35 protein-coding genes are annotated in these 45083 nt (G+C 66.6%); 28 read left to right on the top strand and 7 right to left on the bottom strand.

From position 1 onward, the window contains the following. The first annotated feature begins 159 nt into the window (after positions 1 to 159). The 7 genes from N5C25_RS10910 (at position 160) to N5C25_RS10880 (ending at position 11256) form a co-directional block, all read left to right on the top strand. Complete coding sequence (locus N5C25_RS10910; RefSeq protein WP_251102979.1) at positions 160 to 522, top strand: NirD/YgiW/YdeI family stress tolerance protein; 363 nt, start codon at positions 160 to 162, stop codon at positions 520 to 522. Between the two features lie 279 nt (positions 523 to 801). Next, on the top strand, positions 802 to 1299 hold the full coding sequence (locus N5C25_RS10905; RefSeq protein WP_251102980.1) for a CS1 type fimbrial major subunit: 498 nt from the start codon (positions 802 to 804) through the stop codon (positions 1297 to 1299). 60 nt (positions 1300 to 1359) lie between these two features. Then, positions 1360 to 4086: a TcfC E-set like domain-containing protein gene (locus N5C25_RS10900; RefSeq protein WP_279936929.1), complete on the top strand. Its 2727-nt coding sequence runs from the start codon at positions 1360 to 1362 to the stop codon at positions 4084 to 4086. Then, entirely contained in the window at positions 4083 to 5216 is a 1134-nt protein-coding gene (locus N5C25_RS10895; RefSeq protein ID WP_345781919.1) for a CfaE/CblD family pilus tip adhesin, read from the top strand. The genes N5C25_RS10900 and N5C25_RS10895 overlap by 4 nt, the downstream gene beginning before the upstream one ends. A gap of 18 nt (positions 5217 to 5234) precedes the next feature. After that, positions 5235 to 5945, top strand: a complete 711-nt coding sequence (locus N5C25_RS10890; RefSeq protein WP_058980508.1) for a hypothetical protein — start codon at positions 5235 to 5237, stop codon at positions 5943 to 5945. A gap of 61 nt (positions 5946 to 6006) precedes the next feature. After that, positions 6007 to 10443, top strand: coding sequence for an ESPR-type extended signal peptide-containing protein (locus N5C25_RS10885; protein ID WP_251102984.1), 4437 nt, complete (start codon positions 6007 to 6009; stop codon positions 10441 to 10443). Positions 10444 to 10512: 69 nt separating this feature from the next. Next, a complete protein-coding gene (locus tag N5C25_RS10880; RefSeq protein ID WP_058980533.1) occupies positions 10513 to 11256 on the top strand; it encodes a hypothetical protein in 744 nt (247 codons plus the stop codon). A 281-nt stretch (positions 11257 to 11537) separates the two neighbouring features. Here N5C25_RS10880 and N5C25_RS10875 read toward each other — a convergent pair whose 3' ends face one another. Together N5C25_RS10875 and N5C25_RS10870 are read right to left on the bottom strand one after the other, a co-directional pair. Beyond that, on the bottom strand, positions 11538 to 12182 hold the full coding sequence (locus N5C25_RS10875) for a hypothetical protein (RefSeq protein ID WP_251102985.1): 645 nt from the start codon (positions 12180 to 12182) through the stop codon (positions 11538 to 11540). 330 nt (positions 12183 to 12512) lie between these two features. After that, on the bottom strand, positions 12513 to 14936 hold the full coding sequence (locus N5C25_RS10870; protein ID WP_251102986.1) for a penicillin-binding protein 1A: 2424 nt from the start codon (positions 14934 to 14936) through the stop codon (positions 12513 to 12515). Positions 14937 to 15155: 219 nt separating this feature from the next. Between N5C25_RS10870 and N5C25_RS10865 the strand changes: the two genes are divergently transcribed. The 15 genes from N5C25_RS10865 to N5C25_RS10795 all read left to right on the top strand — a co-directional run bounded on the left by N5C25_RS10865 (position 15156) and on the right by N5C25_RS10795 (position 31916). Continuing rightward, positions 15156 to 16214, top strand: coding sequence for a pilus assembly protein PilM (locus tag N5C25_RS10865; protein ID WP_005410860.1), 1059 nt, complete (start codon positions 15156 to 15158; stop codon positions 16212 to 16214). Further along, positions 16214 to 17098 carry a PilN domain-containing protein gene (locus N5C25_RS10860; RefSeq protein WP_251102987.1) on the top strand — a complete coding sequence of 295 codons (885 nt, stop codon included), beginning with the start codon at positions 16214 to 16216 and terminating at the stop codon, positions 17096 to 17098. Before N5C25_RS10865 ends, N5C25_RS10860 begins: the two co-directional genes overlap by 1 nt. Continuing rightward, complete coding sequence (gene pilO / locus N5C25_RS10855) at positions 17095 to 17751, top strand: type 4a pilus biogenesis protein PilO (protein ID WP_010484063.1); 657 nt, start codon at positions 17095 to 17097, stop codon at positions 17749 to 17751. The genes N5C25_RS10860 and pilO overlap by 4 nt, the downstream gene beginning before the upstream one ends. A gap of 26 nt (positions 17752 to 17777) precedes the next feature. After that, positions 17778 to 18284, top strand: coding sequence for a pilus assembly protein PilP (locus tag N5C25_RS10850; protein ID WP_279936930.1), 507 nt, complete (start codon positions 17778 to 17780; stop codon positions 18282 to 18284). Between the two features lie 21 nt (positions 18285 to 18305). Beyond that, positions 18306 to 20279, top strand: coding sequence for a type IV pilus secretin PilQ family protein (locus N5C25_RS10845; protein ID WP_111098865.1), 1974 nt, complete (start codon positions 18306 to 18308; stop codon positions 20277 to 20279). Between the two features lie 195 nt (positions 20280 to 20474). Further along, entirely contained in the window at positions 20475 to 21500 is a 1026-nt protein-coding gene (locus tag N5C25_RS10840) for a MoxR family ATPase (protein WP_021203694.1), read from the top strand. A gap of 8 nt (positions 21501 to 21508) precedes the next feature. Continuing rightward, complete coding sequence (locus tag N5C25_RS10835; protein ID WP_251102988.1) at positions 21509 to 22438, top strand: DUF58 domain-containing protein; 930 nt, start codon at positions 21509 to 21511, stop codon at positions 22436 to 22438. Beyond that, positions 22435 to 22884, top strand: a complete 450-nt coding sequence (locus N5C25_RS10830; protein ID WP_251102989.1) for a DUF4381 family protein — start codon at positions 22435 to 22437, stop codon at positions 22882 to 22884. Before N5C25_RS10835 ends, N5C25_RS10830 begins: the two co-directional genes overlap by 4 nt. Further along, a complete protein-coding gene (locus N5C25_RS10825; RefSeq protein WP_251102990.1) occupies positions 22881 to 23885 on the top strand; it encodes a VWA domain-containing protein in 1005 nt (334 codons plus the stop codon). The genes N5C25_RS10830 and N5C25_RS10825 overlap by 4 nt, the downstream gene beginning before the upstream one ends. After that, complete coding sequence (locus tag N5C25_RS10820) at positions 23882 to 25720, top strand: VWA domain-containing protein (RefSeq protein ID WP_251102991.1); 1839 nt, start codon at positions 23882 to 23884, stop codon at positions 25718 to 25720. Before N5C25_RS10825 ends, N5C25_RS10820 begins: the two co-directional genes overlap by 4 nt. Next, positions 25717 to 27432 (top strand): BatD family protein, encoded by a 1716-nt coding sequence (locus N5C25_RS10815; RefSeq protein ID WP_279936928.1) that lies wholly within the window; start codon positions 25717 to 25719, stop codon positions 27430 to 27432. The genes N5C25_RS10820 and N5C25_RS10815 overlap by 4 nt, the downstream gene beginning before the upstream one ends. Before the next feature lie 57 nt (positions 27433 to 27489). Further along, the gene (locus N5C25_RS10810; RefSeq protein WP_058980497.1) at positions 27490 to 28809 is read left to right on the top strand and encodes a dicarboxylate/amino acid:cation symporter; all 1320 of its coding nucleotides are present in this window, start codon (positions 27490 to 27492) and stop codon (positions 28807 to 28809) included. Positions 28810 to 29007: 198 nt separating this feature from the next. Beyond that, positions 29008 to 31005, top strand: coding sequence for a transketolase (gene tkt, locus N5C25_RS10805; RefSeq protein WP_058980496.1), 1998 nt, complete (start codon positions 29008 to 29010; stop codon positions 31003 to 31005). Positions 31006 to 31320: 315 nt separating this feature from the next. Further along, positions 31321 to 31599 (top strand): type II toxin-antitoxin system RelE/ParE family toxin, encoded by a 279-nt coding sequence (locus tag N5C25_RS10800; protein WP_251102993.1) that lies wholly within the window; start codon positions 31321 to 31323, stop codon positions 31597 to 31599. Positions 31600 to 31610: 11 nt separating this feature from the next. Beyond that, complete coding sequence (locus N5C25_RS10795; RefSeq protein ID WP_014038309.1) at positions 31611 to 31916, top strand: HigA family addiction module antitoxin; 306 nt, start codon at positions 31611 to 31613, stop codon at positions 31914 to 31916. 88 nt (positions 31917 to 32004) lie between these two features. On the opposite strand, the gene N5C25_RS10790 is transcribed toward N5C25_RS10795, so the two are convergent. Both N5C25_RS10790 and N5C25_RS10785 read right to left on the bottom strand, forming a co-directional pair. Further along, the gene (locus N5C25_RS10790; protein ID WP_058980494.1) at positions 32005 to 33957 is read right to left on the bottom strand and encodes an acetyl-CoA hydrolase/transferase C-terminal domain-containing protein; all 1953 of its coding nucleotides are present in this window, start codon (positions 33955 to 33957) and stop codon (positions 32005 to 32007) included. A gap of 33 nt (positions 33958 to 33990) precedes the next feature. Further along, the gene (locus tag N5C25_RS10785) at positions 33991 to 34548 is read right to left on the bottom strand and encodes a flavin reductase family protein (protein ID WP_058980493.1); all 558 of its coding nucleotides are present in this window, start codon (positions 34546 to 34548) and stop codon (positions 33991 to 33993) included. A 118-nt stretch (positions 34549 to 34666) separates the two neighbouring features. On the opposite strand from N5C25_RS10785, the gene N5C25_RS10780 reads away from it, so the two are divergent. The 3 genes from N5C25_RS10780 to N5C25_RS10770 are packed head-to-tail and all read left to right on the top strand — an operon-like array spanning position 34667 to position 36826. Next, positions 34667 to 35032, top strand: a complete 366-nt coding sequence (locus N5C25_RS10780) for a BlaI/MecI/CopY family transcriptional regulator (protein ID WP_279936927.1) — start codon at positions 34667 to 34669, stop codon at positions 35030 to 35032. Next, positions 35025 to 36266, top strand: a complete 1242-nt coding sequence (locus N5C25_RS10775) for a TonB family protein (RefSeq protein ID WP_058980491.1) — start codon at positions 35025 to 35027, stop codon at positions 36264 to 36266. The genes N5C25_RS10780 and N5C25_RS10775 overlap by 8 nt, the downstream gene beginning before the upstream one ends. Beyond that, a complete protein-coding gene (locus N5C25_RS10770; protein WP_010484079.1) occupies positions 36263 to 36826 on the top strand; it encodes a hypothetical protein in 564 nt (187 codons plus the stop codon). The genes N5C25_RS10775 and N5C25_RS10770 overlap by 4 nt, the downstream gene beginning before the upstream one ends. Before the next feature lie 57 nt (positions 36827 to 36883). Here N5C25_RS10770 and N5C25_RS10765 read toward each other — a convergent pair whose 3' ends face one another. The 3 genes from N5C25_RS10765 to N5C25_RS10755 all read right to left on the bottom strand — a co-directional run bounded on the left by N5C25_RS10765 (position 36884) and on the right by N5C25_RS10755 (position 39620). Next, on the bottom strand, positions 36884 to 37684 hold the full coding sequence (locus N5C25_RS10765) for an MBL fold metallo-hydrolase (protein WP_058980489.1): 801 nt from the start codon (positions 37682 to 37684) through the stop codon (positions 36884 to 36886). 11 nt (positions 37685 to 37695) lie between these two features. Next, positions 37696 to 38514 carry a S1/P1 nuclease gene (locus tag N5C25_RS10760; RefSeq protein WP_171955073.1) on the bottom strand — a complete coding sequence of 273 codons (819 nt, stop codon included), beginning with the start codon at positions 38512 to 38514 and terminating at the stop codon, positions 37696 to 37698. Between the two features lie 476 nt (positions 38515 to 38990). Further along, complete coding sequence (locus tag N5C25_RS10755) at positions 38991 to 39620, bottom strand: OmpW family outer membrane protein (protein ID WP_058982363.1); 630 nt, start codon at positions 39618 to 39620, stop codon at positions 38991 to 38993. Between the two features lie 193 nt (positions 39621 to 39813). Between N5C25_RS10755 and gap the strand changes: the two genes are divergently transcribed. The 3 genes from gap (at position 39814) to N5C25_RS10740 (ending at position 44992) form a co-directional block, all read left to right on the top strand. Then, the gene (gene gap, locus N5C25_RS10750; RefSeq protein WP_279936926.1) at positions 39814 to 40818 is read left to right on the top strand and encodes a type I glyceraldehyde-3-phosphate dehydrogenase; all 1005 of its coding nucleotides are present in this window, start codon (positions 39814 to 39816) and stop codon (positions 40816 to 40818) included. Between the two features lie 125 nt (positions 40819 to 40943). Beyond that, complete coding sequence (locus N5C25_RS10745) at positions 40944 to 43619, top strand: DUF2339 domain-containing protein (protein WP_279936925.1); 2676 nt, start codon at positions 40944 to 40946, stop codon at positions 43617 to 43619. After that, complete coding sequence (locus N5C25_RS10740) at positions 43616 to 44992, top strand: DUF3999 domain-containing protein (protein WP_058982358.1); 1377 nt, start codon at positions 43616 to 43618, stop codon at positions 44990 to 44992. The genes N5C25_RS10745 and N5C25_RS10740 overlap by 4 nt, the downstream gene beginning before the upstream one ends. Positions 44993 to 45083 lie beyond the last annotated feature (91 nt).

Genomic DNA, 45083 nt, shown 5'->3' with positions numbered 1-45083 from the left:
CGCGCAGCCGAGCACGGCTCGGCTCTACAAGAGCCCGCTTCCGGGTCTGAACGCGCTCTGACAATGAATGTCGCTTTCATGTCTTTTCGGATCTATTGCATGGGGATCACATCGAAGGCGATAGAACCTGTGCGTACTCATCCCTGTATGGAGAACGCCATGAACCGACTGATCGCCATCGCTTTCATCGCCACGCCGCTGGCCCTGCTGAGCCCGCAGGCCGCCGCGCAGTACACCGGGCCGGGGGCAGGGGCTGCTGCCAGCACTGTCGCCGACGCTCGCGCGCAACGTGATGACCATCCGGTGGTGCTGCGCGGCACCCTCATCGCCAAGATCGGTGACGAGCGCTACCAGTTCCGTGATGCCAGCGGCCAGATCGACGTTGAGATCGATGACGAAGATCTGCCGCCGCAGGCCATCGGCGCCGACACCGTGGTCGAACTGCGTGGCAAGGTCGACACGCATCGCTTCAAGCCGATCGACATCGATGTTGATCACGTCACCGTCGTGCCGGCAGGTTGAAGCGAACGGCAGCCGAGCATTGGCTCGGCTCTACAAATTCAATGCAATGAGGTTTATTGCATTCAAGCAGTGAGGGAGTTTGCATAACCCTCAAACGTTGAACACATTCAAGAATTCTCCTTAACGTTCCACGTTTTAGGAATGCTTGAATGGTCTGCATGGCAATGGATTCCTAACATTCTCTCCGTCGCCCGCAACCACCTCTGCGGGCGGCGCCTCCCTCCCTTTCTCCTTAGGGGAGGGGGGCTTTCATATTCCCCCTGTCCGAGAGAGACACCCATGCACGCCATTATCAAGAAGGCCGCGCTCGCTGCAGCGCTGGCCACTGCTTCGCTGTCCGCGCACGCGCTGGAAACCAAGATCACCGTCTACGCCGACGTCGACCCGACGCTGGCGCTGCTGCGCGATGACGGCACCCCGCTGCCGGACACCGTGCAGCTGACCCACGATCCGCTGCGCGGCCTGCTGCCGTCGACGCAGCAGGTGCGCATCCACTCCAATGACGAAACCGCGGACATCGAAGTTCGCCTCGGCCACGATCCGGTACTGCTCAATGGCAGCACCCGCGTGCCGCTGGCCGTCAGCCTGAACACCGATGCGCTCAGCACCTCGGTCACCGAATTCAAGGCGGCTGACCTGTTCAACGGCGCCAGCTCGACCCCGGGTGCCTCCATCTCGATGCCGCTGACCATCGCCCAGGCCGGTACCGGCGGGCCGCTTACCGTCAACGGCCGCTATGAAGGCATGGTCTACATCGTCATGAACCAGAAGCCCTGATCCACGGCTTCCCCGCGCCGGTCCGCATTCCGGGCCGGCCGCTTCTGCAGCGATACCCCCATGACTCCACACGCCCCCGCCGTTACCCGGCTGGCGGTCGCGCTCGCCCTGGCAATGGCTGCTCCTCTGGTCGCGGCCCACGGCGTCCCCGCCGGCTTCGAGGATCTGGTTGAAGGCCAGACCGAACAACTCGACATCCAGCTGTTCGGCCGCTCGGCCGGACTGTCGCCGGTGCGCGTGACCCTGGAGCACGTGCAGCTGGAAGATCCCGCGCGCGTACTGCAGGCGCTGGACCTGCCTGCCGAAGCACAGGCAGCCTTGCTGCCGGCGTTGTCGCAACCACTGCCGCGCAACAGCCACCTGGCCTGCCGCTTCGGTGGCGCCACGGCCGGCTGCGGTTATCTCGACCCACCTGAAGACCCCGCCGCCGCGCGCGCGCTGTATGACGAAGGCGAGGGCGCGGTGCGCCTGTTCGTGGCGCGGCAGTGGATTCCCGGCGAGCCGCCCGCCGAGCGCTACCACACGGTCACGGCCAATGCAGAGAACGCCTTCCTGCACCAGCAGACGCTCAACGTCAGCGGCGGCCGCGACCATCAGGCACTGTCCGCGCGCGGCGTAGGCACGCTGGGACTGTTTGATCGCGCTCACCTGTCCGCCGACTGGTACTACACCCAGCAGCGCTACCGCAGCCGAAGCGACGACGACTTCCAGTTCGACAACGTCTATTACCGCCATGACCTGGGCCAGGCGCACTACCTGCAGGCCGGGCGCATGGACCGCCGCAACCTGTCCAGCCCGCAGGGCGGCACCTTCAGCTTCAGCATGCTGCCGCTGGACCGCTTCCAAGGCGCGCGCGTGGGTACCACCCAGGCCTACGTGGATACCGATGCCGCAGTGCAGGCCACGCCGCTGACGGTGCTGCTGGCGCGCGACGCACGCGTCGATGTGTTCGATGGCGAGCGGCTGCTGCAGACGTTCTACCTGCAGGCGGGCATCAACCAGATCGACACCCGCAATTTTCCGTTCGGCAACTACCTGGTGCGCATGCGCATCTACGAGGACGGTGTGCTGGTGCGCACCGAGGAGGCGCCGTTCGACAGGGGCGGCGACTGGACCAACAGCCAGTGGCAGTGGTTCGTGCAGGGCGGCCGGCGCAACGAGCGCCGCAGCGACCGCTTCGATGGCGAACGCGTGGCGATGGCCGGCCTGCGCGTGCCGCTGGGCCGCGACGCCGCGCTTACCGCCGGTGTCGCCAACCTTGGCGGACACAGCTACGGTGAGCTGCGCCTGGACCTGCGCCACATGCTGGCCACCCATGAGATGCGCGCCACGCTCAGCGGCATGCGGGGCAGCGACGGCAGCAACGGGCAGCAGCACCAGCTGTCGTACCGGCGCAAGGCGTCGTGGAATCTCTACCAGCAGCGCATGCGTGGCAAGGCCTGCCAGTTCGAGGCCGATGCGCGCGACCAGTTGGGCTGCACCAACTCACTCAGCGGCTCGATGTCGCTGCCGTTGGCCGGTGGCAACGCCTACGTGGGCTACACCCGGCGCCAGACCTGGCGCACCGGCTGGCATCGGCCCGAATTCGAGCAGGACCCGTTGTTCGGGCTGGATCCCTTGCTGCCGCCCGGCCCGCTGGAGCCGCGCCGGGAGCCGGTGCTCAGCCGCACCTGGCAGGCCAGTTTCAGCCGCAGCCACCGCTGGCAGGACTTCAGCGTGTCCACGCGCGTGGGGCTATGGCAGCAGCGCAGCACCGAAAGCGTGCGCGGCAGCAACGAGCGTGACCGTGGCATCTACTTCAACCTGAGCCTGACCCGCCTGCAGCGCAACCATGACAGCAGTGGCCAGCGCCGCTATGCGGTGGACGTGCGCCAGCCGCAGCATCAGCGCCCGGCCATCGATTACAGCGTGGGCCAGAGCCTGCGCCAGGAGCGGGATACGCACTATCGCGAGCTGAATACCGAACTGCGTGCCAACAACAATGACCGCTACAGCGCCTCGCTGAGTGGCCAGCTGCAGAACGGCATCGGCAATACAACCGCCAGCATTGCGCACTATCAGCAGCGCGGGCGTGGCGAGACCGGCTACAGCGCCAGCCACAGCTCGGGCTTCGCACTGGGCCGCCGCGGTTTCTACTGGAGCGGTGCCAACGGCGCGGAGGCCGGCCTGGCCGTGCAGGTGGACGGTTTCGACGCTGCCGACCTGCATGGCGTGGCCGCAGAACTGCAGGTGGGCGGGTTGCGCCGACAGCGTCTGCAGATCGGCGAGCGCCGGCTGCTGCCGCTGCAGGCCTATCAGTCGCAGCGCGCCGAAGTGCAGGACGCCAGCACGCTGGACAGCATCGCCGCGATCCGCGTGACCGGCGTGGGCGGTGCACGGCCGATGTTCCTCACGCCCGGCAAGCTGATGCGCATGCCGGTGCCGATCGAAGTGACCTACACCTTCATCGGCAATGCCAAGGACCTTGCGGGGTCGCCGCTGGGCGGCGCCCGCATCCTCAACGCGCCGGTGCCCGGCACCAGCGCCAACGGCAGCTTCGTTGCCGATTTCCCGCGTCGCGAAACAACGCTGTACCTGCTGCAGGACGACCGCCTGCTGCATTGCCCGCTGCAGGTGCGCGAGCGCCGCCAGGTGGTGCTGCTGGTCGGCGCCGTGCACTGCGAGCCGCTGGCCGTGGCCCAGCTGCCCCCCGAGATCCGCCAGCAGGCCCGCGTGACCCGCCTGCTGCAGGAACGCGCGTTGATCGCCGCCACGCCCCAGACCGCTGCTGCAGGAGGTACGCCATGAGCCGGCGTTGGATGTGTGTATTGATGCTGGTGTGTGCGCTGGTGCTGGTGATGCCACGGGCGTGGGCGCAGTGGCCGCCGGAGACGCATCCGACGGACCAGAGCCGGGACATCGTGATGAGCTGGGATCGCTCGGCGGTGCCGAGTGATGTGGAGCTGTGGGCGCCGCGGACGGTGCTGGGGTTCAGTCACGACCTGGCGTTCAAGTATGGGCAGATCCATGTGGTTTGTGGGTCTGCTTCTGATAGTGAGTTTGGGCGGTGCCCGACGGAGAGTGGGCCGAGCTCGTCAGTGGGAACAACAGAGATAACGTTGCGTCTCGTTGAACTGAGGACTGGTCTGCGTACGGAGATTCGTGCGGTAGGAAGCCTGCAGCGGGTTATGTCGGGTCCTCGCTGCAATTTCGAGTACTGGGACAGTCAGAAGCGTATTCTGAATGAAGCGTTCTGGTACCAATGTGCATCGGACGAACCGATCGGCACCGGTGCTGCTCTAACCATTCCAGCATCTGAGCTTGCGAGGCTCGTGGCAGGCCACTGGAAAGCCGCGATGCGCCTGAACGTCAAGGCCGATCCTGCTGCAGGGCCCGTCGCCACGGCCACTTTCAACTTCGACTTCACCGTCACCGACTACGACGCGATCTCGATCTACTTCCCCGGCTTCGATGGCATCTCACCGCTGGTCAATATGGACCTGCGCTACGACCCCATCCGCAAGGTCGTCGGGGGCTACAAGGAAGTGGACATGTGCCTGTACGACGGCGTGGGCTCGCAGAGCGAGTTCCTCGGCGTCACCGTGCGCGACAGCGGTCCACGACCACCTCCAGGGCGTGACTACGCGGTCTGGCACGGGGACGGTGGCAGCGATGACACCCAGCGCCTCGACTACCAGGTCAGCCTGAACTACGCCGGCAACCGCTTGGCGATGAAGAACGGCGAGGAGCAGCTGCTGCGCGGCATCGACAGTGCACAGCTGCGACTGGTGATGCTGCCGGGTTTCAGTCAGCCCGTGTACTGCGTGCCCACACCGCTGACGCTGGAAACCCCGCCTACGCCCATCGCCAGCAAGCGTCCCGGCCTCTACGACGGCGAGCTGACGGTAGAGCTGCGCGTGCCGACTGCCAAACCCTGATCCCCACGGAGCCTCATCATGAAGAAGCTGCTGTTCTGTCTGTTGCCGTTGAGCGCGCTGCTGGCCCCGCCGGCGGCACATGCCAACCTCTCGATCCATCCGATGCGCGCGGCCGTCGATACCAAGCGTGGGACTCAGATCCGCGTCTACTCGCACTCCACCCAGCCGCAGTACGTGCAGGCACGCCTGCTGCGCATCTGGAATCCCGCGCAGGTTGGCGAGGAAGAGGTGGAAGTGGAGGCGGCCGACGCCGCGGTCGCCATCACCCCTGGGAAGTTCGCACTGAGTGGCGGAGGCAATCGCCTGATCCGGGTCATTCCACTGCGCAGCGTGGAGAAGGAAGTGGCCTACCGCGTCTACTTCGAGGGTGTAAGGGGCCCGGACGGGACCTTGCTTGAGGGCGACGAGCAGGCGGCACAGGCCAACGTCGGCGTCAGCCTGGTCTGGGGCGCGCTGGTGAACGTGTTGCCCACCAACGGCAGCGTGGATCTGCAACTGCAGGGCGACACCCTGCGTAACGTGGGGACCTTGCGAGTTGGCATCACAGGGCTGGCCGAATGCAGCGCCAGTGGTGCCTGTACGACCCACGACTTTGCCAAAAGCCTGTACCCGGACGCGGAGCTGAAGCTGCCGTTCCAGCCTCAACCGGGCAATACCGTGCAGCTGCATTACCGCCTGTCCAAGGACGGCTACCGCGAGCACACAACCACCCTGGCGCCGAGCGCCTGAAGTTCTGGCCCTGCGTCATGTGCAGGGCCTCACTTTCGATGTCCTGTTAAGGAGAGAGAGCATGAACCACATCTATCGTCGTATCTGGAGTGCCGCCAAGCGTTGCTGGGTGGTTGGAAGTGAGTTGACCAAGCGCGGGCCAGCCGCGCGACGCTCGGTCAGCGTGGCGGCGAGTGCCGCAGTGCTGGCGCTGTCCGCAAATGCCATGGCGGTCGAAGGTGCCGAGAAAGAAGATCCAGGCGAGGAGACTGAAACGATTTGGAATGAACAGGAAGATTCCAGGCGTTCAGGCATGTCCATGAATCCCTTTATGACTGGCGGACTGAATGCTGGGCTCTCGTTGACGTCGATTTCCCCGCAGTCCACGTATTACCAACTGGCGATTGTCAACGATGTCGCCTATCGCGATTCAACAGCGACCGGCGATGACACGGTCGTAGTCGGTTCGCGCTCCGCCATCTCTGGCAAACGATCAGTTGGTTATGGCAACGGCATCCGTTCAACGGGAGAGCGCAACGTCGCGATCGGCACGAACGTGAAGATCGAACATTGGTACGCAACTGCGGTGGGTGATGGCGCGTATGCCGGCGGTGGCTGGGGTGCCACGGCCTACGGCAATGATTCACGAGCCGACGGCGGCAACGCGATTGCCATTGGTAGCGGCTCGCGGGTGTCTACCGGAGGTGGTATCGGTGGAATCGCGTTGGGGGGTGACGCCCGTGCCGGCACAAGCGGCTATTCGGGAGCCATCGCTGTAGGCAACAAGTCCAATGCGTCCTATGACGCGATGGCGATTGGTTATGAGTCACGCGCTTCCGTGTCGGGATCGGTGGCATTGGGTACGCGGTCGGTCGCCAACGAGACCGACACCGTATCGGTGGGAAGCAGCACGCTCAAGCGGCGCGTGATGAATGTGAAGGATGCTCGATTGACTGGCTCCAGTTCCGACGCGGTCACCGGCAGTCAGCTGTACTGGGCCAAGCAGGACATCAGCAGGGCGCAGACTGCGGCAGATACAGCCAAGACAAACGCAAGCACGGCGCAGAGCACGGCGAACACGGCCAAGAGCACGGCTGAGAACGCGATATCCGCGGCCAATGCAGCAGGCTACCTGACTGCCAGCGGCTCGACCGTGACGTCCACGCAGCGTGCCCAGGCATCGGGAACGGGTGCGCTTGCCTCAGGCCTGAATGCGCTTGCCAGTGGCTCGGGCGCGAGCGCGCATGGATACAACGCCAAGGCCAATGCAATCGGCTCGATTGCCATCGGCTCCGGCGCGAAGATCGAGGCGAGTTCCTCCAACTACGGCATCGCCATCGGCGCATCGGCGAGCACTGGCCCGACTGCGTACCAGGTTGCGATCGGCTACCAGGCATCTGCTGCAGGGGGGGCGAGCTCCATGGCGCTGGGTGCATCCACCAAGGCCAATCATTCGCGTTCAGTCGCTCTGGGCGTGCTTTCGGTTACGACCGCCAATGATCAGGTATCCATCGGCAGTGACTCGGTGAAGCGGACGATCAGCGGGATGAAGGATGGGTTGCTGAGCGCCACCAGTACCGAGGGCGTCACCGGCAAGCAGCTGTTTGAAACCAATGTCCAGGTGGGCGAGGTGGACCGCACGGCGAAGGCGGCGCAGACGGCAGCCGATACGGCAAAGGATGAAGCCAGCAAGGCGTTGACCGCAACGACGGTACTGGGTGGCCTTGTGGGGCAAGTGTCTGCCACAGGCAATGTCCGCCTGGGTGAGAAGAACGGCGGCACGGTGCTGGATGTGCGCAATAGCGCGAATGCGAACCGTAAGCTGACCGGCGTGGCCGATGGCTTGGTCAGCGCCAGCAGCTACGAGTCCGTCAACGGCAGGCAGCTTAATGCCACCAATGACAAGGTGGCGACGGTAGAGGGTATGGCCATGTCTGCGGGTGAAGATGCTGCTGCGGCGAAGACGGACGCAGTCAAGGCGCTGGCCGAAACAGCGGTGCTGGGCGGATTGGTGGCGCAGGTTTCTGCAACTGGCAATGTGCGCCTTGGTGAGAAGAACAGCGGTACGACGTTGGACGTGCGCAACAGCGCCAATGCCAATCGGAAGATCAGTGGTGTAGCAGATGGAATCTTGAGCGCCAGCAGTGCTGAGGCTGTGTCTGGTAGGCAGCTGCATTCAACCAATTCACGCGTCTCAGATCTTGAGGATATCGCGCAGTTTGTGAGTATAGGCTCAGCGCCCTTCAGTGAAGGCGCCGAAGCAGGTGTGGCAGGTGTTGCGGTGGGGAATTCAGCAAAGACGGGACTGGAGGGGGGAACTGCGGTAGGCACATTTGCGGAGGCGATGGGCAAGAACTCCACCGCAATTGGCAGAGCGGCGACTGTCTCTGTGGATTCTGAAAATGGATTCGCAATGGGAGTCGGTGCACAGGTTGGTGGAGGCGCGGGCGGTGCGAATGAAGGTATCGCGATTGGTGCTGCCGCAAGAGTTGTGGGCGGAGCTCATGGCTCCCTGGCACTTGGAAACGGTTCGCTGGCAGATGAAGAAGGAGTTGCGTCATTTGGCGGTGTTGGCATCCAGCGCCGCCTTGTAAACATCGCCCGCGGCACCGCCGACCACAACGCCACCACCGTCTCCCAGCTCAAGGATTCCCTCGCCACCCTTGGGGGCGGAGCAGGCATGGACGCCGACGGCAACATCATCGCGCCGACCTACGCGGTGCAGGGCGAAGCGCAGCACACCGTCGAGGATGCGATGATGGCACTTGATGGCGCTGTCATCACCGCAGGCCGTCGGGCGGACAAGGTGGAAGGCCAACTCAGCTCCATCTTCCAGGGCTCACCTTCCGCCCGTGCCGATGGCATGAACCAGATCGCGCTGAATGGCGTGAATGGCATGTTGCTGACCAACCTGGCTGACGGACGAGTGGCGCCAGGAAGCCGTGATGCCGTAACCGGCAGTCAGTTGTACGCCGCAGAGCAGAAGATCTCGCAGAATCGGAATGATCTGGAGTCGATGCGCAGGGAGCGGGAGATGGGCGAGCAGGCAATGCGTGGATTGGATGCGAGCGTCATCGACTACGGCGGTGCGCGCTTGACTGGTGTGGCCGAGGCGACGCTGTCGGCTGATAGCTCGGATGTCGTGCGTGGCAGTCAGCTCCATTCAACCAATGGTCGACTCGATGCATTGGAAGAGCTTAATCAATTTCTCAGCGTAGGCACAGGTCCCACGACTGGTCCTGCGGAGGCTGGTCGGGCTGGGGTCGCGCTTGGCATCCTTGCGAAGGCGGGCACCGAAGGAGGGACTGCGATTGGGTCACGCTCTCTTGCGTTGGGGGTGAACTCGGTGGCGCTTGGGCGGGGATCGACCGTCTTCAATGGTTCCGATTTCAGCATTGCCATTGGGACGGGGGCGGAAGTCGGAACGTACGATGGTGGAACCGCAATTGGTGGGATCGCCCTCGGCATCGGTGCGAGGGTTCGGAATGGTGCCGACGGTTCGATGGCGCTTGGGTTCGGCTCTTATGCGACCGAGGTAGGAGTTGCATCGTTCGGCAATGGTGAGATGAAGCGCCGCCTTGTAAACATCGCCAACGGCACCGCCAACCACAACGCCGCCACCGTCGGCCAGCTGCGCGGCGCACTGTCCGCACTCGGCAGCGAAGTCGATGCCAACGGCAACATCGTCGGTCCCAGCTTCAACGTGCAGGGCCAGTCCCAATCCACCCTCAACGGCGCATTGGAAGCGCTCGATGGTGCAGTCGTCAGCACCACCTCGCGCGTAAACCAGGTCGAATCCCAACTCCGCTCCGTGTTCCAGGAAGCCCCCTCGGTCCGCGCAGACGGCGCCCAACAGCTCACCCTGGCCGGCGCCAACGGCATTGTCATCTCCAACGTGGCCAACGGCCTGATCGCGGCCGGCAGCCGCGATGCGGTCAACGGCGGCCAGTTGCATTCGATGCAGCAGCAGCTCAACGGCCGCATGGATGGGCTCGAGCAGCGCATCGACGATCAACCGCAGGCTCGCGCCATGGCCGCAGCATCCACGCCGTCGCCATCCACCGAAGAGATCGCGCCGACGCCGGAAACCAGCGGCTCGCCGCAGATCGCCTCTACCGGTGAAGGTGACAAGCCAGCCCCGCAACCCAAGTCGAAGCAGGACGAAACGCCCAAGCCGCAGGTCGACACCGCCGACCTGGAGAAGATGCTGGCCCGTGCCAACGAGTACACCGATGGTGCGATCAGCAATTTCGAGCGCCGCTTGGACAAGATGGACAAGCGCTTCAACCGCATGGCGGCGATGAGCAGCGCACAAAGCGCGATGGCGATGAACACCGCCGGCCTGGCCACCTACAACCGCCTCGGTGCGGGCGTGGGCTACAGCGAGGGTGAGTCGGCAATGGCGGTGGGCTACCAGCGCGTGCTCAACGAGAAGGGTTCGGCCACCTTCAGCCTCAATGGTGCGTTCACCAACAGCGGTGAGCGCAGCATGGGCGTCGGCGTGGGCATCGGCTGGTAAGCCATGCAGCCCCGGCGTGGTGCGCGTAATGAACCCCGCCGCGCCGGGGTCCTTGCCGAGGAGATGGCAATGTACAGATGGGTACGCGGAATTATCAGCTATCGCACGTTCTATATCTGGCGGGCGCGCTTTCGCTACTACACCCGGAACCTGGATCTATGGACGCTGATGAGCGGGCTATGCATCGCCGGTCTGCTGCTGGTGCTGTGGTACCTGTGGCAGATGCTGGGCGTGCCGCCGCCGCGCGTGCACCCGAAAGCCGCGGCGCTGCGCATCGAAGGTGTCTCCAGCGAGGCGATCCATCGCATCGTGCTGGTACGCCACGCGGGCAGCACGCCGGGTGCACCGTTCACCACGCCGGAGGAGGTAAGGGCGAGCACGTTGCGCACGATGCGGGTGCGGCAGGTGATGGACAGCGAAGTGGTGTGGCGGCTGAAAGCCGACATGCTGGCGGACATCGCCGACTACATCACCGCCACGGGTGGGTGCGTCCCGTACGACTGCCGACGGATTCGCGCTCGATTTGAGGATGTGCGCAGGGCGGGTGTTGAGAATGCGCAGATCAACACAGCACTGTCGACGATCCTTGAGGTGTCGCTGGATCAGATGCCGCCGTTGGAGTCGGTCGAGCATGAGCGTGTGAAGAGTGGGTGGTCGGATGGGTTCAACGACATCTATGACCAGATCTGGTTGCTGCGGGGCCTGCAGGTCATGCATGCACAGATGATGCGGGAGTATCCGCAGCGAGCCGCCGCGCCGTGGTTGCCGCGGTTGCTCAGCGACCCGCTGCGCGATACCCGTTTCGTCTGGTAGTGGGAGCAAGATAGGCGTCATCTGCCAGCGCAGGTAGCGCAGCTTTTGTAGAGTCGAGCCGCGCTCGACTGCTTTTCGGCCAGCAATCGAAATGCCTGAAGCACAGTGCGGACCACGGTCCGCACCCACCGAACGCGGGTGCAACGCTCCTGTAGAGTCGAGCCGCGCTCGACTGCTCTTCGGTCGGCAATCGAAATGCCTGAAGCACAGTGCGGACCAACGGTCCGCACCCACCACTGGCAGGTACCGCCGCGCTCGCCGGCCATGGGCCGGCGCTACTGTCATCCGCCGATGTACGCGGTGATCTCCGCTTCGGCCAGCAGCTGCCGCAACTGCGCGACAGACGCGCGTCGCATCGGCTTCTCATCCACCGGTGACAGTGGGGCCTGGCGCAGGGCGTCATACGGCAGTACGGCCAGGTCGAAGGTCAGCTCCTCGGCACTGAACACCCACACCGGTACATCCAGGCTGCGTTCGCGGTCCATGCGCAACCGGCGCGTCCGCGATTCGGCGGGGATGCCGTGTTCGTCCAGGAAGCGATGCACGGCTTCCGGGTCGTCGCTGTGCAGGTGCAGCTGCACGGGACTGTTGGCGTCGGCGGTGCCATCCAGCACCGGGCCAGCCAGGCGCGGCGCGAACCCGCGCAGGAACTCCAGCGCCCGCATCGCGGCCTCGCGGCGGCGCTGCAGTTCGTTGCCGTGCTGGGGGCCGGCGAACAGCCGCTGGTATTCGCGCAGGGCGTCTTCGATCTCGGTGTTGCGGGGCAGGGAGGCATCGTCGTGGATGCCGAGCCGGCTGGCGGCCTTCAACTTGGCCTGGTGGTAGTCGCGGATGCCGCCTTCGGCCATGAGGCGGGCGGCTTCGTGGGCGAGGCGGTGGCGCCGCTCGCGGGTCTGGCTGGCAGCATGCTGACGGGCGCGATGCATGCGATGACTCCCTGTTGCGACCTGGCTACAGAGTAGCGCACGGATGTGACATCTGCGTGGGTATGGCGCGGAGATGCCAACCAACGGCTGGCACCCACCAACGCTTTGGTAGGTGCCGACCTTGGTCGGCACGAGGTGCCAACCAAGGTTGGCATCTACCAGAGCAGCGCGGGACCGTGCCCGGCGGATGCATCGGTGCCAACCAACGGTTGGCACCCACCGACGCTTTGGTAGGTGCCGACCTTGGTCGGCACGAGGCGCCAACCAAGGTTGGCCTCTACCAGGGCCGCATCGGTGCCAACGCACGGTTGGCACCCACCTGGTCCTTCCTCAGAAGATATCGAACGCGGCGGCGTCGGCCTGCGGCGTATTGAGGTTCAGGTCGTAGTCGGTCAGGCGGTCCATGTCTTCCACCTTCACCCACTCGGTCGCGCCGTTGAGCGTGGCCTGGACCATGCCGCTGGGCGGCTCGTTCTGCGCGATCGGGGTGTCCTTCAGCGCGGTGCGCATGTAGTCGATCCAGATCGGCAGCGCCGCCTTGCCACCGTACTCGCGGTAACCCAGCGAGCGGAAGTCGTCGCGGCCCACCCACACGGTGGTCACGTACGGGCCACCGAAGCCGGAGAACCAGGCGTCGCGGTGGTCGTTGGTGGAGCCGGTCTTGCCGCCCACGTCCTCGCGGCCGAGCACCTTGGCCTGCACGCCGGTACCGCGCTGGACCACGTCGCGCATCATGGATACCAGCTGGTAGGCGGTGCGGGCGTCGATCGCGCGCGGGGCAGTGCGGGCGTCCGGGTTGGCCGGAACGGCGGCAGTTTCGGTCTTGGCTTCGGCCTTGGCCGCAGCCGCCGGGTCCACCTTCGGGGCCGGGGCGCCGAAGTTGAAGCCATCCACTACCTGGTTCACCGGCTGGTCGCTGCTGCCGGCGCAGTCGCGGCAGGCCAGCGCCGGGTTTTCCTTGAACACCAGGTTGCCGTCGCGGTCGTTCACTTGGTCGATCAGCCAGGTGTCCACGCGCGAGCCGCCGTTGGCGAACACGGCGTAGCCACGGGCCACCGACAGCGGGGTGAGCGAAGCAGTACCCAGCGACATCGACAGGTTCGGCGGCAGTTCCGATTCGGCGAAACCAAATTCGCTGATGTACTTGCGCGCGTAATCCACGCCCATGCCATCAAGCAGGCGCACCGAGACCAGGTTGCGCGACTGCACCAGCGCTTCGCGCAGGCGCATCGGGCCGCGGAAACCGCCGCCGTCGTTCTGCGGGGCCCAGGTCTTGCCGCGGCGGTCGCGGAACACGACCGGGGCGTCGAGCACGATCGAGGCCGGGTTGTAGCCCTTGTCGAAGGCGGCCGCATAGACAAACGGCTTGAAGCTCGAACCCGGCTGGCGGCGGGCCTGGGTGGCACGGTTGAACTTGTTGCCGGAGAAGCTGAAACCGCCCACCAGCGCCTTCAGTGCACCGCTGTGGGCATCCAGCGAGACCAGCGCGGACTGGCCGCGCGGGATCTGGTCCAGCAGCCACTCCCCTTCCTTGGCACCGGCACGCACGCGCACGATGTCACCGCGCTGCACCAGCTTGCCCGGGGTCTTGTTGGTCCACTTGGCGGCGCCGGCCGGCAGCACGATCTCGCTGCGGTTGGCCAGCACCACGGTGGCGCTGCCATCGGCGCCGGTGCTGGCGACGATGGCCGGCAGCAGGCCGGCCTGGCCGTACAGGCCACGCAGGTGTTCGGCCAGGGCGGCGGCGTCTTCGCCGGCACCCACTTGGACCTGCTTCTCCACGCCGTGCCAGCCGTGGCGGTGGTCGTACAGCAGCAGGCCGTCGCGCACCGACTGGTTGGCGGCGGTCTGCAGGGTCGAATCGATAGTGGTAGTGACGTGGTAGCCCTTGTTGACCACGTCACCGCCGAAGCGGGCGATCATTTCCTGGCGCACCAGCTCGGCCACGTACGGGGCATCGACCTGCACCGGCGGCTCATGCGCGGTGGCGTGCATCGGCACGGCCTTGGCCGCGTCGGCCTCGGCCTGGCTGACGAACTTCAGGTCGGCCATGCGCTGCAGCACATAGTTGTCACGACGCTGGCGGGCGCGCTCCGGATTGGAGATCGGGTTGCCCGAGGAGGGGAACTTGGGGATGCCGGCCAGCGAGGCCATCTCGTCCAGGTCCAGCTCGTTGAGCTTCTTGCCGTAGTAGAACTCGGCGGCGGCGGCCACGCCGTAGGCGCGGTTGCCGAAGAAACTCTTGTTCAGGTACAGCTCGAAGATCTCGTCCTTGCTCAGCTCGGACTCGATCTTCCGTGCCAGCAGGATCTCGGCCAGCTTGCGGGTGTAGCTGTACTCAGAACTGAGGAAGAACTGGCGGGCCACCTGCTGGGTGATGGTGGAGCCACCGGGCACGCGCTTGTCGTTGGTGGTGGCCAGCAGCCAGACCGCGCGGCCGATGCCCTTGTAGTCCACACCGCCATGCTCGTAGAAGCGGGCGTCCTCGGTGGCCAGGAAGGCCTGCTTCAGCTTCTCCGGCACGTCCTTCATGGTGATCGGGGTACGCCGGGTCTCGCCGAACACCGCCATCAGCTTGCCGTCGGCGGCATAGACGTACATCGGCTCCTGCATTTCCACGTCGCGCAGGGTCTGCACGTCGGGAAGCTTGGAGGACACGGCGTAGTACAGACCGCCCACGGCGGCCGCGCCGATCAGCGCCAGGACCAGGACAATCAGGAAGATCCAGCGCAGCCAGCGGCGGAGTCGAGTCATCGGGTTCAGATTCCGATTGCGAATTTCGTGGTCGCAGAGTATAGATTACGCAAGGTGGCGGCTGGGGTCGGCACCGGGGAGCGCAAGGGGAACAGTCAGGGGCTGCATCGTGAATCCGTGAGGAACTTCACAGCAGGGCCGTTGCCATTTGCTAAGAATACGTTATTAATGCTCGGGCGCAGGTCTTGCGTCCAAGTGCCCGTCGGCAGGGGAGAAACCGTGGGGCTCATCCCAAAAAGTCAGTCGCCGCTCGTAGGCGTCGACATCAGTTCGACTGCGGTAAAGCTTTTGCAGCTGTCCCGCAGTGGCAACCGTTTTCGCGTGGAACACTACGCTGTGGAACCTCTTCCGCCGAATGCGGTGGTGGAAAAGAACATCGTGGAAGTGGAGGCCGTAGGTGAGGCCATCCGCCGCGCGATGAACCGCTCGGGGAGCAAGGCCAAGCTGGCCGCTGCCGCCGTTGCCGGTTCGGCGGTGATCACCAAGGTGATCCCGATGCCGGCCGAGCTCGACGAGAACGACATGGAAGCCCAGATCGAGCTGGAAGCGGTCAACTACATTCCGTACCCGATCGAGGAAGTGAACCTGGACTTCGAGGTGATCGGGGCGATCCCGAACAACCCGGAGATGGTCCAGGTGCTGCTGGCCGCGTCGCGTTCGGAGAACGTGGAACTGCGCCAGTCGGCCCTGGAACTGGGTGGCCTGCAGGCCAAGGTGATGGACGTGGAGGCCTTCGCGGTCGAGAACGCCTACGCCCTGGTCGCCAGCGAGCTGCCGGTGTCCATCGACGGCGTGGTCGCGCTCGTGGACATCGGCGCCACCATGACCACGCTCAATGTCCTGCGCGGCGGCCGCAGCCTGTACAGCCGCGAACAGGTGTTCGGTGGCAAGCAGCTGACCGACGAGATCATGCGCCGTTACGGCCTGAGCTACGAGGAGGCCGGCCTGGCCAAGCGCCAGGGCGGGCTGCCGGAAAGCTACGAGATGGAAGTGCTGGAGCCGTTCAAGGAAGCCACGGTCCAGCAGATCAGCCGCCTGCTGCAGTTCTTCTATGCAGGCAGCGAGTTCAACCGCGTTGACCACATCGTGCTGGCCGGCGGCTGCGCCGTGCTCGGCGGCCTGCCGGAAATGGTCGAGGAACAGCTGGGCGTGCCGACCGTGGTCGCCAACCCGCTGGCGCAGATGACCCTGGGGCCGAAGGTGAACGCACATGCGCTGGCCCAGGATGCCCCCGCGCTGATGATCGCCACCGGTCTGGCGCTGAGGAGCTTCGACTGATGGCACGCATCAATCTATTGCCCTGGCGCGCCGAGCGGCGCAAGCAACGCCAGCGCGAGTTCTACGCAATGCTGGGCATGGCCGCGATCGGTGGCCTGCTGCTGTCGCTGGTGATCTGGTTCTATTACGACCGCCAGGTGAGCGGCCAGATGGACCGCAACGCCTATCTGGAAGCCGAGATCGAAAAGGTCAAGGAACAGAACAAGGAGATCGACCGCCTCGACGCGCAGAAGGAACGCCTGCTGGCCCGCAAGAAGGTCATTGAGGAACTGCAGGCCAAGCGCTCGCAGATGGTGCACCTGTTCGATGCGCTGGTGCGCACGATTCCCGATGGCCTGGTGCTGACCGCGCTGAAGCAGGAAGGCGACGTGCTGACCCTGGAAGGGCGCACCCAGTCCAACGCCCGTGTTTCGGCGTACATGCGCAACCTGGAAACGTCCGGCTGGATGACCAACCCGGAACTGTCGATCATCGAAGCGCGTGACCCCGAGAAGGACAAGGACGGCAAGACCGGCCCGGTTGCGGACATCAAGGCGCTGCCCTACGTGTTCGTGGTCAAGGTGAAGCTGCCGGCGCAGAGTGAGGAAGTGGCCGCTACGCCAGGCCTCAACGCCGATGGTTCGGTGGCAACGCCGGCGCCGCCCGCTGTGGCACCGCTTGCCGCCGGCCCGGATGCAGCGGCGCCTGCTGCACCGGCCGCAGGCCAGACCGCTGCTGCTCCGGCTGCCCCCGCCGCCGCTCCGGTCAACGCACCTGCTGCCACCCCGGCCGCGCCGAACCCGCCGGCAGCCCCGGCTGCCAAGCCTGCGCCGAAGCCCGAGGGCAGCCGCCTGGCGCAGCCGCCGCAGGCCTTCAACGCCCCGCTGCAGGGGGATCGCGCATGAGCCAGAAAATCGATCTGAAGAACCTGGATTTCAACGACATCGGCAACTGGCCGCAGAAGGCCAAGATCGTCTTCTGCTCGCTGTTGGCGCTGGTGATCATGTTCGTTGCGTGGATGCTGCTGATCAGTGGCAAGCGCGAGGAACTGGCCGGCCTGGAATCGAAGGAAGTCGACCTGCGTGCCGAGTTCACCAAGCAGCAGGAACGCGCGGTGAACCTGGCGCCGCTGAAGCAGCAGCTGGCACAGATGGAACAGGTGCTGCAGCAGATGCTGCGGCAGCTGCCCAGCAAGACCGAAATGCCTGACCTGATCATCGACATCTCGCAGACGGCGTTGTCCAGCGGCCTGACCAACGAGCTGTTCGAGCCGGAGCAGGAGCAGGTCAAGGAGTTCTACGCCGAAAAGCCGATCAAGCTGCGCATGGTGGGCAGTTACCACCAGTTCGGTGCTTTCGTCAGTGGCGTGGCGTCGCTGCCGCGCGTGGTCATCCTGACCATGCACGACATCAACCTCAAGCCCAAGGACAAGGCCACCGGCAACGCCCGCAGCGGTGCGCTGGAACTGTCCGGCACGGTCAAGACCTATCGCTATCTGGATGAGACCGAGGTGCAGGCACAGCAGGCGGCTGACGCCGGCAAGGAGGAGAAGAAGTGATCCGTTCCCTCTTTGCGCGTTGTGGGATGGCAGCCGTCGTGCTGATGCTGGCCGCGTGCGGCCGCGGCGTGACCAGCACGCCGGGTGATGCGCCGAATCTTGAAAAGTGGGTGGAAGGCGAGCGTGCACGACCGGCGCAGCCGCTGGAGCCGCTGCCGGTGATGCAGCAGTTCGAAACCTTCGAATACTCCGCACAGGGCCTGCGCGATCCGTTCACCGATGCCTGGACCAATCCGCAGCAGGGGAATGGCGGATTGCGTCCGGATCCGAACCGGCGCAAGGAGCCGTTGGAAGGCTTCCCGCTGGATGCACTGGACATGGTCGGTACCATCGGCACCGGCGCCGCCACCGTGGCGCTGGTGATGGGGCCGGACAAGGTGACCTACCGGGTACGCCGGGGTGGGTACCTGGGGCAGAGCGACGGGCGGGTCACGGCGGTCTTCGAAGACCACGTGGAGCTGATCGAACTGGTGCCGGATGGCGCGGGCGGCTGGCTGGAACGGCCGGCAACGCTCTCGCTTGAAGATCAATGATCGTTTACTGGGGATAGCACGATGACCTTTCACCAAGCCAAGGGGCTGCGTCCCATCCGGCGCTCTACCTTGAACCGTGTCAGCGCGTTGGGAGTCGCGCTGATGCTGGCCTGCGCTCCGGCGCTGGCCGCCGCACCGGCCGAGAAGCCGGTGGGCGCCACCGTGGCTCCGGCGGCAGCGCCGGCCGGCCTGTCGGTGGCCAAGATCGATTTCAAGCGCGGCGATGATGGCGCCGGGCGCCTGATCGTCCAGTTCGACGGCCAGGGCGCGGTGCCGGATCTGCGTACGCAGGGCAACAGCGTGGTGGTCGATGTCGGTAACGCTCGGCTGCCGGCCAACCTGCAGAAGCCGATGAACGTCACCGACTTTGCCACACCGGTGCAGCGCATCGACGCCAAGCCGTCCGGTGCCGGTACGCAGCTGGTGCTCAGTACCGGTGGCGCGGTGGAGTCGCTGGCCTACCAGAGCGGCAACGAGTACGTGGTGGAGATCAGCCCGCGGCAGGCGCCCGCTGCGGTGGGCGCGGTCACCGCCGGCAGCGTCACCCAGGCCGCCAAGGCGGTGGGGCAGCGTGGCTTCACCGGCAAGCCGGTGACCTTCAACTTCCAGGACGTGCCGGTGCGCACCGTGCTGCAGTTGATCGCCGAGGAATCCAATCTCAACGTGGTGGCCTCCGATTCGGTACAGGGCAATGTGACCTTGCGCCTGGTCAACGTGCCGTGGGACCAGGCGCTGGACATCGTGCTGCGCGCCAAGGGCCTGGACAAGCGTCGCGATGGCAGCGTCATCTGGGTCGCTCCGCAGGCTGAGCTGGCCAAGTTCGAGCAGGAGAAGGAAGACGCGCGCATCGCCATCGAGAACCGCGAAGACCTGGTCACCGATTACGTCCAGATCAACTACCACAGCGCCACGCAGATCTTCAAAGCGCTGACCGAGGCCAAGGGCATCGGTGGCGGTGGTGGTGGCGGCAATGGCGGTGGCGGCGGTTCGTCGCAGGAAGACAGTGGTTTCCTGTCCTCGCGCGGCCGTATCGTGGCCGACGAGCGCACCAACACGCTGATGATCAGCGACATCCCGAAGAAGATCGCGCGCATGCGTGAGCTGATCGGTGTGATCGACCGTCCGGTTGACCAGGTGCTGATCGAAAGCCGTATCGTCATCGCTACCGATACCTTCGCCCGCGAGCTGGGTGCGAAGTTCGGCATCAGCGGCAGCCGCGACAACGTGTACTTCAGCGGCAGCCTGGATGCCAATGCCGAAACCCGCAAGTCGCAGGTCGATACGGCGCAGGCCAACGCCAAGGCGATTCGTGAGTGGCAGGCCGGCGGCAGCGTCGGCCCGGCGCCGATTCCCAGCGGCCCGACCATCAAGCGCGGCCTGAACTGGAACCTGCCGGTGGCCGCAGCCAACAACCCTGGCTCGCTGGCGCTGTCGATCCTCAACGCAGGCTACCTGCTGGACGTGGAGCTGTCGGCCATGCAGGAAGAGTCGCGAGGTGAGGTGATCTCCAACCCGCGCGTGGTTACCACCAACCAGCGCGAGGCGATGATCAAGCAAGGCAAGGAAATCGGCTACGTCACCATCAGCGGCACCGGTGCTGCCGGTGGCGCCGGCTCCACACCGAACGTGCAGTTCAAGGAAGTGGTGCTGGAACTGCGGGTGACCCCGACCATCACCAACGACAACCGCGTGTTCCTCAACATGCAGGTGAAGAAGGATGAAGTCGACCGCCTGATCGAACTGCAGGGCTACGGCACGGTGCCGTCGATCAACCGCCGCGAGGTCAACACCGCGGTACTGGTCGAGGATGGGCAGACCGTGGTCATCGGTGGCGTGTACGAGTTCACCGACCGCAGCAGCATCAGCAAGGTGCCGTTCCTGGGCGACGTGCCGTTCCTGGGCAACCTGTTCAAGAAGCGCGGCCGCAACAAGGACAAGGCCGAGCTGCTGGTGTTCGTCACGCCGAAGGTGCTGCGCGTGGCCAAGCAGAACTGAACCCGCGCCACCCGCGCAACGCAGAAGGGCCGCCATGCGCGGCCCTTCTGCGTTTCCACCCGTAGATCCACGACGCCCATGTCCAGTAGATCCACGTCATGCGTGGACGCTGTTCATCCTTTCTTGATGCCAATCGCAAGGCACCCTGCGATGATGTCGGGAACCCGTGCCGTCCCGCGCCGGTCAAAGGCCCCCATGAACCTGCCACCGCCGATGCCCGAAACCGTCTCGCCGCCGCCCGCGCCGGCCGCCTCCCGCCTGCATGGCGCCTTCACCCAGCTGCGCGATGCCCTGTCGGCCGAGATCGTCGGCCAGGCGGCACTGGTCGAACGCCTGCTGATCGCGCTGCTGGCCGATGGCCACCTGTTGGTGGAAGGCGCTCCGGGCCTGGCCAAGACCACGGCGATCCGTGCGCTGGCCTCGCGCCTGGAGGCGGATTTCGCCCGCGTGCAGTTCACTCCGGACCTGTTGCCGGCCGACCTGACCGGCACCGAGATCTGGCGCCCGCAGGAGGGCCGCTTCGAATTCGTACCCGGCCCGATCTTCCACCCGATCCTGCTGGCCGATGAAATCAACCGCGCGCCGGCCAAGGTGCAGTCGGCGCTGCTGGAAGCGATGGGCGAGCGCCAGGTCACCGTTGGCCGCCACACCTACGCGCTGCCGCCGCTGTTCCTGGTGATGGCCACGCAGAACCCGATCGAGCAGGAAGGCACCTTCCCGCTGCCCGAAGCACAGCTGGACCGGTTCCTGATGCATGTACGCATCGGCTACCCGGACCAGGCCGCCGAATCGGAGATCCTTCGGCTGGCCCGCGACCGCGCCCGTGGCGCGCTGGGCGAAGCCGCACCGGCGGCGGAAAAGCTGCCGATGCAGGATGTGTTCGATGCCCGCCGCGAAGTGCTGGACCTGCACATGGCGCCGGCGCTGGAACGCTACCTGATCGAGCTGGTGCTGGCCTCGCGTGATCCGTCGCGCTATGACGCTGGCCTGGGCCGCCGCATTGCCTGGGGCGCCAGCCCGCGCGGTTCCATCGCGCTGGAACGCTGCGCACGTGCGCGCGCCTGGTTGGCCGGCCGCGACTTCGTCACGCCCGATGACGTGCGAGCGGTTGCCGCCGACGTGCTGCGCCATCGCGTACTGCCCAGCTACGAAGCCACCGCCGAAGGCTGGGACGGCGAACGCCTGGTGCAGGAACTGCTGGCACGCGTGCCGGCACCCTGAGCCTGCGCATGGCCGATCCATCCCTGCACCACGCCTCTTCCGTCAGCGACGGTGACGGGCTGCGCCCGCAGCTGGCCGAACTGGTAGCGCTGCGCCGCCTTGCACAGCGACCGCCGCCGCCACGCCGTGGCCGCGCCGGCAACGCGGGGCAGGCGCCGGCGCCGCTGCGTGGGCGTGGCATGGAGTATGCCGAGTCACGCGAGTACGTGGCCGGTGATGATGCGCGCCATATCGACTGGCGGGTGACCGCACGCACCGGTCGTGCCCACACCAAACTGTTCCAGGCCGAACGCGAGCGGGTCAGCCTGATCGTGGCCGATACCTCGCCGGCCCTGTACTTCGGCACCCGCGTGCGCTTCAAATCGGTGCAGGCCGCACGTGCCGGTGCTGTCGCCGCGTGGTCGGCACAGCGTCGTGGTGATCGCATCGGCGCCCTGCGTGGCAGCGACCGTGAACCACCGATCGCACCGGCAGGTGGCCCGCGCGGCGTGCTGCGCGTGCTGGATGCGCTCACCCGGTGGTATGCGCAGCCCCCGGCCGATGACCTTGGCCTGGAGCGCGCGCTGGACCATGCCGGTCGCGTCCTGCGCCCGGGTGCACGCGTGCTGGTGCTGGCCGACCCGCAGCAGGCCATCCGTATTCCGCCTGCGCGCTGGAGTGTGCTGGCCCAGCACCATGACCTCAGCCTGGTGCTGCTGGTCGATCCATTGGAACTGCAGCCTCCATCGGCTGCGCTGCAGTTCCAGACCCTGCAGCAGCGCATCGGCCTGGACCTGCGGCGCAGCGAGGTGCAGGCGCATTGGCAGGCCCACTTCGTCGAACCGCTGCAGGAGCTGCGGCGCCAGCTGGGAGCGCGCCGCGTCGATGTACAGGTGCTGTCCACCGATGCGCCCAGCGATGCCTGGCTGGCACCATCGCCCACCGAGGCGCCGGCATGAGCGCGAACCTGCCGCTGCGCGATGTGCAGCTGCCGCCGGCCCCATCGTGGTGGCCACCGGCACCGGGCTATCTGATGATCGGCGGCGTGGTGCTGCTGTTGCTGGCGGCGATGGCCTTCGTGTGGTGGCAGCGCCGCCGACGCTGCCAACGCTGGTTGCAGCTGTTCGATCAGGAGTTGGCAACCACCGGCGATGCTGCTGCAGAACTGGCGGCGATTGCAGGGCTGCTGCGTCGCGCCGCGCGCCAGGCACAGCCCGGCAGTGAATCCCTGCGCGATGATGCCTGGTGGCAGCGCGTGGATCCGGAAGGCACGCTGCCCGCGGCGCGTCGCAGCCTGCTGGCCGAAGGGGCCTATCGCCCACGCGTGGACGCCAACGATGTGGCGGCGCTGCGCAGCTGGGCGCGCGAGCGCTATCTGGCCATGCTGCTGGAGCGGCGCCGATGAACCTGCTGGCAAGTTACTGGCCGTGGCCGGAGCTGCAGCTGGCGTGGCCGCTGGCCCTGCTGGCGCTGCCGTTGCCGTTGCTGATGCGCTGGTGGAAGCGTCGTGCCGATCCCGGCGCAGCACTGCGTGTGCCCTATGCGGCGACGGAACTGGAAGCGCTGGCCGGTGGCGGCCGCGTCGATGTGTCGTGGCTGCGTACGCTGCTGTTGTGGCTGGGCTGGTGCGCGCTGTGCGTCGCACTGGCACGCCCGCAACAGCTGGGCGAAGCAATCACCCCGCCGCAGCAGGGCCGGCAGATGATGCTGGCGATGGACGTGTCCGGCAGCATGGGCGAGGGCGACATGGTGCTGGGTGGACAGGCGGTGGATCGCCTGACCGCAGCCAAGGCCGTGTTGGCCGACTTCCTCGATCGTCGTGCCGGCGACCGCATCGGCCTGCTGATCTTCGGCGACCGCGCTTACACGCTTACGCCGCTGACGGCCGATCTGGCCAGCGTGCGCGACCAGCTGCGCGACAGCGTGGTTGGCCTGGCGGGTCGCGAGACGGCCATCGGTGATGCCATCGGCCTGGCGGTGAAGCGCCTGCGCAGCCAACCCGAAGGCCAGCGCGTATTGATCCTGCTGACCGACGGCGTCAGCAACGCCGGCGTGCTGGAACCGCTGCGCGCGGCGGAGGTGGCCCGCGCCGAGGGCGTGCGCATCCACACCGTCGCATTTGGTGGCGATGGCAGCATGCGCCTGTTCGGCATTCCCATCTCCGCCGATCAGGACCCGGTCGACGAGGCCACGTTGAAGAAGATTGCCAGCATGACCGGTGGCCAGTTCTTCCGCGCGCGTGACACCGCGCAGCTGGCCGGGATCTACGCTGAACTGGACCGGCTGGAGCCGATCGCCGCGAAGGGGCCGAGCCTGCGCCCGCGCGAGGAGCTCTATGCCTGGCCGTTGGGCCTGGCGTTGCTGCTGGGCGTGCTGGCGTGGCTGTGGCCGGAGCGTCGCCGATGATCGCGTTTGCTTCGAATCTTCCCGATTGGAATGCGCTGCACTTCCTGCGCCCCGAATGGCTGTGGGCCTTGCTGGCTTTGCCGGTCATCCTTGCACTGGCGCTGTACCGGCAGCGGCGCAGCGATGTGTGGCGAACAGCGGTGGATGCCCACCTGTTGCCGCATCTGCTGGCCGCGGGCACGCGCCGCCGCGTACGCCTGCCCTGGGCCGTCCTGCTGGGCTGGACGCTGGCCTCGCTGGCCATGGCCGGGCCAAGTTGGCGCCAGCAGGCACAGCCGATGTTCCAGGCCAGCGCGCCGCTGCTGGTGGTGCTGGATCTATCCAGCCGGATCAATGCCACCGACCTGCCGCCGTCGCGCCTGCTGCAGGCGCGGGCGAAAGTGGGTGAGCTGCTGCGTGCCCGCCAGGGCGGACAGGTGGGCCTGGTGGTCTACGCCGAGGACGCCTACACCGTGGCGCCGCTGACCGACGACGGCAGCAATGTGGCGCTGTATCTAGACTCGTTGTCGCCGGATGTGATGCCACGTGACGGCCAGCGTGCCGACCGCGGCATCGACTGGGCAACGCGGTTGATGCGCCAGATCGGGGCGCTGCGGGGGCAGATCCTGCTGGTCAGCGATCACGCCGATGATGAAGCGGCACTGGCCGCAGCGCAGGCGCGCAGCCTGGGCCTGCAGGTGTCGGTACTGGGCCTGGGCACCCCCGCCGGGGCGGCGTACCGGGATGGCAGTGGGCAGATCCGCCAGGCTGCGCTGGACGAAGGCAGCCTGCGTGCCGTGGCCACCGCGGGAGGTGGCCGCTATGCCCGCATCGCCGCCGATGCCAGTGATCTGCGCGCACTGGGCGTACTGGATGCACGCCAAGGCACTGCAGCGCAGCGGCCGGGCGAGGGCAAGCAATGGCGTGATGAAGGGTTCTGGCTGCTGCCACCGGTGATGCTGCTGGCGTTGCTGGCCTTCCGCCGCCGCGCGCTGCTGGTGGCAGTGCTGGCGGTGGGCTTGCTGCCATGGATGAGCGACGTGCAGGCGCAGGCGCCTGCCGCGCCCGCCGCATCACCAGCGCAGGGCACGCTGTGGAAGCGCGCCGACCAGGTGCAGCACCAGCGCTTGGCCGAAGGTGCGCAGGCGTACCGCAATGGCGATTTCGCCGGTGCCCGCAAGCAGTTCGAGGGCATCGACAGCGATGCGGGCTGGTACAACCTGGCCAATGCACTGGCCCGCCAGGGCCACTACGACGAAGCCATTGCCGCCTACGACCGCGCGCTGGCGCTGCATCCCGGCATGGCCGATGCGGTCGCCAACCGTGCCGTGGTCGATGCCGCGCGCAAGCGCAAGCAGTCCGGTGGCAAAGGCCAGGATCAGCAGAAACCACCGCAGAACGGGCAGCAGAAGCCACCGCAGAACGGCCAGGGGCAGCAGAATCCGCAGGGCCAGAAGCCGCAGCAGGGCCAGCAGGATCCTGGCCAAGGCCAGCCGCAGTCGGGCCAGCAGGGGCAGCCCAAGCCCGGTGACGACAAGAACCCGTCGAGCCCGCAGCCCGGCGAGCGCGGCCGCGATGGACAGCCGGCGCCACCACAGGTGGAGGATGCCAAGGCACAGGCCCGGGCCGATGAGCAGCAGCGCCAGCGCATGCAACGGGCAATGCAGCAGGCACGTGAGGGCAAGGGCGAACAGGACGGCAAGCCCGTGCCCGGCAGCGACGGCAGCACTGCGCGCCAGCGCGAGGAGCAACAGGCGGTGGAGGCGTGGATGCGACGCGTGCCGGATGATCCGGGTGCATTGCTGCGGGCCAAGTTCCAGCTGGAAAACGAACGCAGGAAGAGGGAAGGGCGATGACGCGGGCGATCAACATGCACAGGCACTGGCCCCGACAGGTACTGGCGGCGTTGCTGCTGTGGCTGCCGCTGCTGGCCTGGGCGCAGCCGCGCGCGTGGCTGGACCGCGACCGCATCGCGTTGGGTGACACGGTCATGCTCAATGTCGAGAGCGACCAGGGCACGCCGGACTTCACGCCGTTGCGTACCGACTTCAATCTCAGCGGCCAGACCAGCAGCCGCCAGGTGGAGTGGCGCAATGGCAGCATGCAGCAGCGCACTCTGTATGGCGTGGCACTCTCCCCACGGCGCAGCGGTGCACTGGTGGTGCCGGGTCTGCAGGTGGGCAGTGCACGTACCGCGCCGCTGACCCTTCAAGTGGATGCCGCTGCCGTGGCCGGCCCCGACAGCAACGCGGTGGCCTTCATCGAAACCGTTGTCGATGACGAGACGCCGTACGTGCAGCAGAGCGTGGGCGTGGTGGTGCGGCTATATTTCGCCTCGCAGCTGGCGTCCGGCGAACTGGTGCTGGATACCCCGGCAGGCGCGTCGTTGCAGCGGGTGGGGGATGACCGCACCGATGTGCGGCAGGTCAATGGCCGTCGCTACAACGTGGTCGAGCGGCGCTTCCTGCTTGTTCCCGAGCGCAGCGGTGCACTCCGGCTGGCCGGTGCGCGCTTCAGTGGGCGCAGTGCCGGTGGCTTCTTCGACGATTTCTTCGGCGGCGGCGACGGGCGCATGAATGCCACCGGCGCCGACCGCACGTTGCAGGTACAGGCACAGCCGGCGCAGGCGCCGCAGCCATGGTTGCCGCTTCAGGGCCTGCAGCTGCGCTACATCAGTGCACCGGCCCGCGCCCATGCCGGTGAGGCGGCCAACGTGGTGGTCGAGGCGATTGCCGAAGGTGCCACCCGCGCGCAGTTCACCGACCTGCCGGTGCCCGATGTCGGCAACGCCGCACAGGTGTTCGCCGAACCCGCACAGTACGAAGAGAGCTTCAACGGCAGCACGCCGCGCCTGAAGATCACCCGCCGCTATTCGATCGTGCCGCGCCAGCCGGGTTCGCTGGTGGTGCCGGGGCCGCGCCTGCCGTGGTGGGACGTGCGCAATGGCAAGGCGCAGGAAGCAACGCTCCCGGACCTGACCTTGGCCGTGGCGGCCGCTAATGGCGGTGGCAGTGCTTCACCTGCGCCGCTGCCGCCGATCGATACCCAGGCTGCGCTGCCGGGGGCCGATGGCCAGGACAGCCGCATCGCGGCCACCGATCCGCGTGCCAGCGGCCTTGCCGAGCGTCCATGGCCGTGGATGGGCGCCGCCATTGGCCTGGCCTTGCTGTGGCTGCTGACGCTGTTGTGGGGCTGGCAGCGTGGCCGTCGCCCGCGCGTGGCGCCGCCTGTAGCGAGCAAGGGCGCCGTGCCGGCTGTGGCGACGGGGCGTGCCGGCGTGGCCGAACTGCGCCGCGCCTTGGATGGCGAAGGGTTCGACCAGGTGGAAGCACACCTGTGTGCGATGGCCGGCGTTGACCGCATCGAGCAGGTCATCGCGCGGCTCGATGACCCGGCCCAGCGGCAGGTGCTGCAGGATCTGCAGCAGGCCCGTTGGGGCGGGCAGGGTGATCTGGCGACCTTGCGTACGCGCCTGCGCGAGGTCTTCCGTGACGGACCGCACTGGTCGAGCGTTGTCGACGCCGCCAACACTGGGCTGCCGCCGCTGTACCCGCTGCGGCGAACCTGAACCGGCGCCGCTTGCGCGCTTTGTTAGAGTGCATTCATTTTTCGAGGAAACCCGCGCATGACAGCAGCTGCTGCCGACAAGAAGAAGTTGCCCCTGCATTGGAAGATGGGCATCGGCTTTGCGATCGGCCTGGTCCTGGGATTGATCGTGCACGCCCTGGGCGGCAGCGTCGAAGGTCTGCAGGCCGGTGCCAAGTGGGTAATGGACTACGTCACCACCCCGGCTTCGGGCCTGTTCCTCAACCTGATCTTCATGCTGATCGTGCCGCTGATCTTCTCGGCGCTGATCATGGGCGTGTCGGAGATGGGCGACATCCGCGCCCTTGGCCGCATCGGCTGGAAGACCCTGGCCTATACCGTGCTGCTGTCCGGCATTGCCGTGGGCATCGGCCTGGTGCTGGTCAACCTGCTCAAGCCGGGCGCCGGCGTGGATCCGCAGGTGGCCGCGATGATGCTGTCGGAGAACGCAGAGCGCAGCAAGGAAATCGTTGCCGGCATCCATGGCACGCCGAAGGGCATGGACATGCTGTTGTCGATCGTGCCGAGCAACGTGCTGCAGGCCGCGTCTGACAACGGCGCGATCCTGTCGCTGATGTTCTTCGCGCTGATGTTCGGCATCGGCATGGTGTTGACCGACGACGAGAAGGTCGCCCCGCTGCGCCGTGCCATCGAAGGCGTATTCGAAATCTCGATGACCCTGATCAACCTGGTCATCCGCCTGGCCCCGTATGCGGTGGCCTGCTTCATGTTCAATCTGGCCGCGCTGTTCGGCTTCGAACTGATCATCCGCCTGGGCGCCTACGTGGGCGTGGTGGTGCTGGCACTCGGCCTGCACATGGTGGTGACCTACGGTACGGCCGTGTGGCTGTCCGGCCGTTCGCCGCTGTCGTTCTTCCGCGATACCCAGGAAGCGACGGTGATGGCGTTCTCCACCGCTTCCAGCAACGCCACCCTGCCGACCGCACTGCGCGTGGCCGACCAGATGGGCCTGCCGCAGCGCGTGTCGCGCTTCGTGCTGACCGTGGGCGCCACCGCCAACCAGAACGGCACCGCGCTGTTCGAGGGCGTGACGGTGATCTTCCTGGCCCAGTTCTTCGGCGTGGACCTGAGCATCGGCCAGCAGATCATGGTGATGGCGGTCTGCATCCTCGGTGGCATCGGAACCGCCGGCGTGCCGTCGGGCTCGCTGCCGGTGGTGGCGATGATCTGCGCGATGGTGGGCGTGAACCCGCTCGGCATCGGCCTGATCCTGGGCGTGAACCACTTCCTGGACATGTGCCGTACCGCGCTGAACGTGACTGGCGACCTGGCCCTGACCACGCTGGTGGCCAAGGGCGAAGGCCACGATGGCCCGGCGCTGGGCCCGCAGCAGGACTGAGTCCGGATTCCCGCCCCCGGACTCCGGGGGCGGTAGTGCCGGCCGCTGGCCGGCAACTTCATGATCTTCATCGGATTCTGCGCAGTTGGCGGCCAGCGGCCGGCACTGCCGGGCACGGTGAACCGACCCCCGGCCCGGCGACTATGGGACAATAGGCCGCCCGCACGTCCGCGGCCGCCTCCCGATTCCGACAGAACCATGACGCAGCCTACCCGTCGCCAGTTGGCCAACGCCATCCGCTTCCTTGCCGCCGATGCGGTTGAAACCGCAAAGTCCGGCCACCCCGGCATGCCCATGGGCATGGCCGACATCGCCGAAGTCCTCTGGAACGACTACCTCCGCCATAACCCGAGCAACCCGCACTGGTTCAACCGCGACCGTTTCGTGCTGTCCAACGGCCATGGTTCGATGCTGCAGTACGCGCTGCTGCACCTGAGCGGTTACGACCTGCCGATCGAGCAGCTCAAGCTGTTCCGCCAGCTGGGCAGCCACACCGCCGGCCACCCGGAGCGCCACGAGACCCCGGGCGTGGAAACCACCACCGGTCCGCTTGGCCAGGGCTTTGCCAATGCCGTGGGCTTCGCCCTGGCCGAGAAGCTGCTGGCACAGCGCTTCAACCGTCCGGAGCTGGAAGTGGTCGACCACCGCACCTGGGTGTTCATGGGCGACGGCTGCCTGATGGAAGGCGTGTCGCATGAGGCCGCTTCGCTGGCCGGCACCTGGGGCCTGCACAAGCTGGTCTGCTTCTGGGACAACAACCATATCTCCATCGACGGCAACGTCGAAGGCTGGTTCACCGACAACACCCCGGAGCGTTTCGAGGCCTATGGCTGGAACGTGGTGCGCGATGTCGATGGTCATGACCCGGAGAGCATCAAGGCCGGCATCGAGGCCGCGCTGTCGCAGAGCGACAAGCCGACACTGATCTGCTGCCGCACCACCATTGGTTTTGGTTCGCCGAACAAGGCGGGCAAGGAATCCAGCCACGGCGCACCGCTGGGCAAGGACGAACTGGAAGCCACCCGCAAGCAGCTGGGCTGGGAATACGGCCCGTTCGAGATTCCGCAGGCGATCTACGACGGCTGGCGTGCCAACGGCGCCGGCACCCTGCGCCAGGCCGAGTGGGAACAGCTGTTCGACAAGTACGCCAGCCAGTACCCGGGCGAGGCCGCCGAACTGACCCGTCGTTCGCACGGCGAACTGCCGGCCGACTTCGTTGCCAAGGCCGATGCCTACATCGCCCAGGTGGCGGCTGAAGGCCCGACGATCGCCTCGCGCAAGGCCTCGCAGCTGGCCATTGAAGCCTATGCTCCGCTGCTGCCGGAAATCGTCGGCGGCTCGGCCGACTTGGCGCACTCCAACCTGACCCTGTGGAAGGGCAGCAAGTCCGTTGCCAGCGACGACGCCAACGCCAACTACGTGTACTACGGCGTGCGCGAGTTCGGCATGACCGCCATTGCCAATGGCCTGGCCCTGCACGGTGGCTTCATTCCGTTCGACGCCACCTTCCTGGTGTTCAGCGACTACGCCCGCAACGGCGTGCGCATGAGCGCGCTGATCCCGGCCCACGCCATCCACGTCTACACCCACGACTCGATCGGCCTGGGCGAAGACGGCCCGACCCACCAGCCGGTGGAGCACCTGGCTTCGCTGCGCTACATCCCGAACAACGACGTGTGGCGTCCGTGCGATGCGGTCGAGTCGGCGGTGAGCTGGAAGGCTGCGATCACCCGCCAGGACGGCCCGAGCTGCCTGGTGTTCAGCCGCCAGAACCTGCCGCACCAGCCGCGCAGCGCCGAGCAGATTGCCCAGATCGAGCGCGGCGGTTATGTGCTGGCCGATGCTGCTGGTACCCCGGACGTGATCCTGATCGCCACGGGCTCGGAAGTCTCGCTGGCCACCGAAGCCAAGGCCCAGCTGGACGCGGCCGGTATCAAGACCCGCGTGGTCTCGATGCCGTCCACCGACGTGTTCCTGCGCCAGGATGCGGCCTACCGTGAATCGGTGCTGCCAAATGCCGTGCGCAAGCGCGTGGCGGTGGAAGCCGGCGTCACCGGTTTCTGGCGCCAGTTCGTCGGCCTGGACGGTGCTGTGGTCGGTATCGACACCTTCGGTGCCTCGGCGCCGGCCGATCAGCTGTACAAGCACTTCGGCATCACCACCGCCCACGTGGTGGAAGCGGCCAAGTCGCTGTAAGCCGCTTCGCGGTGCAATGAAGGAAAGGCCGGCGCACGCCGGCCTTTCCCGTTCTCCAGACCAAAAAAGGAGACGGAGGGGATCAAGTCGCATGTGCACACACGACTTGATCCCCTCCGTCCTCTTTTCCTCTGCTCGGCCCGTTCCGCCCTGCGGTGCTGCTGTCGCGTTGGCCTCTTCATCTGATCTGCGTTCTCTGCGAAAAGGAGGGCCGGCCGGCCGAGGCACCCTCAGAAGTAGTCATGGACAAGACGCACGGCGCAGAAACCACGGTGGATTTGCGGGGTGTAAGGTGATGCCTTACACTGGCGTCGCATGATCGTCAGCTTCAGGCATAAAGGCCTGAAGGCGCTCTATCAGCGGGGCGACATTTCCGGAGTCCGTGCCGATCATGTGGCTCGATTGCGGCGTTTGCTTCTGCAGCTGGATCAGGCCCGTCTGCCTGGGGACATGGGGCTGCCCGGAAATCGCCTGCACCCCCTGCGCGGGAGCTATAGCGGCTACTGGGCGGTAAGTGTCTCGGCGAGTTGGCGATTGGTGTTCCGCTTTCGTGGGCTCGACGTCGAACTGGTCGATTACCTTGATTACCACTAGGAGTCTGCTCGATGCCGTTGCATGATCCGCCGCATCCCGGGGAATCGCTGCGCGAAGATATCCTGCCGGCGATCAGTATGTCGATCAGTGCGCTGGCACAGCATCTCGGCTATTCGCGCGGCCAGCTGTCGACGATCATCAACGGGCACGCCGGCATTTCCGCAGAACTCGCATTCCGCCTTGAGCTTGCAGGTCTGGGCAATGCTCGCATGTGGCTGGCGATGCAGGCGGCATATGACCTGTGGCAGGTCGAGCATCGAGCACATCCGCCTATTGCCCGCCTGTATCTTGAGGATGCAGTGAGGATAGAGCGGTAGATCCGCGCCATGCGTGGATGAGAAAAAGGGGACAGAGGGGATCAAGTCGCATGTGCACATACGACTTGATCCCCTCCGTCCCCTTTTTTCAGGCAGTGCGCGCCAGTGCCAAGCGCAGCAGTCGCGCATCCAGACGCTCTGCGAAATCCTTCGGCGCCTGAAGGCCCATGCGCTGCAGGTACACCGCATCGCCGTCGCCTGCCGGTTGGCGCAGCGCTGCCCAGACGGTACGCAGCTTGTCGGCGCGCGTCTGCGTATTGGCCTTCAGCCAGGCCAGCGCCTTCACCAGCACCTGCTCGATCTCGTTGAAGTCGCTGCCCAAGGGATAGTCGGGCAGGCTACCATCGGCGCGGAACGGTGCCAGTGCCGCGGCCAGTGCCTGCGGCGTATTGCGCTGCAGGCGCTGCGGGTCGGGCTGGGACACCGCCAGCAGCTTGCGCGAGGCCTGCGCCTGCTGCAGCAGCTCATCCTGGAACGGCGCCTCGGTGATCGCGGTCATTGCGTGCACGCAGTCCTCGTCGGTCAGCCCGCGCAGGTCGGCGATGCCGTATTCGTTGAGGTAGATGTCGCGCAGGTGGCGGGGGATGGTGGTGTGCCCGTAGTTCCAGCGCACGTTGGATGCGCGCTGGCCCTTGTCATCGCGCGCGGCGCGGAACATCAGCACGCTGCGCGCTTCCGGCAGCGCATGTGCCATCGCCACGAAGTTGTATTGGCCGCCCACACCGGATACCACGCGTCCATCGTCCAGCGCGTCCGACACCGCCGCGCCCAGCGCGGTGGCCATCATGCAGGAGTTGAAGAAGCGCGCATGGCGGCGCTGCAGGCGTTCCAGCGTTTCGTTGCCGCCGTACAGCTGGTTGATCTCGCTGATGCGGCGCATGCCGATCGCGCGGCATTCGTCTTCCGGCAACGTGCGCAGCCATTCGTAGAATTCCGGCGAGCCCAGGTAGAACGCGCCGTGCAGGTACTCACCCTCGGCGGCCAGGGTGGCGTGGTCGATCGACAACGTGCTGCCGTTCTCGATGCGCTGCATCAGCGCTAGGTCGTCGTGCACCTTGCGCTTGATCACCCCGGTCTGCACCAGCCGCCGGAAGCCTTCGTTGAGCATCTCGCTGCAGCCGTACAGGCCCACCTCGAACGGGTCCAGCCCACCGATTTCCTGCACCAGCGGGTGGCTGACCAGCTGCGGATCCAGCGCATGCAGCACGCGGCGGTAGCGCGCGTTGTCGGTGTGCCGCAGCACCAGTGCATGGCTGAGTGCATCAGCCAGCGTGCCGATGCCGATCTGCAGGGTGCCGCCGTCGCGCACCAGCGTGCTGGCATACAGGCCGATGGCATAGTCGGCGTCGCCGACCGGCTGCCTCGGCAACCCGAACAGCGCGGGGTACGGCGGTGGGGGGGTGATCACCAGATCGAAGAACGTCACATCCACCGTGGCCGAGCCGCCCAGATAGGGCAGCTGCGGATCGATCTCGGCGATCATCAATGGGCGCGGCAGGCCGCGCGCGGTCATCGCATCCAGCGTGTCCTGGGTGATGTCGTTGTTGCACGACAGCGAAAGCCGGCGATCATCCGGCCGCATTGCCACCTTCTGCACGATCACCTGCGGCGCGCGCTGCGCCACCGCATCGGCGGCGTGGGTGTAGTTCAGGCTGGTATAGCTGGACTGCGCCTGCCGTGAACCGAGCAGGGCGCCGGACTGCATGTAGAACTCTTCCACCTGTACGTGCGCCGGCAGCGCGTCACGCGCGATCGCATCGGCATAGGCCAGGCGCGGGAAATCGTCGCCGAAATGGCGCTGCGCGAACGGTGCAAGGAAGCGCGCTTCCAGGCCGTTGCCACGTGCCTTGGGCGGGTTCAGCGACAGCGCGGTATACAGCTGCAGCGGCCGCGAAGGGTCGTGCTCGACGCGTGCGTACAGGGCATTGAGCAGCCGGTGCGGCTTGCCCAGTGCCAGCGGTGCCCCGACCCGCAGCGGCCCGTCCACGCGCGCAAACAACCAGTCGACAGCGGCGTCCAGGTCGGTGAGGTGTTCGGTCATGCGGGGCGGTCCTGCGTGTGGGGAGTGCAGGCATTACAGCATGTCGGGCTTGAACCGCCGTCGACGCGACACTTCGGTGCCGGCCACCATGAACTGCCCATCGCCGCGGTAGTGCACCGTGCGCGGCAGCTTCGGCCGTGGCGCTACGTGTGCGCGCACGATTTCCCAGATGAACAGATTGCTCGATGCAACCTGGCTATCGTCGTACAAGCGGCATTCGAAATTCGAGTGGCATTGCCCGACCAGCGGCGCGCCGACCTCGCGTGCGGGCAACGCGTCGAGCCCGAACCGGGCGAATTTGTCGACCTCGCGACCGCTGCAATTGCCGATGTCGACCACGGTATCGAGCAGCTCCACGCCGGGTACGTTGATCACGCACTCGCCACTGCCGACGGCCAGGGCATGGCTGTGGTTTTCATTCCAGAGGTAGGTGGCGACCAACGACGGCGAAAAGCCCATCACCATGTGCCAGCCCATCGTCATCAGGTTGCGCTGGCCGCGCCAGGCGGTACTGACCAGCACGATCGGGCCGGGTTCGAGGAAGCGGCGGGCCTGCTCGACCGGGAAATCCTTCTTGGGCAGCGCTTTCATCCGGGGCCTGGGGCGGGAGGAATCGATGCTGGCGCAGCCGGGATGAAACCGGAGTCGAGGGGCTTGACAGGCAGGACGATTACGCGCGTAATCGAAGAATCGATTACGGATGTAAACCATGATCCCTATCAGCGAAGCCGAAGCCGTTGTGATGGAGGTGCTGTGGCAGAAGGCACCGCGTAGCGCCGACGAAGTGGTCGCCGCGCTGGCCCACCGCGACTGGGCCGAACCGACCATCAAGACCCTGCTCAACCGCCTGCTGACCAAGGGCGCGATCGCCGCCCAGCGCGATGGCCGGCGCTACCTGTATCGACCCCTGCTGCAACGCCAGGCATGGGTGGAAGCGCAGAGCCAGGACTTCATCGGGCGTGTCTTTGAAGGGCGCGTGGCACCGCTGGTCGCGCACTTCAGCGAACGCGGCCAGTTGAGCGCGCAGGACATCGCCGAACTGAAGAAGCTGATCCAGGAGCTGGACCATGAATGAGCTGCTCGACGGGTTGTTGCAGTCCAGCCTGTGGCTGGCGGTGGGCGTGCTGTTGCTGGCGGCGCTGCGACCGTTGCTGGTGCGGATGGGCGGCGCAGGGCTGGCCTACCGTAGCTGGTGGCTGCTGCCGATGCTGCTGGTGGCACTGATGCTGCCGTTGCCGCAGGTTGCGTTGTTGCAGCAGGTACCCACGCTGCCGCTGAAAGTGATGCCCGGTGCGCTTGATAGCGTGGCCGGGCATTCGCTTTCATGGGCCGGGCTGTTGTTCGCGCTGTGGGCGCTGGGCGCGGGCATCTGCCTGCTGCGCGACCTGCGCGCACAACGCCGTTTCGAACGGCGGATGGGTCCACTGACGCCGCGCACCGATGGCAGCTGGCAGGCCAGCGGCGATCCCGGCCTGCCCGCGCTGGTGGGCCTGTGGCGGCCGCGCATCGTGGTCGGCCCGGCATTCGACCAGCAGTTCAGTGCACAGGAGCAGGGCCTGATCCTGCAACACGAGCGCAACCACCGTCGCAACGGCGATCACTGGGCCAACGGCGCTCTGCTGCTGGCGCGCGTGGTGTTCTGGTTCCACCCGCTGCTGCCATGGGCCGCACGCCGCTTCCTGCGCGATCAGGAACTGGCCTGCGATGCCCGCACCATCGGTCCGCAGCCTGCGCTGCGCGGCCTCTATGCCAGCACGCTGCTGAAGGCGCAGCTGGTCCACCCGGTTGCGCCCGCGGTTTGCCATTGGCGCAGCCAACCCGTGTTGAAGGAGCGTATCGCCATGTTGAAGCAGTCCAAGCGGAAGGCATTGCCGTGGGTGTCCGGGCAGGTGCTGGTGGTCGGGTTGTGTGTGGGCATGGGCGCGGTGGCATGGGCCAGCCAGGGCGGTGCGGCCGGTGGCACCCGGATCGGTGTCGAGCCGTTCGAACATGCGCAGGACGATGCGGCCAAGGCGGGGTTGGACCGGCCGATCCAGGTGGACAAGATGCCGCCGCCGTCCTATCCGAAGTCCGCCGTCGAGCAACGCCAGGTAGGCGTGGTCAATCTGCGCATCGAAGTGGATGCACAGGGCCATCCGACCGATGTGCGGGTACTCAGTGCGACCAATCCGGGGGTGTTCGACGCCGTCTCCGTCGCCGCCGCGCGCAGCTGGACCTATCGTCCCGCGGTGAAGAACGGCAAGCCGGTGGCCGGTGCCGTACGCATTCCGATCACCTACGCCATGGATGACACCGAGGACGCGAAGTGAAGTCCGCGCCGCTGTTGATGATGGCGGCGCTGCTGGTGGGGTGTGCAACCCAGGATCGCCTGACCACCGTCGATACCCGCAGCGAGAATGTCGGTCACCAGCGCCTGCAGCCGCAGGCGGGCGGCGGCAGTGGGCAGCTGCAGGTGTATTCGCTGGGTGCGACCGAGGGCTACCGGATGCCGCAACTGTACGCGGCACCGGACCCGGAGGTAGGCGATCGCGACCCGCGCGCGGAACTGGCGCCGACCACCATCTGCCTGCAGGTGGTGGTTGATGCCAACGGCGACGTCGAGCGCAGCCTGCCATTGACCGATCGCCCGGAGTGCGCGGCAGGTGCTGCGGGCGAGAATGCGCCCCTGCTGCAGGCAGCGCAGGAAGCCGTGGCGATGTGGAAGTACTCGTCCGCAGCGGTCTGCCACTTCGCGGCCGGCAAGGTGCCTGCCAATCGCGGTGACTGCCGCGGCGCCGAGCGTGTCGAACCGGTGGCCGTCACCCTGCAATACGCCTTTACCTTCGAGATCGTGAAGGGCCAGCACGTGGTGCGCACGCAGGGAAAATGATCGCTCGCGATGACCGGGGTAGCGCCGGGCCATGCCCGGCGGGCGCAGCGGCGTGGATCAGGCCCCGCCCTGGATGTTGGCCTTCACTGCGGGCTGCATCAGCTTCGGTTCTTCCAGCGTCGCATCGCGGGCCTGGCGCACGCTGACGAACTCCGCCTCGGCCACGCCGTCGTGCACGTGGATGTTGTGCGCGCGCTGTTCGCCGATGGTGGTCTCGTTGGCGAACCCGCGGCCACCCGGGCCGTAGTCGTGGCAGACGAATACACGCGTCGCATCGGGCAGGGCCAGCAGACGCTGGATCGAGCGGTACAACTGCGCGGCATCGCCGCCCGGGAAATCGCAGCGGGCGGTGCCGCCATCGGGCATGAACAGCGAGTCGCCGGTGAACAGCGCATCGCCGATCAGATAGGCGATGCTGTCGCTGGTGTGGCCGGGCACGGCGATGACCTGACAGCGCAGTTCGCCCAGAGCGAAGGTCTCGCCATCGCTGAACAGGCGATCGAAGATCTCATCGGCGGCCGGAAGCTGCAGGCCGTAGCGCGGCGCAAAAGTGGCCTGCACCGCACGGATGCCTTCGCCGATGCCCAGCGTGGCCTGCGGAAAGCGGTGCTTGAGCCGGCGCCCTGCCGACACATGATCGGCGTGGGCATGCGTCTCCAGCAGCCAGCGCAGCTGCAGGCCTTGTTGTTCGATGGCCTTCAGCACGGCGCGCAGCGGTGCTTCGCTGCTGGCGTCGGTATCCGGGTCGTAGTCCAGTACCGGGTCGATCAGCGCTGCCTCGCCACTTGCCGGGTCGCTGACCAGATAGCTGAAGGTGTTGCTGTCACGGTGGAAGAACGACTGAACCTGGACCGACATTGGAACGCTCCTCAGCGCGTGCCGAGCACGCGGTTCAGCAACTGCGCCAGGTTCTCACCGGCCAGTCGCAGCTGCGCTTCGGCCAGCGGCCGGTAGCGCTCGGTGTATTCGTCACCGATTTTACGCGTGGCCGGATAAACGCCGGCTTGCATGGAAATGCGGCAGCTGGCCTCGGCCCACGTCTGCGGGTCGCGCTGCGGGTTGGACTGGCGCGCCAGCTTCGGCGCGCGCTGGCTCTGCAGCACCGGCAGATAGCCGGCATCGTCCAGCTTGCGGGTGTTCAGCATGCCGCTGTCCCACAGCGAATGCAGGTTGGTACCACGGTTGCCGAACTGCAGCTGGAAATCGTTGCCGCCCTTGTCGTGGGCGTAGCCGGCGTGCATCGGCTGGTGGATGTCGCCGACCAGATGCACGACGAACTTCAGCGCCTGCAGGCGCTCGCCGTCGGTCAGGCTGCGATCGCCGAGGATGGCGCTCTGTGCCTTCAGGGCCTCGACGATGCAGTTGCCGTTTTTGCAGTGCTTCGGTGCTTCGTAGTGGCAGTTGTCTTCGGCGATGTTGACGTAGTGCCAGCCGGCCGAGCGGCGGCCCAGGCCCGGGTCCTTGGCGCGCAGCTGGTCAGCCCACGGCGCGATGCTGGCCAGCGTGGCGTCCGGTTCGGTGGCCAGCAGGCGGTCCACTTCGGCGCGGGCGGCGGGGCTGAGGCGGGCGTCGGCGACTTCGGCAACAAGGCGGTGGCCTTGCGCGCCCCAGGCATGTGCGGGGGCGGAGACGGACAGCAGGGCCGGCGCCAGGGCGGCGGCGAGGAACAGGGAGTGCAGGGCTTTCATGTGCACATTCTAGCGGGGGGAGATGGATTGGAGAGCGGCGCGTTCCTGTCTGCTTAGGGCTGGCTGCAGGGGCAGGCGCTGCGGGACACGCTGCAAGTACATCCCTGTAAGCTCGGCCGCGGCATCCATGCCGCGGACGGTCCCGCAGCGCCTGCCCCTGCAGCCCCCATCCAACATGGCCGCGGAGGCGGATGCAAACGTCAAAGGCAACATCAAAAACGAATGCAGGATCAAAATCCGCCTTCTGCAATTGCAGGCAACCATTACGCCTCGGATGCACGGTTCTGCTCTTGCCTTTGCTTGAGCTGGCACGCGCGCAGTGGTTGGACGGGGCCCCGCTCCCCGCCTCGCCCCAGCTCCGGAACTGCTTCAGTCCCAGGAACAAAAAAGCCCCGGCAATCACCGGGGCAACATGCTGCGAGGGTTTCGCGTGCAGCGGGGGGGCGGGGGCGAAGCCCCTGCGCCCAACACACCGCTTAGAACTTGAAGACGTACGAAGCGCCGTAGACCAGCGGATCGATGTTGACCGTGCCGATCTTCTCGCCGTTCAACTTCACCTTGCTGTCGATGTCGATCCAGCGCATGTCAACGCGCAGCGCGCCCTTCTCGCCGATCGCGAAGTCCACGCCCGCATGCGCGGCCAGGCCCCACGAATCCTGCAGCTTCAGGCGGCTGTCCTTCAGCGCACCGGTGGTGTCTTCGCTGAAGAAGGTGGTGTAGTTCACGCCCGCACCAATGAACGGCGACACCTTGCCCTTGCTGTTGAAATGGTACTGCAGGGTGACCACCGGCGGCAGCTGCTTGGTGCTGCCGACGCGGCCGAGGCCGTTGATGTTGATGTCGTGCTTGAACGGCAGCGCCGCCAGCACTTCGATGCCCAGATTGTCGGCGATGAAGTATTCACCGGTGATGGTCGGCTTCACGTCGTTGTCGACGTCGACCTTCAGGGTGCCGCCGGCCAGCCAGCCGTTGTTCGACTTCGGCGCCACCTGGTGCACGCCGGCCGAGATCGTCCAGTCGCCCTTGGACTGGGCCATGGCCGGAGCGGCGGCGAGGGACAAGGCTGCGGCCAGGCCGGCCAGGATCAGGGGGGAGGTCTTGCGCATGGGGGTGATCTCGTTGCTGGGTGGATGGCGACAGTCTCGGCCTCACGCCGTGCTAACGCTTTGATCCGGATCAAATCCTGTCCGTGGGCCCGCCGGCGGCCCCCGACTGGCCCACGGTGGCCAGCGGCGGTTTGCTAGACTTGTGGGCCCTATCCATCCCGCCGCACCTGTCGCGGCCGCAGGAGCTTGAGAAATGGCAATCAAGGTTGGTATCAACGGTTTCGGTCGCATCGGGCGTAACGTCCTGCGCTCGGCGGTGCTGAACTTCGGCGACGACATCGAAATCGTGGCCATCAACGATCTGCTGGAGCCGGACTACCTGGCGTACATGCTCAAGTACGACTCCGTGCACGGCCGCTTCCAGGCCGACGTGGCGGTGCAGGGCAACGACCTGCTGGTCAACGGCAAGAAGATCCGCCTGACCCAGGAACGCGACCCGGCCAACCTGAAGTGGAACGAGGTGGACGTGGACGTGGTGATCGAGTCCACCGGCCTGTTCCTGACCAAGGAAACCGCGCAGAAGCACATCGATGCCGGCGCGAAGAAGGTCATCATGTCGGCACCGTCGAAGGACGACACCCCGATGTTCGTCTACGGCGTGAACGACAAGACCTACGCCGGCCAGGCGATCATCTCCAACGCGTCGTGCACCACCAACTGCCTGGCCCCGCTGGCCAAGGTCATCAACGACAAGTGGGGCATCAAGCGTGGCCTGATGACCACGGTGCATGCGGCCACCGCCACCCAGAAGACCGTCGATGGCCCGTCCAACAAGGACTGGCGCGGCGGCCGTGGCATCTTGGAAAACATCATTCCGTCGTCCACCGGTGCGGCAAAGGCCGTCGGCGTGGTCATTCCGGAACTGAACAAGAAGCTGACCGGCATGAGCTTCCGCGTCCCGACCTCCGACGTGTCGGTGGTCGACCTGACCGTCGAGCTGGAAAAGGAAGCCGCCTACGCCGAGATCTGCGCCGAAGTGAAGGCACAGAGCGAAGGCGCGCTGAAGGGCATCCTGGGCTACACCGAAGACAAGGTGGTGGCCACCGATTTCGTCGGTGAAACCCACACCTCGGTGTTCGACGCAGACGCCGGCATCGCCCTGGACGGCACCTTCGTCAAGCTCGTGTCGTGGTACGACAACGAGTGGGGCTATTCCAACAAGTGCCTGGAAATGGCCAAGGTTGTCGCCGCCAAGTAAGGCCGGCGAAGATCGCACGCGGACCCCGGCCTGGCCGGGGTTCGTCGTTTATGGGGCCGGCCCTGTCGTAGCATGGCCCGGTCGACCGCTGCCGCTGGGGCGCGGGATTGCAATGGAAGCATGCAATGGAAGCATTGATAGCCCTGGTGGTATTGGTTCTGCTGGCCATCCCGCTGCTGCTGGTGGTGGCGCTGGTGATGATTGCTGGCCTGCGCCGCCGTGTGGCCGCGCTGGAAGCCGCCATGGCTGCCGCGCCGGCCGCCCGGTCGGTTGCAGCCGAGCCTGCGCCGGAACGGTCTGCGCCCCTGCCTGTGGCCGGCGCCGATCCGCCGTTCCTGCGGCCGGTGGCGGCTGCCGCACCGCCTCCGCCCCAGCCAACGCCACCGCCGGTGCGCGAAGCGGTGTCTGCGGCAGTGGAGGCGCCGCGCCCGGTCGCACCACCGCCGGTGCCACCCGCGCCGGTGCAGCCGCCGTTGCCCCCCGAACCGGCACTGCCCAACTTCATCGAGCGCGGCATCGGCGCGGTCAAGCGCTGGTTCACCGAGGGCAACGTGCCGGTCAAGATCGGCATGCTGGTGCTGCTGGCCGGTGTTGCCGCGCTGTTGAAGTACGTCAGCGACCAGGGCTGGCTGGTGCTGCCGATCGAGCTGCGCCTGGCCGGTGTCACCGTGGGTGCGCTGGGCCTGTTGGCGTTCGGCTGGCACCAGCGCGAGCGCCGGCGCCTGTTCGCACTGGCACTGCAGGGCGGTGCCATCGGCGTGTTGCTGCTGACCATCTTCGCCGCCTTCAAACGGTTCGAGCTGCTCAACCCCGGGTTTGCCTTCGCCAGTTCGATCGCGCTGGTGGCCGGCCTGTGCGTGCTGGCGGTGGTGCAGAACTCGCGCACGTTGGCGGTGCTGGGCATCCTCGCCGGCTTCATGGCACCGCTGTGGCTGTCCACCGGCAGTGGCAACCACGTGGGGCTGTTCAGCTACTACGCGGTGCTCAACGCTGGCATCTTCGCCATCGCCTGGTTCCGTCCGTGGCGTGCGCTGAACCTGCTTGGCTTCGCTTTTACCTTCGGCATCGGTACGTTCTGGGGCGTGTTGCAGTACGCGCCGGACAAGTTCAGCAGCACCGAGCCGTTCCTGCTGCTGTTCTTCGCCTTCTACCTGTTGATCCCGCTGCTGTACGCGCGCCGGCAGCCCGCCGGGCGACGTGACCTGGTCGACGGCAGCCTGGTGTTCGGCACGCCCCTGGTTGCCTTCTCGATGCAGGCGGGCATGCTGCACGAGCAGCCGATGACGCTGGCGCTGTGCGCGCTGGGCCTGGCGGCGATCTACGCCGTACTGGCGCGGGCACTGATCGCGCGCGCGTCTTACACCGTGCTGGCGCAGTCGCATGCGGTGCTGGCGGTGGGCTTCGCCACGCTGGCGGTGCCGCTGGCATTATCTGCGCGTGCCACCGGCGCGGTGTTCGCACTGGAAGGTGCGGGCCTGGCCTGGCTGGGCCTGCGCCAGAAGCGCTGGCTGCCGCAGGTGTCCGGCGCGTTGCTGCAGATCGGTGCTGCGTTCGCCTTTGTGGCCGGCGCCGACCACTGGCTCGACGACGCACGCTTCCTGCTCAACCCGACCGCCATCGGCGCGTTGCTGCTGGCCATTGCCGGCTTCGCGTCGGCGTGGAGTTACCAGCGCAGGGAGCGCCATGAGATCGCACTGGTCTACTACCTGTGGGGCCTGCTGTGGTGGCTGGGCGGTCTGGTGCACGAGATCTTCCGCTTCTTCCCGCACCGCACCCAGGCCGACGCGCTGCTTGTGCTGGTCGCAGCCACGGCCTGGCTGGCGGCTGAAGTGCAGCGCCGCCAGCCGGCACGCGCGCTGGGCGTCACCGCGCTGGCGATGCTGGCCCTGGGCTTCCCGCTGGCGCTGATGCAGAGCGATGCGCACCAGCAGCCGTTCGCCGGCTATGGCGCCCTGGCCTGGGCGGTGTTCGCGGTGCTGGGCGTCCGTACGTTGCTGTGCCTGCGCCAGGGCGGCAACACCGTGGCACGCATCGCGCAGTTCCTGTGGTGGCTGCTGTGGCCGTCGCTGCTTTCGTTGCTGGCCCTGTGGGGCGGTGGCGAGGCCGGGCTGGCACAGGGCTGGACGCTGCTGTTGTTCACGCTGCCGTGGCTGCTGATGGCGGCGCTATCGTTGTGGCGCTGGGACGCACTGCGGTGGCCCCTGGGGGCTGCCTTCGACAGCGTGCGCCTACCGTTGCAGTGCGTGCTGTTCGGCCTGCTGTCCGCAGGCTGGCTGTTCGGCCAGTTGCTGCCGGGTGACGCAGCGCCGCTGCCGTGGCTGCCGGTGTTGAACCCGGCCGAGCTGGGGCAGTGGTTGAGCCTGGCGCTGCTGGCGCGCTGGCTGTACAGCGGGCAGGCACCGCGGGCGCTGGTGGCGATCCGGCTGCCGCTGTTGGCATTGGCCATCTTCGTCGCGCTGACCAGCCTGGTGCTGCATGGCGTGCATCAGTGGGGCGGCCTGTCGTGGAGTTCGTCGATGATGCGTTCCAGCCTGGCGCAGACCAGCCTGACCGTGCTGTGGAGCGTGCTCGGCGTGATCGCCTGGGTCTGGGGTTCGCGCCGTGGCCAGCGCGTGTTGTGGATGGTGGGAGCGGTGCTGATGGGCGTGGTGTTGGCCAAGCTGGTGCTTGTCGATCGCCAGCACCTGGGCAACCTGCTGGGCATCGCATCGTTCATCGCCTACGGCCTGCTGTGCACGGTCGTGGGTTATCTGGCACCGGCGCCGCCCAGCGCGGCGCCGACCGTGGAGGAAAAACAATGAAGACGTGGAGCAGGGCGCTGCTGCCGGCGATGTTCGGCATGCTGGCCGCCATCACCGCACAGGCTGCCGATTACCGTACCCAGTACGCCGAACAGTGGCCGCTGACGTTGTCCAGCGCACAATCGGGTGCCTACCGTGTCGTGCTGGAACCGGCGATCTACCGTCGCTCCGGTAGCGCAGACCTGGGTGACGTGCAGGTGTTCAATGCCGCCGGCCAATCGTTGCCGTCGGCATTGCTCGCGCCGGACCAGCCGCTGGCACAACCGCCGGTGCAGCGGGAACTGCCGTGGTTCGCGTTGCCGCCGCTGGCCGAAGCACAGCGTAACGACCTGCAGTTGCTGACCGAGCGCGATACCGATGGCCGTGTCCGTCGCGTGGAAGCACGCGTGACTGGCGGTGCAAGGGCCAACGGGCAGGGCGGCTGGCTGATCGACGCCAGTGTGCTGGGCCAGCAGCCGCTGGCGGCGCTGGTACTGGATTGGGCCGACAGTGGCCAGCCGTTGCAGGCTCAGGTGCAGCTGGACGTCAGCGACGACCTGCAGCATTGGCGCGCACTTGGCCGCGACATCCCGCTGGTGGATCTGCAGCGTGCCGGCAAGCGCCTGCTGCAGCGCCGCCTGCAGGTGGATGGGGAAGCGCGCTATCTGCGCGTGCTGGCGCAGGGCGATGCCCGTCTGCCAACGTTGCGCAGCGTACTGGCCGAGCTGCCGCCGGCGCCGGCAACGCTGCCGTGGGAGTGGTTGTCGCTGGCACCGACCTCGAAGGGCAAGGGCGAATACACCTTCGAGATGGATGGCCGCTTCCCGGCGGCGCGTGCCGACGTGGCCAGCACTGACAACAGCCTGGTGCAGTGGACTTTGTTCAGCCGCGATGACGAGAGCGCGGAGTGGCAGCGCCGCAGCGCACCGTGGATTGCCTATCAGCTGCAGCAGGGCGCGCAGGGCCAACGGCAGCAATCGGCCGCGCAGCCGCTGGGCGGGGTGCATCGGGATCGCTATTGGAAGCTGGTGGCGAATCCCGCCGAAACGGCCACCGCACCGACTCTGCGCCTGGGTTACCAGCCCGAAGTACTGGTATTCCTGAGCCAGGGTGCAGCGCCATATGCACTGGCAGTGGGCAGCGCGACCGCGCGCCGCATGGAAGCGCCGATCGGCGTGCTGATTGAAGAGCTGCGCCAGCGTAATGATCCGTCGTGGCAGCCGACACTGGCGCGCCTGGAAGGCAGTCCGGAACCGCTGGCCGGCGATGCGGCGCTGAAGCCGCAGCACGATTGGAAGGCGTGGTTGCTGTGGGCGCTGCTGGGGCTGGGTGTGTTGGTTGTTGGCGGCCTGGCGGTCAGCCTGCTTCGGCAGAAGCCGGCGCCTTCGGCGTAGGTTCCGGCGAACGGCGCAGCCCCTCGTGGGTGGGGTTGGTCGTGCAAAGCAAAAGCAAAAGCCGCGCTTGACCGGGCGGGGTGGGTTCGTG

This window comes from Stenotrophomonas sp. GD03958 (assembly GCF_029839005.1).
GTDB classification, from domain to species: domain Bacteria; phylum Pseudomonadota; class Gammaproteobacteria; order Xanthomonadales; family Xanthomonadaceae; genus Stenotrophomonas; species Stenotrophomonas hibiscicola.
The sequence above is the reverse complement of the archived record's forward strand: the minus strand, read 5'-3'. Positions and strand labels throughout refer to the sequence as shown.

Excerpts from the sequence above, each read along its gene's own strand:
- N5C25_RS10830 (WP_251102989.1), top strand. The coding sequence starts at position 22,435 with ATGAGCGCGAACCTGCCGCTGCGCGATGTGCAGCTGCCGCCGGCCCCA.
- N5C25_RS10765 (WP_058980489.1), bottom strand. The coding sequence starts at position 37,684 with ATGTCGGTCCAGGTTCAGTCGTTCTTCCACCGTGACAGCAACACCTTC.
- N5C25_RS10790 (WP_058980494.1), bottom strand. The coding sequence starts at position 33,957 with ATGACCGAACACCTCACCGACCTGGACGCCGCTGTCGACTGGTTGTTT.
- N5C25_RS10820 (WP_251102991.1), top strand. The coding sequence starts at position 23,882 with ATGATCGCGTTTGCTTCGAATCTTCCCGATTGGAATGCGCTGCACTTC.
- N5C25_RS10875 (WP_251102985.1), bottom strand. The coding sequence starts at position 12,182 with ATGCATCGCGCCCGTCAGCATGCTGCCAGCCAGACCCGCGAGCGGCGC.
- N5C25_RS10800 (WP_251102993.1), top strand. The coding sequence starts at position 31,321 with ATGATCGTCAGCTTCAGGCATAAAGGCCTGAAGGCGCTCTATCAGCGG.
- N5C25_RS10760 (WP_171955073.1), bottom strand. The coding sequence starts at position 38,514 with ATGAAAGCCCTGCACTCCCTGTTCCTCGCCGCCGCCCTGGCGCCGGCC.
- N5C25_RS10905 (WP_251102980.1), top strand. The coding sequence starts at position 802 with ATGCACGCCATTATCAAGAAGGCCGCGCTCGCTGCAGCGCTGGCCACT.
- N5C25_RS10890 (WP_058980508.1), top strand. The coding sequence starts at position 5,235 with ATGAAGAAGCTGCTGTTCTGTCTGTTGCCGTTGAGCGCGCTGCTGGCC.
- N5C25_RS10755 (WP_058982363.1), bottom strand. The coding sequence starts at position 39,620 with ATGCGCAAGACCTCCCCCCTGATCCTGGCCGGCCTGGCCGCAGCCTTG.
- N5C25_RS10815 (WP_279936928.1), top strand. The coding sequence starts at position 25,717 with ATGACGCGGGCGATCAACATGCACAGGCACTGGCCCCGACAGGTACTG.
- N5C25_RS10745 (WP_279936925.1), top strand. The coding sequence starts at position 40,944 with ATGGAAGCATTGATAGCCCTGGTGGTATTGGTTCTGCTGGCCATCCCG.
- pilO (WP_010484063.1), top strand. The coding sequence starts at position 17,095 with ATGAGCCAGAAAATCGATCTGAAGAACCTGGATTTCAACGACATCGGC.
- N5C25_RS10780 (WP_279936927.1), top strand. The coding sequence starts at position 34,667 with ATGATCCCTATCAGCGAAGCCGAAGCCGTTGTGATGGAGGTGCTGTGG.
- N5C25_RS10910 (WP_251102979.1), top strand. The coding sequence starts at position 160 with ATGAACCGACTGATCGCCATCGCTTTCATCGCCACGCCGCTGGCCCTG.
- N5C25_RS10785 (WP_058980493.1), bottom strand. The coding sequence starts at position 34,548 with ATGAAAGCGCTGCCCAAGAAGGATTTCCCGGTCGAGCAGGCCCGCCGC.
- N5C25_RS10860 (WP_251102987.1), top strand. The coding sequence starts at position 16,214 with ATGGCACGCATCAATCTATTGCCCTGGCGCGCCGAGCGGCGCAAGCAA.
- N5C25_RS10835 (WP_251102988.1), top strand. The coding sequence starts at position 21,509 with ATGGCCGATCCATCCCTGCACCACGCCTCTTCCGTCAGCGACGGTGAC.
- N5C25_RS10795 (WP_014038309.1), top strand. The coding sequence starts at position 31,611 with ATGCCGTTGCATGATCCGCCGCATCCCGGGGAATCGCTGCGCGAAGAT.
- gap (WP_279936926.1), top strand. The coding sequence starts at position 39,814 with ATGGCAATCAAGGTTGGTATCAACGGTTTCGGTCGCATCGGGCGTAAC.
- N5C25_RS10825 (WP_251102990.1), top strand. The coding sequence starts at position 22,881 with ATGAACCTGCTGGCAAGTTACTGGCCGTGGCCGGAGCTGCAGCTGGCG.
- N5C25_RS10870 (WP_251102986.1), bottom strand. The coding sequence starts at position 14,936 with ATGACTCGACTCCGCCGCTGGCTGCGCTGGATCTTCCTGATTGTCCTG.
- N5C25_RS10775 (WP_058980491.1), top strand. The coding sequence starts at position 35,025 with ATGAATGAGCTGCTCGACGGGTTGTTGCAGTCCAGCCTGTGGCTGGCG.
- N5C25_RS10740 (WP_058982358.1), top strand. The coding sequence starts at position 43,616 with ATGAAGACGTGGAGCAGGGCGCTGCTGCCGGCGATGTTCGGCATGCTG.
- N5C25_RS10850 (WP_279936930.1), top strand. The coding sequence starts at position 17,778 with ATGGCAGCCGTCGTGCTGATGCTGGCCGCGTGCGGCCGCGGCGTGACC.
- N5C25_RS10885 (WP_251102984.1), top strand. The coding sequence starts at position 6,007 with ATGAACCACATCTATCGTCGTATCTGGAGTGCCGCCAAGCGTTGCTGG.
- N5C25_RS10845 (WP_111098865.1), top strand. The coding sequence starts at position 18,306 with ATGACCTTTCACCAAGCCAAGGGGCTGCGTCCCATCCGGCGCTCTACC.
- N5C25_RS10810 (WP_058980497.1), top strand. The coding sequence starts at position 27,490 with ATGACAGCAGCTGCTGCCGACAAGAAGAAGTTGCCCCTGCATTGGAAG.
- tkt (WP_058980496.1), top strand. The coding sequence starts at position 29,008 with ATGACGCAGCCTACCCGTCGCCAGTTGGCCAACGCCATCCGCTTCCTT.
- N5C25_RS10895 (WP_345781919.1), top strand. The coding sequence starts at position 4,083 with ATGAGCCGGCGTTGGATGTGTGTATTGATGCTGGTGTGTGCGCTGGTG.
- N5C25_RS10840 (WP_021203694.1), top strand. The coding sequence starts at position 20,475 with ATGAACCTGCCACCGCCGATGCCCGAAACCGTCTCGCCGCCGCCCGCG.
- N5C25_RS10900 (WP_279936929.1), top strand. The coding sequence starts at position 1,360 with ATGACTCCACACGCCCCCGCCGTTACCCGGCTGGCGGTCGCGCTCGCC.
- N5C25_RS10880 (WP_058980533.1), top strand. The coding sequence starts at position 10,513 with ATGTACAGATGGGTACGCGGAATTATCAGCTATCGCACGTTCTATATC.